54 protein-coding genes and 6 tRNA genes (1 of these 60 running past the window's edge) are annotated in these 57671 nt (G+C 55.2%); 16 read left to right on the top strand and 44 right to left on the bottom strand.

What is annotated here, in order from left to right; genetic code table 11:
• The 3 genes from rhtC to pldA all read right to left on the bottom strand — a co-directional run.
• Window positions 1–161: the start of a threonine export protein RhtC gene (gene rhtC, locus B3511_RS00295; protein WP_040078118.1), read on the bottom strand. It extends 460 nt beyond the left edge of the window; the window shows 161 of its 621 coding nt (coding positions 1–161); it begins with the start codon at window positions 159–161; its stop codon lies off the left edge, out of view.
• A 61-nt stretch (window positions 162–222) separates the two neighbouring features.
• Window positions 223–2052: an ATP-dependent DNA helicase RecQ gene (gene recQ / locus B3511_RS00290; RefSeq protein ID WP_040078116.1), complete on the bottom strand. Its 1830-nt coding sequence runs from the start codon at window positions 2050–2052 to the stop codon at window positions 223–225.
• 88 nt (window positions 2053–2140) lie between these two features.
• A complete protein-coding gene (gene pldA, locus B3511_RS00285; RefSeq protein WP_040078115.1) occupies window positions 2141–3010 on the bottom strand; it encodes a phospholipase A in 870 nt (289 codons plus the stop codon).
• A gap of 159 nt (window positions 3011–3169) precedes the next feature.
• Between pldA and yigI the strand changes: the two genes are divergently transcribed.
• Both yigI and rarD read left to right on the top strand, forming a co-directional pair.
• On the top strand, window positions 3170–3637 hold the full coding sequence (gene yigI / locus B3511_RS00280; protein WP_040078113.1) for an acyl-CoA thioesterase YigI: 468 nt from the start codon (window positions 3170–3172) through the stop codon (window positions 3635–3637).
• Window positions 3638–3688: 51 nt separating this feature from the next.
• Entirely contained in the window at window positions 3689–4585 is an 897-nt protein-coding gene (rarD, locus tag B3511_RS00275; RefSeq protein WP_046886532.1) for an EamA family transporter RarD, read from the top strand.
• A 35-nt stretch (window positions 4586–4620) separates the two neighbouring features.
• On the opposite strand, the gene corA is transcribed toward rarD, so the two are convergent.
• From corA to lptM, 8 genes are all read right to left on the bottom strand, one after another.
• Window positions 4621–5571 carry a magnesium/cobalt transporter CorA gene (gene corA, locus B3511_RS00270; RefSeq protein WP_040078111.1) on the bottom strand — a complete coding sequence of 317 codons (951 nt, stop codon included), beginning with the start codon at window positions 5569–5571 and terminating at the stop codon, window positions 4621–4623.
• 150 nt (window positions 5572–5721) lie between these two features.
• On the bottom strand, window positions 5722–5778 hold the full coding sequence (gene ysgD / locus B3511_RS00265) for a YsgD/CorL family protein (RefSeq protein ID WP_212743980.1): 57 nt from the start codon (window positions 5776–5778) through the stop codon (window positions 5722–5724).
• 149 nt (window positions 5779–5927) lie between these two features.
• Window positions 5928–8090, bottom strand: coding sequence for a DNA helicase II (gene uvrD / locus B3511_RS00260; protein WP_040078109.1), 2163 nt, complete (start codon window positions 8088–8090; stop codon window positions 5928–5930).
• Window positions 8091–8166: 76 nt separating this feature from the next.
• Complete coding sequence (yigB, locus tag B3511_RS00255; RefSeq protein ID WP_040078108.1) at window positions 8167–8883, bottom strand: 5-amino-6-(5-phospho-D-ribitylamino)uracil phosphatase YigB; 717 nt, start codon at window positions 8881–8883, stop codon at window positions 8167–8169.
• Entirely contained in the window at window positions 8883–9785 is a 903-nt protein-coding gene (gene xerC, locus B3511_RS00250; RefSeq protein ID WP_040078107.1) for a tyrosine recombinase XerC, read from the bottom strand. The genes yigB and xerC overlap by 1 nt, the downstream gene beginning before the upstream one ends.
• Window positions 9782–10489 carry a DUF484 domain-containing protein gene (locus tag B3511_RS00245; protein ID WP_286758294.1) on the bottom strand — a complete coding sequence of 236 codons (708 nt, stop codon included), beginning with the start codon at window positions 10487–10489 and terminating at the stop codon, window positions 9782–9784. The genes xerC and B3511_RS00245 overlap by 4 nt, the downstream gene beginning before the upstream one ends.
• Window positions 10486–11310 (bottom strand): diaminopimelate epimerase, encoded by an 825-nt coding sequence (gene dapF / locus B3511_RS00240; protein WP_040078104.1) that lies wholly within the window; start codon window positions 11308–11310, stop codon window positions 10486–10488. The genes B3511_RS00245 and dapF overlap by 4 nt, the downstream gene beginning before the upstream one ends.
• A gap of 34 nt (window positions 11311–11344) precedes the next feature.
• Window positions 11345–11548, bottom strand: a complete 204-nt coding sequence (gene lptM, locus B3511_RS00235; RefSeq protein WP_040078103.1) for an LPS translocon maturation chaperone LptM — start codon at window positions 11546–11548, stop codon at window positions 11345–11347.
• Window positions 11549–11687: 139 nt separating this feature from the next.
• On the opposite strand from lptM, the gene cyaY reads away from it, so the two are divergent.
• Complete coding sequence (gene cyaY, locus B3511_RS00230) at window positions 11688–12008, top strand: iron donor protein CyaY (protein ID WP_207292602.1); 321 nt, start codon at window positions 11688–11690, stop codon at window positions 12006–12008.
• A gap of 39 nt (window positions 12009–12047) precedes the next feature.
• Here the strand turns inward: cyaY and cyaA are convergent, their stop codons facing one another.
• A complete protein-coding gene (gene cyaA / locus B3511_RS00225) occupies window positions 12048–14591 on the bottom strand; it encodes a class I adenylate cyclase (protein ID WP_040078101.1) in 2544 nt (847 codons plus the stop codon).
• Between the two features lie 343 nt (window positions 14592–14934).
• On the opposite strand from cyaA, the gene hemC reads away from it, so the two are divergent.
• From hemC to B3511_RS00200, 5 genes are all read left to right on the top strand, one after another.
• Entirely contained in the window at window positions 14935–15876 is a 942-nt protein-coding gene (gene hemC, locus B3511_RS00220; RefSeq protein ID WP_040078100.1) for a hydroxymethylbilane synthase, read from the top strand.
• The gene (hemD, locus tag B3511_RS00215) at window positions 15873–16613 is read left to right on the top strand and encodes a uroporphyrinogen-III synthase (protein ID WP_046886529.1); all 741 of its coding nucleotides are present in this window, start codon (window positions 15873–15875) and stop codon (window positions 16611–16613) included. The genes hemC and hemD overlap by 4 nt, the downstream gene beginning before the upstream one ends.
• Window positions 16614–16634: 21 nt before the next feature.
• The gene (gene hemX / locus B3511_RS00210; RefSeq protein ID WP_046886528.1) at window positions 16635–17822 is read left to right on the top strand and encodes a uroporphyrinogen-III C-methyltransferase; all 1188 of its coding nucleotides are present in this window, start codon (window positions 16635–16637) and stop codon (window positions 17820–17822) included.
• A 2-nt stretch (window positions 17823–17824) separates the two neighbouring features.
• Entirely contained in the window at window positions 17825–19024 is a 1200-nt protein-coding gene (gene hemY / locus B3511_RS00205) for a protoheme IX biogenesis protein HemY (protein ID WP_040078095.1), read from the top strand.
• Between the two features lie 169 nt (window positions 19025–19193).
• Window positions 19194–20405 carry an MFS transporter gene (locus tag B3511_RS00200; protein ID WP_286758293.1) on the top strand — a complete coding sequence of 404 codons (1212 nt, stop codon included), beginning with the start codon at window positions 19194–19196 and terminating at the stop codon, window positions 20403–20405.
• Between the two features lie 501 nt (window positions 20406–20906).
• Here B3511_RS00200 and B3511_RS00195 read toward each other — a convergent pair.
• The 21 genes from B3511_RS00195 to trxA all read right to left on the bottom strand — a co-directional run bounded on the left by B3511_RS00195 (window position 20907) and on the right by trxA (window position 38211).
• Window positions 20907–20983, bottom strand: a tRNA-Pro gene (locus B3511_RS00195).
• 91 nt (window positions 20984–21074) lie between these two features.
• A tRNA-Pro gene (locus tag B3511_RS00190) sits at window positions 21075–21151 on the bottom strand.
• Window positions 21152–21193: 42 nt separating this feature from the next.
• A tRNA-Leu gene (locus tag B3511_RS00185) sits at window positions 21194–21279 on the bottom strand.
• A gap of 19 nt (window positions 21280–21298) precedes the next feature.
• Window positions 21299–21374: transfer RNA gene (locus B3511_RS00180), tRNA-His, on the bottom strand.
• 57 nt (window positions 21375–21431) lie between these two features.
• Window positions 21432–21508: transfer RNA gene (locus B3511_RS00175), tRNA-Arg, on the bottom strand.
• A gap of 102 nt (window positions 21509–21610) precedes the next feature.
• On the bottom strand, window positions 21611–22996 hold the full coding sequence (gene thrP, locus B3511_RS00170) for a bifunctional threonine/serine APC transporter ThrP (RefSeq protein ID WP_286758292.1): 1386 nt from the start codon (window positions 22994–22996) through the stop codon (window positions 21611–21613).
• 264 nt (window positions 22997–23260) lie between these two features.
• Window positions 23261–24001 carry a lipopolysaccharide N-acetylmannosaminouronosyltransferase gene (wecG, locus tag B3511_RS00165; RefSeq protein ID WP_040078092.1) on the bottom strand — a complete coding sequence of 247 codons (741 nt, stop codon included), beginning with the start codon at window positions 23999–24001 and terminating at the stop codon, window positions 23261–23263.
• A 12-nt stretch (window positions 24002–24013) separates the two neighbouring features.
• Window positions 24014–25366 carry an ECA oligosaccharide polymerase gene (wzyE, locus tag B3511_RS00160; protein WP_286758291.1) on the bottom strand — a complete coding sequence of 451 codons (1353 nt, stop codon included), beginning with the start codon at window positions 25364–25366 and terminating at the stop codon, window positions 24014–24016.
• The gene (locus B3511_RS00155; RefSeq protein ID WP_207292605.1) at window positions 25363–26442 is read right to left on the bottom strand and encodes a TDP-N-acetylfucosamine:lipid II N-acetylfucosaminyltransferase; all 1080 of its coding nucleotides are present in this window, start codon (window positions 26440–26442) and stop codon (window positions 25363–25365) included. Before B3511_RS00155 ends, wzyE begins: the two co-directional genes overlap by 4 nt.
• Window positions 26439–27689: a lipid III flippase WzxE gene (gene wzxE / locus B3511_RS00150; protein WP_286758290.1), complete on the bottom strand. Its 1251-nt coding sequence runs from the start codon at window positions 27687–27689 to the stop codon at window positions 26439–26441. The genes B3511_RS00155 and wzxE overlap by 4 nt, the downstream gene beginning before the upstream one ends.
• A 1-nt stretch (window position 27690) precedes the next feature.
• Window positions 27691–28821, bottom strand: coding sequence for a dTDP-4-amino-4,6-dideoxygalactose transaminase (gene rffA / locus B3511_RS00145; RefSeq protein ID WP_286758289.1), 1131 nt, complete (start codon window positions 28819–28821; stop codon window positions 27691–27693).
• Between the two features lie 4 nt (window positions 28822–28825).
• On the bottom strand, window positions 28826–29500 hold the full coding sequence (gene rffC / locus B3511_RS00140; RefSeq protein ID WP_414671863.1) for a dTDP-4-amino-4,6-dideoxy-D-galactose acyltransferase: 675 nt from the start codon (window positions 29498–29500) through the stop codon (window positions 28826–28828).
• Window positions 29478–30359 (bottom strand): glucose-1-phosphate thymidylyltransferase RfbA, encoded by an 882-nt coding sequence (gene rfbA / locus B3511_RS00135; RefSeq protein ID WP_046886617.1) that lies wholly within the window; start codon window positions 30357–30359, stop codon window positions 29478–29480. Before rfbA ends, rffC begins: the two co-directional genes overlap by 23 nt.
• A 12-nt stretch (window positions 30360–30371) precedes the next feature.
• The gene (rffG, locus tag B3511_RS00130; RefSeq protein WP_040078082.1) at window positions 30372–31439 is read right to left on the bottom strand and encodes a dTDP-glucose 4,6-dehydratase; all 1068 of its coding nucleotides are present in this window, start codon (window positions 31437–31439) and stop codon (window positions 30372–30374) included.
• Window positions 31436–32698: a UDP-N-acetyl-D-mannosamine dehydrogenase gene (wecC, locus tag B3511_RS00125; protein WP_207292609.1), complete on the bottom strand. Its 1263-nt coding sequence runs from the start codon at window positions 32696–32698 to the stop codon at window positions 31436–31438. The genes rffG and wecC overlap by 4 nt, the downstream gene beginning before the upstream one ends.
• A complete protein-coding gene (wecB, locus tag B3511_RS00120; protein ID WP_040078080.1) occupies window positions 32695–33825 on the bottom strand; it encodes a non-hydrolyzing UDP-N-acetylglucosamine 2-epimerase in 1131 nt (376 codons plus the stop codon). Before wecB ends, wecC begins: the two co-directional genes overlap by 4 nt.
• Before the next feature lie 56 nt (window positions 33826–33881).
• A complete protein-coding gene (wzzE, locus tag B3511_RS00115; protein ID WP_040078079.1) occupies window positions 33882–34928 on the bottom strand; it encodes an ECA polysaccharide chain length modulation protein in 1047 nt (348 codons plus the stop codon).
• 21 nt (window positions 34929–34949) lie between these two features.
• The gene (gene wecA / locus B3511_RS00110) at window positions 34950–36044 is read right to left on the bottom strand and encodes a UDP-N-acetylglucosamine--undecaprenyl-phosphate N-acetylglucosaminephosphotransferase (protein WP_040078077.1); all 1095 of its coding nucleotides are present in this window, start codon (window positions 36042–36044) and stop codon (window positions 34950–34952) included.
• A 243-nt stretch (window positions 36045–36287) separates the two neighbouring features.
• A complete protein-coding gene (rho, locus tag B3511_RS00105; RefSeq protein ID WP_001054528.1) occupies window positions 36288–37547 on the bottom strand; it encodes a transcription termination factor Rho in 1260 nt (419 codons plus the stop codon).
• An 87-nt stretch (window positions 37548–37634) separates the two neighbouring features.
• Window positions 37635–37718 (bottom strand): rho operon leader peptide, encoded by an 84-nt coding sequence (locus tag B3511_RS20615; RefSeq protein WP_325948127.1) that lies wholly within the window; start codon window positions 37716–37718, stop codon window positions 37635–37637.
• Window positions 37719–37881: 163 nt separating this feature from the next.
• The gene (gene trxA / locus B3511_RS00100; RefSeq protein ID WP_006179218.1) at window positions 37882–38211 is read right to left on the bottom strand and encodes a thioredoxin TrxA; all 330 of its coding nucleotides are present in this window, start codon (window positions 38209–38211) and stop codon (window positions 37882–37884) included.
• A 144-nt stretch (window positions 38212–38355) separates the two neighbouring features.
• Here trxA and rhlB point away from each other — a divergent pair, with 144 nt between their 5' ends.
• On the top strand, window positions 38356–39621 hold the full coding sequence (gene rhlB, locus B3511_RS00095; protein WP_040078076.1) for an ATP-dependent RNA helicase RhlB: 1266 nt from the start codon (window positions 38356–38358) through the stop codon (window positions 39619–39621).
• A gap of 5 nt (window positions 39622–39626) precedes the next feature.
• Window positions 39627–41111 (top strand): guanosine-5'-triphosphate,3'-diphosphate diphosphatase, encoded by a 1485-nt coding sequence (gene gppA, locus B3511_RS00090; RefSeq protein WP_286758212.1) that lies wholly within the window; start codon window positions 39627–39629, stop codon window positions 41109–41111.
• 31 nt (window positions 41112–41142) lie between these two features.
• On the opposite strand, the gene rep is transcribed toward gppA, so the two are convergent.
• Window positions 41143–43164 (bottom strand): DNA helicase Rep, encoded by a 2022-nt coding sequence (rep, locus tag B3511_RS00085; protein WP_286758211.1) that lies wholly within the window; start codon window positions 43162–43164, stop codon window positions 41143–41145.
• 112 nt (window positions 43165–43276) lie between these two features.
• Between rep and ppiC (B3511_RS00080) the strand changes: the two genes are divergently transcribed.
• Entirely contained in the window at window positions 43277–43558 is a 282-nt protein-coding gene (gene ppiC / locus B3511_RS00080) for a peptidylprolyl isomerase PpiC (RefSeq protein ID WP_046886622.1), read from the top strand.
• Window positions 43559–43607: 49 nt separating this feature from the next.
• The gene (gene ppiC, locus B3511_RS00075) at window positions 43608–43889 is read left to right on the top strand and encodes a peptidylprolyl isomerase PpiC (protein ID WP_003017999.1); all 282 of its coding nucleotides are present in this window, start codon (window positions 43608–43610) and stop codon (window positions 43887–43889) included.
• Window positions 43890–43908: 19 nt separating this feature from the next.
• Here ppiC (B3511_RS00075) and B3511_RS00070 read toward each other — a convergent pair whose 3' ends face one another.
• A complete protein-coding gene (locus B3511_RS00070; RefSeq protein WP_286758195.1) occupies window positions 43909–44349 on the bottom strand; it encodes an RrF2 family transcriptional regulator in 441 nt (146 codons plus the stop codon).
• A gap of 124 nt (window positions 44350–44473) precedes the next feature.
• Here B3511_RS00070 and B3511_RS00065 point away from each other — a divergent pair, with 124 nt between their 5' ends.
• Entirely contained in the window at window positions 44474–45112 is a 639-nt protein-coding gene (locus B3511_RS00065; protein WP_286758194.1) for a class I SAM-dependent methyltransferase, read from the top strand.
• Window positions 45113–45168: 56 nt separating this feature from the next.
• On the opposite strand, the gene ilvC is transcribed toward B3511_RS00065, so the two are convergent.
• The gene (gene ilvC, locus B3511_RS00060; RefSeq protein ID WP_046886624.1) at window positions 45169–46644 is read right to left on the bottom strand and encodes a ketol-acid reductoisomerase; all 1476 of its coding nucleotides are present in this window, start codon (window positions 46642–46644) and stop codon (window positions 45169–45171) included.
• A gap of 152 nt (window positions 46645–46796) precedes the next feature.
• Here ilvC and ilvY point away from each other — a divergent pair, with 152 nt between their 5' ends.
• The gene (ilvY, locus tag B3511_RS00055) at window positions 46797–47687 is read left to right on the top strand and encodes an HTH-type transcriptional activator IlvY (protein ID WP_040078066.1); all 891 of its coding nucleotides are present in this window, start codon (window positions 46797–46799) and stop codon (window positions 47685–47687) included.
• On the opposite strand, the gene ilvA is transcribed toward ilvY, so the two are convergent.
• From ilvA to ilvL, 6 genes are all read right to left on the bottom strand, one after another.
• On the bottom strand, window positions 47684–49228 hold the full coding sequence (gene ilvA, locus B3511_RS00050) for a threonine ammonia-lyase, biosynthetic (protein ID WP_154298931.1): 1545 nt from the start codon (window positions 49226–49228) through the stop codon (window positions 47684–47686). The genes ilvY and ilvA overlap by 4 nt on opposite strands.
• A 2-nt stretch (window positions 49229–49230) precedes the next feature.
• The gene (ilvD, locus tag B3511_RS00045; protein ID WP_040078064.1) at window positions 49231–51081 is read right to left on the bottom strand and encodes a dihydroxy-acid dehydratase; all 1851 of its coding nucleotides are present in this window, start codon (window positions 51079–51081) and stop codon (window positions 49231–49233) included.
• A gap of 60 nt (window positions 51082–51141) precedes the next feature.
• Complete coding sequence (locus B3511_RS00040) at window positions 51142–52071, bottom strand: branched-chain-amino-acid transaminase (RefSeq protein ID WP_286758193.1); 930 nt, start codon at window positions 52069–52071, stop codon at window positions 51142–51144.
• A 17-nt stretch (window positions 52072–52088) separates the two neighbouring features.
• Window positions 52089–52352, bottom strand: coding sequence for an acetolactate synthase 2 small subunit (ilvM, locus tag B3511_RS00035; RefSeq protein WP_040078062.1), 264 nt, complete (start codon window positions 52350–52352; stop codon window positions 52089–52091).
• The gene (ilvG, locus tag B3511_RS00030; protein WP_286758192.1) at window positions 52349–53995 is read right to left on the bottom strand and encodes an acetolactate synthase 2 catalytic subunit; all 1647 of its coding nucleotides are present in this window, start codon (window positions 53993–53995) and stop codon (window positions 52349–52351) included. The genes ilvM and ilvG overlap by 4 nt, the downstream gene beginning before the upstream one ends.
• A 139-nt stretch (window positions 53996–54134) precedes the next feature.
• A complete protein-coding gene (gene ilvL, locus B3511_RS00025) occupies window positions 54135–54233 on the bottom strand; it encodes an ilv operon leader peptide (protein ID WP_040090233.1) in 99 nt (32 codons plus the stop codon).
• Between the two features lie 340 nt (window positions 54234–54573).
• Here ilvL and B3511_RS00020 point away from each other — a divergent pair, with 340 nt between their 5' ends.
• The gene (locus B3511_RS00020) at window positions 54574–56094 is read left to right on the top strand and encodes a YifB family Mg chelatase-like AAA ATPase (RefSeq protein WP_286758191.1); all 1521 of its coding nucleotides are present in this window, start codon (window positions 54574–54576) and stop codon (window positions 56092–56094) included.
• A 24-nt stretch (window positions 56095–56118) separates the two neighbouring features.
• Here B3511_RS00020 and B3511_RS00015 read toward each other — a convergent pair whose 3' ends face one another.
• Complete coding sequence (locus tag B3511_RS00015; protein WP_040078058.1) at window positions 56119–56457, bottom strand: DUF413 domain-containing protein; 339 nt, start codon at window positions 56455–56457, stop codon at window positions 56119–56121.
• An 88-nt stretch (window positions 56458–56545) separates the two neighbouring features.
• On the opposite strand from B3511_RS00015, the gene hdfR reads away from it, so the two are divergent.
• A complete protein-coding gene (gene hdfR, locus B3511_RS00010; protein WP_172657828.1) occupies window positions 56546–57397 on the top strand; it encodes an HTH-type transcriptional regulator HdfR in 852 nt (283 codons plus the stop codon).
• A 101-nt stretch (window positions 57398–57498) separates the two neighbouring features.
• Here the strand turns inward: hdfR and B3511_RS00005 are convergent.
• Window positions 57499–57574, bottom strand: a tRNA-Trp gene (locus tag B3511_RS00005).
• Window positions 57575–57671: the final 97 nt, after the last annotated feature.

Below are 57671 nucleotides of genomic sequence, written 5' to 3'. Positions count from 1 at the left end.
GCCGCCCAGACCATGACGCCCATGGTAATGCCGAGTACGCCCATCATCGCCTCTTTGCGGGAGCGGCTGACGGCAGTTTGCGATACGAAGAAAAAGTCAGGACCGGGGCTCATCAGCGCAACGATGTGCACTAATGCCACGGTGAGAAATAGCATTAACATAATTAGCTCGCGGGGAAATAATACAGTGAGTCATCATACTGGCACTTTTTTGGCTGGCTGACTACTCCTCATCATCACCATCGGCATGAGAGCGAATAAGCGCCATAAACTCTTTCCCGAACCGCTCGAGCTTGCGCGTGCCGACACCGTTAACGCTGAGCATTTCACCGGCGCTAAGCGGCATCTGCTCGGCCATCTCTATCAGCGTCGCGTCGTTAAAGACCACGTACGGCGGGATGTTCTCCTCATCGGCGATGGCTTTACGCAGCTTGCGCAGTTTGGCAAACAGCTTCCGGTCGTAGTTGCCGCCGTAAGATTTCTGCATTACGCGCGGCTTCAGGGCAATCACGCGCGGCACGGCGAGCTTCAGTTCAATTTCGCCGCGCAGCACCGGGCGTGCCGCTTCGGTCAGCTGCAGCGCCGAGTGCTGGGCAATGTTTTGCGTAGCGAACCCCATGTGGATTAGCTGGCGGATAATGCTGACCCAGTGCTCGTGGCTCTGGTCTTTACCGATGCCGTAGACAGGCAGCTTGTCGTGGCCCATATCACGGATACGCTGATTATTCGCGCCGCGCAGCACTTCCACCACGTAGCCCATCCCGAAACGCTGGTTCACGCGGTAGATGGTTGAGAGCGCCTTGCGCGCGTCCATCAGGCCATCATACTGCTTCGGTGGGTCGAGGCAGATATCGCAGTTACCACACGATTCCTGTCGTCCTTCACCAAAGTAGTTGAGCAGCACCAGACGGCGGCAGGTTTGCGCTTCGGCAAAGGCCCCCATCGCGTTCAGCTTGTGGCGCTCAATGTCCTGCAGCTGTCCCTGCGGTTTCTCTTCCAGGCAGCGGCGCAGCCACGCCATATCCGCCGGATCGTAAAACAGCATTGCTTCCGCAGGCAGGCCATCACGCCCGGCGCGGCCCGTTTCCTGATAGTAAGATTCGATATTGCGCGGGATGTCGAAATGCACCACAAAGCGCACGTTGGGCTTGTTGATCCCCATGCCGAACGCTACCGTCGCAACAACGATTTGCAGATCGTCGCGCTGGAATTTCTCCTGCACGTCGGCGCGGATGTGGTTTTCTAACCCGGCATGATAGGCCGCGGCGCTGAAGCCACGGTTTTGCAGGCGCGCGGCGGTGTCTTCCACCTTTGCGCGGCTGTTGCAGTAGATGATGCCCGACTTACCGCGTTGCTCCTGGACGTAGCGTAAGAGCTGATCCAGCGGCTTGAACTTCTCCATCAGCATGTAGCGGATGTTAGGGCGATCGAAGCTGCTAACCTGGATAAAGGGGTCATTCAGCCCCAGCAGTCGGACGATATCCAGACGGGTCGTGTCATCTGCCGTGGCGGTGAGCGCCATAAAGGGCAGCGCCGGGAAGCGCTGGCGCAACTGACCGAGCGCGGCATACTCCGGACGGAAATCATGCCCCCACTGGGAGATGCAGTGCGCTTCATCCACCGCCAACAGTACCGGGTTCCAGTGCGTCAAATGGTCGAGGAAGTTATCCAGCATCAGCCGCTCTGGAGCGATATAAAGAAGACGGATCTGCCCGGTACGGCAACCGGCCATCACCTCTTGCTGCTGCTCGCGGGTTTGCGTCGAGTTCAGGCAGGCCGCTGCCACGCCGTTAGCCAGCAGTTGATCGACCTGGTCTTTCATCAACGAGATAAGCGGAGAGACCACCACCGTCAGGCCGTTAAGCACCAGCGCGGGCACTTGATAACAGAGCGACTTCCCGCCGCCGGTGGGCATCACGACCAGGCAATCACGCCCTTCGAGGACGGCATCGATGATGGTCTCCTGGCCCGGGCGGAATTGCTGGTAGCCAAAGGTCTCATGCAGAACCTGTTTAGCCAGCAATGTCTGATTCAAAACTTCCGCCTGCGCCACATTAACCACCTGCCTGAAATAAAACAGGCGCTATTTTCAGCGCCTGAGAGAGAAACTTCAACGATTAAGACAAAAACATTCGAGGATGCTAGAAAAGATCGTTCAGCATCACGCCCACACCGACGCGGGTCTGGTTGAAGTTATAGTCGATAAGTGACTCGCCATAGCCGCTATATACCTGAGTATAAAGGCGTACATGCCTGGTCATTGGATAGCTGAGGCCAATCTCCGCACCGCCGTAGCCGGTATTCCAGTTGTACTGCCCTTTCGCGCTTAATACCGCCTCGCCCAGTTGATAACCCACGCGCAGCTGGTAATAACCCATATATTTGGTGATATCCGGGTTATCGTCGGTATCGCCTACGACGTACCAGGGCTTCACTTCAACCAGCCAGTTGCCGTTTTGCGCCGCCAGTCGGGTGTACAGACGGTTCCAGCTACGTGAGGTCGGGTCTGAACGTCCATTGGAGTCGTGGTTATAACCAAATTCCACATCGCGTAGCGTCCAGCCCGCAAATTCATAGTCAGTCGCAAAGCCGAGGAACAACTGCGGTTCGTAGTTGGTCTCGCGGAACGGCGATGATTCACCACTGTTTGAGAGCTGCCACCAGGATTTCTGCGTATATGAGGCGCCCAGCACCGAATTCGGCCCCAGAATACCGCGCCAGAACGGGAAGGCCAGGCTCAGCTGAAATTTTACCTCATCTTTACGCGCGTTATCAGACCAGCTGTAGGTCTTGATAGCCTCTTTATTCAGGTCGCTGGTGGTCGTGTAAAGCAGGTAGTTAGTGTCGTACGGATAGAGCGTAAATGGGTTGTCATGCTCCTGCAGCAGGTTAGCGATGATGCTCCCGCGTACCGCCGGGGCATCGTGCACCTCTTTAACGGTCGCTTCCTGCGCATAAGCTGTGAAAGGCAGCGCAACCGCTGCAAGTAACCAGACCAGATACGTCCGCATCGGTGGTGTTCTCCAGGTAGATAGTTTTTAAGAATAATTTTGCCCACCACATTCTACATATTTATTTGCCGTCTGCTGCATCCAGATGTCTTAAAGTGGTAAATCGCGTTGGCGAGGGATAAAATCAACATTTTATTAACAATAAGGATCTGTTGTGCCATGTCAGCCACGCTAACTGCGGAACAAGCTCTGAAGCTGGTCGGTGAGATTTTTGTCTATCACATGCCATTTAACCGCGCACTGGGCCTGGAGCTGGAGCGCTACGAGAAGGATTTTGCGCAGCTCAGTTTCAATAACCAGCCGATGATGGTGGGAAACTGGGCGCAGAGTATTCTGCACGGCGGGGTGATTGCCTCAGCGCTGGATGTCGCCGCCGGGCTGGTCTGCGTGGGTAGCACCTTAACGCGCCACGAGACCATCAACGAAGATGAACTGCGTCAACGTTTATCAAGAATGGGCACGATCGATTTACGCGTTGACTACCTGCGGCCCGGCCGCGGAAATCGCTTCACCTGCACCAGCAGTCTGCTGCGTGCGGGTAACAAAGTCGCCGTTGCCCGCGTAGAGCTGCATAACGACGAGCAGGTTTATATCGCCAGCGCAACAGCCACTTATATGGTGGGTTGAGGTGAAAAAATCGGGTAAAGTGAGTTCACTTATTTGTAACGGATTTTCCCGATGGATGCTAAACAGACGCGGCAGGGCGTTTTACTCGCTCTTGCCGCTTATTTTATTTGGGGTATCGCACCGGCGTACTTCAAACTGATCGCCTACGTGCCGGCGGACGAGATCCTCACTCACCGCGTTATCTGGTCCTTCTTCTTTATGATTGCGCTGATGAGTATTAGCCGTCAGTGGTCGGGCGTTAAAACGCTGCTCAAAACGCCGAAAAAGGTCTTTCTGCTGGCGCTCTCTGCCGTGTTAATTGGCGGCAACTGGCTGCTGTTCATCTGGGCTGTGAATAACCATCACATGCTCGAAGCAAGCCTGGGTTATTTTATTAACCCGCTGGTGAACATTGTGCTGGGGATGATTTTCCTCGGCGAGCGCTTCCGCCGGATGCAGTGGGTGGCGGTACTTCTCGCCTTCTGCGGGGTGCTGGTCCAGCTGTGGACGTTCGGCTCGCTGCCTGTCATTGCGCTGGGGCTGGCGTTCAGCTTTGCTTTCTACGGCCTGGTGCGCAAAAAAATCGCCGTCGAAGCCCAGACCGGAATGCTGTTCGAAACTTTGTGGCTGTTGCCAGTCGCCGCGATTTATCTGTTTGGCATTGCCGATAGCGCCACCAGCCATATGGGCGGCAATCCATGGTCGCTGAACCTGATGCTGATGGCCGCAGGTGTCGTCACTACGATCCCGCTGCTGTGCTTTACCGGTGCGGCAACGCGCCTGCGCCTCTCCACGCTGGGCTTCTTCCAGTACATCGGCCCCACGCTGATGTTCCTGCTGGCGGTGGTGTTTTACGGTGAAGTACCGGGTGCGGATAAGATGGTGACGTTTGCGTTTATCTGGGTCGCACTGGCGATTTTCGTTGCCGATGCGATTTACACCCAGCGTCGCGTAAAAAGAGGATTGTAGTATTTCACCCTCTCCCCATGGAGAGGGTGATGTGCTTACAGCCAGTTACGGCGCTTGAAGTAGAGGTAAGGCGCCAGCCCGGCGAGGATCATAAAGACAATCGCGCCCGGATAGCCAAAGCTCCACTTCAGCTCCGGCATAAACTCAAAGTTCATTCCGTAGCTTGAGGCCACCAGCGTCGGTGGCAGGAACACGACCGATACCACCGAGAAGATCTTGATGATGCGGTTCTGCTCGATGTTGATAAAGCCCATTGCCGCCTGCATCAGGAAGTTCACCTTCTGGAACAGGGATTCGTTGTGCGGCAACAGGGATTCGATATCGCGCAGGATCTCACGCGCCTGCTCCAGTTGGCCACCCGGCAGACGCGCCTTGCGTACCAGGAAGTTCAGCGCGCGCTGGGTATCCATCAGACACAAACGTACCTTCCAGCCAATATCTTCCAGCTCGGCCAGCGTCGAGAGTGCTTCGTCATACTCATCGCCCTGGTGCCCTTCCATAATGACGCGGCTCAGCTTTTCCAGATCGCTGTAGATATTTTCAATCTCGTCTGCCAGCTGTTCAATTTTGGTTTCAAACAGATCCAGCAGCAGTTCGTAAGCGTTCCCGTCCACCATCGCCTGGCTGCGGGCCCGCATGCGGTAGAGGCGAAACGCGGGCAGTTCCCGTTCGCGCAGCGTGAACAGGCGGCCATCACGGATGGTAAATGCCACGGTGGAGTTGCCAGCGTGATCTTCGGCATCTTCAAAAAAGAAGAAGGAGTGAATATGCAGGCCGTCTTCGTCCTCGAAGAAACGGGCGGATGCTTCGATGTCTTCCAGTTCCGGTCGGGTGGCCAGACTCTGCCCGAGCTCTGACTGAACGCGTGTACGTTCCTCGTCATCCGGCTCGACCAGATCCACCCATACGGCATCAATGAGGGGTTGTGACTCCTCGGCTTCAAGCCGGGTTAGTCGGTTGTTTTCCAGTTGAAATGCGCTCAGCATGACCGGGACTCCCAATGCAAAAAATATCGGACAGTTCGGTGGGCACACAGAAACAAATTGGGTTTCAGACCATTAAACAGCCTGACTCAGCGCGACGGGAATAATGCAGTCGCTGACAACCACTAAGGCCATCAGCGTGAGGAGATAGCCTTAGGAGTTGTTCCTGGATGACAGGGAATTGAGCCAGTATCTACTGGGTGTGTCCAAGGCGAATGTCCTCTTAGCGTAATCGTGCGCGCATGTTACGCCAGCAATAACTGCGGCGTCAACACGCAACGGAACGCTGAAGAGCAATAAATCACCCTCAACGTATAAGGCTAGCAGATAATTACAAAATTATGATGTTTTTCTGAAAGTTACACCGCTTCCAGCTTCGCGTAAGCGGCCACCAGCCATTTAATTCCCTGGCCCTGAAACGCGACCTGCAGGCGACTGTGCTCGCCGCTGCCTTCCAGATTGACGATGGTGCCCTCGCCAAATTTAGCATGGCGGACACGCTGCCCCAGCTTGTACCCCGTGTCGTTTTCAGAGACGGGCGTTCCCATACGCTGATGGCTGACCGGACGGCTGATGCTGGCGCGCAGGCGTACCTCTTCCACGCACGCTTCTGGCAGCTCGCCAATAAAACGTGACGGGCGATGATAGACCTCTTTGCCGTACAGACGACGGGTTTCGGCGTAGGTGAGCGTCAGCTTCTGCATTGCACGCGTCACCCCCACGTAGGCCAGGCGACGCTCTTCTTCCAGACGACCGCCCTCATCCAGCGACATCTGGCTGGGGAACATCCCCTCTTCCATCCCGACGATGAACACCTGCGGGAACTCCAGCCCTTTCGCGGAGTGCAGGGTCATAAGTTGCACCGCGTCCTGCCAGGTATCCGCCTGCCCTTCGCCCGCTTCCAGCGCGGCGTGAGAGAGGAATGCCTGCAGCGGCATCAGGTCTTCGTCTTCTTCGTTGTAGCTGAACTGGCGCGTTGCCGTCACCAGCTCCTCTAAGTTTTCGATACGGGTCTGGCCTTTCTCGCCCTTTTCCTGCTCATACATGGTGCGCAGGCCGGAATCTTTAATCACCCGGTCGGTCTGCACGTGCAGCGGCATGTCGGCGGTCTCTTGCGCCAGCGCTTCGATAAGCTCGAGGAAACGCTGCAGGGCGCTGGCGGCACGCCCGGCGAGGGCTCTCTCCTGTAATAACTCGCGACAGGCCTGCCATAACGTGAGCTGACGTTCACGCGAGGTCTGACGCACCACGTCCAGGGTACGATCGCCGATCCCGCGCGTCGGGGTATTCACCACGCGCTCAAAGGCGGCATCGTCATTACGGTTGGCAATCAGGCGCAGATAGGAGAGCGCATCTTTGATCTCCTGGCGCTCGAAGAAGCGCATGCCTCCGTATATGCGGTACGGCATGCTCACCTGCAGCAGCGCCTCTTCCAGCACACGCGACTGGGCGTTGCTGCGATAGAGAATAGCGCACTGCTCCAGCGCGCCGCCGTTGTCCTGCCAGGTCTTGATGCGGTTCACCACAAACCGCGCTTCATCGAGTTCGTTGAACGCGCAGTAAAGAGAGATTGGCTCGCCATCGACGCCGTCGGTCCAGAGCTTTTTGCCCAGACGCCCGTTGTTGTTCTCGATCAGGGCGTTGGCCGCGCTCAGAATGTTGCTGGTTGAACGGTAGTTCTGTTCCAGGCGGATGGTCTGCGCACCGGGGAAGTCGTTGAGGAAGCGCTGGATATTTTCAACCTGCGCCCCGCGCCAGCCGTAGATCGACTGGTCGTCATCGCCAACGATCATCACCTTGCCAGTATCGCCCGCCAGCAGGCGGATCCACGCGTACTGAATGTTGTTGGTATCCTGGAATTCGTCCACCAGGATGTTGGTAAAGCGCTCGCGATAGTGCTGCAAAATATGCGGCTTGTTGAGCCACAGCTCATGGGCACGCAGCAGCAGTTCAGCGAAGTCGACCAGCCCCGCACGGTCACAAGCTTCCTGATAGGCCTGGTAAACCTTCTGCCAGGTCTGCTCGACCGGATTACCGAAACTCTGGATATGGTGTGGGCGTAGCCCTTCGTCTTTCTGGCCGTTGATGTACCACATCGCCTGACGCGGCGGCCACTGCTTCTCATCAAGGTTCATCGCCTTGATCAAGCGCTTAAGCAGACGCAGCTGGTCTTCGCTATCGAGGATCTGGAAATCCTGCGGCAGGTTAGCATCCAGATGGTGAGCGCGCAGCAGGCGATGCGCCAGGCCGTGGAAAGTCCCCACCCACATACCGCCCTGGCTGGTGCCCATCAGTTGAGTGATACGGTGGCGCATCTCCGCCGCCGCCTTGTTGGTGAAGGTCACCGCCATGATGGAGTAAGGCGAGCAGTTTTCTACGCTCTGTAACCAGGCGATACGGTGCACTAACACACGCGTCTTACCACTCCCCGCCCCTGCCAGCACCAGCAGGTTAGTGCGCGAGGCGGCAACCGCATCACGCTGTTTATCATTAAGGCTGTCGAGAAGGTAAGAAACGTCCATTGGCACCGCCAGAAGTGAGCTGCCCGGCGGCGCTTGCCACCGGACATACTGTTAATTTATACAATACTGCTGGTGATTATATCAGCGTCGTGAGGGATGCCAACCGCGAAATTTCCACGTGTGGCAGCAGGCGGCTGTCGAAAGCCTGCATCAGGTCGGCGTTTTCAGGCTTGATCCAGCAAGCCTGCATGCCACAGCGGATCGCCCCCGCCACGTCGGTGGTGAGGTCATCGCCCACGTGCAGGATCTCGCCCAGCGGTACGTTAAGTCTTTTAGCCGCCAGATGGTACATGTCGTTGAACGGCTTCGAGCGTCCGTCCGGGCCGGCACGCAGTACAAATTCGAAGTAATCACCCAGGCCAAAGAGCTCTGGCTGAGCATTGCCGTTGGTGATAGCCACCAGCGGCCACTTTTCGGCAAGCGCGGCAAGGGTATCGTGCGTCTCTTGCGGCACATCGATACGGCTACGCCATTTAGCGAAATGCGCCATCGACGCCTCCGCGCCCAGAGCCGCTTCGGACGCCGTGAGGCCGGCATCCAGCATCGCCTGTTCAACTGCCCGACGCCGCCATTCGGTGACATCGTGATAAATATCCGGTTCAGTCTCCCGTAACGCCTGGCGCAGGCGATGAAACTCGCTGTTTTGCAGCGTTTTTAACGCCGGGTGATAGTTCTGAACAAAGCTCAGCGCTTCCTGCTCGGTGCGCAGGATCACCTGACGGTTATCGTACAGCGTGTCATCAAGATCAAAGGTCAGCGCAGAAATCTGGCCGACCGGACGGTAAAAACGCATTATTTCCCCCGTTTGGCGCGTGGATGCGCCGCGTCGTACACCGAGGCAAGGTGTTGAAAATCGAGATGGGTATAGATTTGAGTGGTGGATAAATTGGCATGCCCCAATAACTCCTGAACGCCGCGCAGATCGCCGCTGGACTCCAGCATATGAGAGGCGAAGGAGTGGCGCAGTTTGTGAGGATGCACATGGCTGTTCAGCCCCTGCTTGATGCCCCACTCAGCGAAGCGTTTTTGCACGTTACGCGCCGAGATGCGCTTGCCCAGCTTCGAGAGAAACAGCGCATCGTCGTCGGCACCAAACAGCCCGCGCAGATCCAGCCAGTGTTCAATCCAGACGACGGCGTTGCGGCCAATCGGCAGACGGCGCTCTTTGCTCCCCTTGCCCATCACCCACACTTCACCGGTGTCGAGATCGAGATGTTTACTGTCCAGGTTCACCAGTTCAGAGAGTCGCAGGCCGGCGCCATACATCACTTCCAGCATCGCTCTGTCGCGCACCGCCAGCGGATCGTTAAGGTCGATATTCAGCAGGCGGTTAACGTCATCCACATCGATATTTTTAGGCAGATGACGCGGTGCTTTCGGCGCGGAGATGCCTTTCGCCGGATTGGCCGTGAGTTCGCCCTGAGCCACCAGCCAGTCAAAGAAGCTACGTAATGCCGAGAGACGTAACGCCAGGCTCGCCGGGCCAAGACCTTTGCGGCGGCTGCGTACGGCAAATCCCCGTACCGTGGCAGCATCGCACTGCTGCCAGCTTTGCAGACCGCTCTCTTCCGCAATCTGCATGATGGCATCCAGCTGGCGCTGATAATTCTTAAGCGTAATGGGGCTGAGCTGGCGCTCAACGCCCAGGTAGCGCATAAAGCGCGTCACGGCGGAAGTTAGCGAGGCCCCGGTCATAGGCGCTCGACCCAGCGCTCCAGCAGTTCTGGCAACATCAAAGCGATCTCCTGGAGCAGCTGAGTGCCCTGTCCCTGCTGATAATGCTGCGCGTCCCGGCTGGTGAAGAGTATCACGCCAAGATCGCCGTCACGTCCCATCAGCGACATAGCCACCGACCCGATGGCTTTAGCCTCCGGTAGCACCACCAGCAGTTCCGGTCCGTTGAGCGTACCCAGATAGTGATGCTCTCTGCCCAGACGCTGGATGCGCAACGGTTCGAAGGCCTGACGGTTCAGTGCCAGATGGGTAAAGCCAGAAGGCGCACCGATGCGCCAACGGTCAGGGAACAGGCGGATCGTTGCGCCTGCCAACCCCAGTTCGCGGGCCCAGCGATGGAAACGGTTGAGGAATTCGTCCAGGCTGCTGGCAGATGCCAGCCGGGACTGCAGATGCAGCAGCCGGTAGAAGAGGCTCTCATTGCTGGTGGCTTGTTCCATCAGCAGAGAGATATTCTCTTCCAGATGCGAGATGTGATGACGCGAGCGCGCCATATGCCACTCGACCAGTGACACGGTTTCGCGAACCGGATGCGGTACACGCATCTGTTCGACAACGCGCGCATTGCGGATAAAAAACTCAGGATGGCGCAGCAGATAATCAACAACCGCCCGATCGTCCAGCTCTGTCAGTGACTCCTGCAGTTCTTCCCCTGGTTGCTTCATAGATGAATAAATCCGTCGTAAACATGTGCCGCCGGGCCGGTCATATACAGTGGGTGACCCGGGCCTTTCCAGGCAATATCCAGTCGGCCGCCGGGTAACTCCACGCGAACCTCTTCTGCCAGTAACCCTTGTGAGATACCTACCGCAACGGCGGCACACGCGCCGCTGCCGCAAGCTTGTGTCTCACCCGCACCACGCTCATACACGCGCAGCCGGATATGCTCGTTTTTCACTACCTGCATAAAGCCGATATTGGCGCGCTCCGGGAAACGTTCATGGCTTTCCAGTATCGGGCCAAGGGTTTCGACGGCGGCGGTAGTGACATCATCAACCTGAATCACACAGTGGGGATTACCCATGGAGACCACGCCGCACAAGACTGTCTGTTCAGCGGCGCGCATGATATAGGTCTTTTCCGCTTTGTTGGCGCGAAACGGCACCTGCGAGGGCTCAAACTGCGGCTCACCCATGTTAACCCGCACCAGTTCATCATCGGTAACGCTAAGCACCATGCGGCCATTGGCGGTGCTGACGCGAATGTCACGCTTGTTGGTCAGCCCTTTCAGGCGGACAAAGCGGGCAAAACAGCGCGCACCGTTGCCGCATTGAGAGACTTCGCTGCCATCCGCGTTAAAAATGCGGTAATGAAAATCGAGATCCGGATCGTAGGGGGGTTCAACCACCAACAGTTGGTCAAAACCCACGCCCAGGTGTCTGTCAGACAGACGGCGAATCAGCTCCGGGGAAAAGAAGACATTCTGCGTTACCGCGTCGACGACCATAAAATCGTTGCCAAGGCCATGCATTTTAGAGAACTGCATCATTTGCTCCATTGCGCGGGTACAGAACGGGTCGTCAGTAGTTCACCTGAGTCGGGCCGCCATTGTCGCCACGATCGTTACTGACCGGGGTGGTTGACTCAATATGGCTCTCCACCGGCCGGGTTGGCGGCGGCGCCGTTTTATCCGCGGGTGGGAAATAGAGCGGCCCCTTCAGACCACAGCCGGTCAGGCTCAGCAGCGTGAGGAGAACGGCCAGCGTTCCAAAAACGTTTTTCATTATTTAGTTGCCTGTAAGTTCGTGCTTTATGCTTTCTATCATCGCAGGAGAAGACACAAAAGCAAGAGTTTGCCGCTTACCTGCAACGGGAATTATTTAGCGTTATACTGCCGCCATCACGAAAAACAGGAACAGACCCATGAATGACAGTGAATTCCATCGCCTTGCAGACGACCTGTGGCAGACCATTGAAGAGCGCCTGGACGACTGGGACGGCGACAGCGATATCGATTGTGAAATCAACGGCGGCGTGCTGACCATCAGCTTCGAAAACGGCACTAAAATCATCATTAACCGTCAAGAGCCGCTGCATCAGGTGTGGCTGGCGACCAAACAGGGCGGCTACCATTTCGATCTGAAAGGTGATGAGTGGATTTGTGACCGTAGCGGCGAGCGCTTCTGGGATCTGCTGGAACAGGCGGCAACATCCCAGGCAGGCGAGACAGTCAGCTTTAGCTAACGCGTTTTAGCCCGGTAGCGTCACGCTTACCGGGCCCGACTACGAAAAATACTGCTGCAGCAGCGGTGCGCCGGCGTCCTGATTCGCGGGGGCGGCAGCAATTACCTGCGTACGGAACGGAATCACCTGAGCACGGCCATCCACTTTCACAATCTGGTAGAACTGCGGCAGGTTAAAGTTGATAAAACTGGAGCCGTAGGTGAAGCGATCGTGCGATGAGGAGTAGAAGCGGCTCACGTCGCGTACCAGCTCCTCTTTGCTGCCTTCACAGTGGTGATAAACTTCGGCGCGGTTGGTCTCATCCAGGATATAGATGTTAAACCCGGCGTCATCCCCCACCTCTTCAAAGAAGAACTGAATAATCCCTTCACTGGCAAAGCCATCCACAACCTGCGGCAACTTCACGTGGTTGGTTTCTACCTGCACAGACAAGCCATGCAGCTTGTTATGGGAAATCGCGCCGTAAAACTCGATGGCGTTTTCCAGTTTCTGCACCGATACGTTCAGGCGTTCGAAGAACAGCCCCCAGGTCTGGCCGGAGACACGCAGCGCTTTGAAGCGGCCAGTTTCGTGGCGGGTGCTTGAAAGACGCAGTTCGATACACTCGGAGACCAGTTGCTGCACGCGGGTACGGATCAAACCGCGCAGGTGCTGGCTATAGCAGAACACCTCGACGCTGTCCGGCGGAGCCGCATCCTGGTGCATCTTGCCGAGAATGGTCTTCAGCGCTTCGATCATCGCTTGCTCGCCGTTGAAGTGCAGCGTACGCACTTCGTTCCAGGAGTTTCGATAGAGCAGGTCGATACTGCCCACCAGGCAATTTTGCTGCTCGCCAAAGCTAAAGACATCCAGCTTGCGGAAATCAAAGTGAACCACCTGATTGCGGAAGGCCGCCGTCGGGTCGTACTCCAGGTTAACGATGATCGCCAGATGGCGAATTTCGCACGGACTGTAGAGCGCTTTTGGCGTGGGTGCCGGCAGACGCAGCGGGAAGTGGCTCGATACGTCTGCGACCATCTCCTGCAGCTTGGCTAAGTCGACGACCTCATTGCCTTTGATAAACAGCCGGGTGCGCGACGTCAGCAGGCCATTGAACCAGGCCCAGGCCACCAGCTTGTTCAGGTAGCGGTTATATTCCAGCGGCTGATGGCTGATAATCGAATCCATGCTTGGCGCACGGTTATACAGATACCACCCGGTGCGGTTCGCGCGGCCCGGCGGTACATAGATAAAGGTCAGATTCGGTTCAGACAGGTCTGGCGAAATCTGCGGGTTAACCAGCGTGACTTTACCCGGCAGCGCTTCAAACGCAGCGTACAGTTTACGGGTCAACACCCCAATATCCTGCGGACTGGCGGAAACGCTGAGGTTGTTGCGTCGAGCAAAGCGAATCAGGTTACGGTAGCTCTGCATCATGGCATCGAGCAGTTCATTATGCGCTTCTCGCACCTGATCGATCTTCCAGTTGGCGCGATTGTCGAGCATTGCCAGCCGCTCTTCGTCCCATCCCCACTCTTTGACCAGTTGACTGACTACTTCACGACGCCAGCCCACGCAGGCCCGTTCGCGGCTCAGCTTCTCACAGACTTTGAGATAGAAACAGCGACGCACCAGGTCCAGACGGGTGGTGTCGTCAATGGCTTTCAGGTATTCCGTCACGCGCTCCAGCATCATGCAGTAGGCATCGAGCCCGAAGGAGACAATCTCCCCGTCGTGCAGACGCTGCTTGATGTCTTTCGCCAGCAGGCGCGGCGTAGGATATTCCCAGGAGTAGGTTTCGAGGAGCAGGGTTTTCAACACCGCTTTGTACGGTGAGTCGATACTTTTATAGAGCTGCCAGAGGCTGGCGCCAAAATACTCTTCAGCGGAAAGGGAGCTTAAGCCGCCCAGGTCCAGCCACTCGTTTGGCGTCAGCACACCCTGAGAATAGAGCGACATGACGTAATCGTCGTAATGCTCTTCTTCATCGCACGGCACCATATTCCACAGAATACGCTTACCGGCCAGGCGAACAGCACTACGGTAAAATTCATCCAGCAACAGCATATGCTGAGTCGAGCCGCAGTCTTCACCACCCAGACTGCCGCTTTCGTTATGACGGAATCGGTTTTCATCAATCAGGAAGAAGCTCACTTCCACACCGAGCGATGCCGCCCAGCTCTCCAGCAGGCTGCATTTACGCTGCAACAGCTGGCGCTCTTCGTTATCAAGCCAGGATTGATGGCAGACCCAGATATCCAGGTCAGAAGAACAGCTTTGCCCTACCGATGAGGTACTGCCCATTGTGTAAACGCCGGTGATCGGCAGTTCACCTTTCGGAGAGTCCTGTGGCGGCATGCCACGGTAGAGTTCCAGCTCGTTCAGATAGTGCTGTTGGGTTTCATCAGGCGTGAAAAGACAGATGCCTCTGGGAACGTTACCGTCCAGGTAGCCTGGCATCAGCGGATGGTGATAGTGCAACAATGTCGGCAGTAGACTGTAAACCTGCTGGAAAGCGGGTCCCATTGCAGCAAGCGCGCGATCTACGCGCAGTTGGTTAATGGCATCCAGTCTCTGTTTCAGAGTCTCAATATAGAGGTACAAGACGTATCGCCTGATGTTCTGAAGGCGTTGCCGTTGGCGGGGCCGCGAGAAACGCATTCACACTATTTCAAAAATAAACCGTCACTTTTCGCCCTGGGTCATTATGGTCATAACGACGAAAAAATGGTCTAAAACGTGATCAATTTAACACCTTGCCGATTGACCGTAAAGAAAGATGCGCTACATACAAGTGTAGCACCGTTCTGTACGTGTAAATTCCTGAATACGGCGCCAGGCAACTTGTGCCGCTGCCTTGTCCCTCTTCCCATCATCGTCCGTAAAACTGCCATCCCAGAGACAACAATGTTAGGATGGTCAGTAGACGAAAATGACGGTAACAAGCATGTTAGACAATGTTTTAAGAATTGCCACACGCCAAAGCCCTCTTGCGCTCTGGCAGGCACATTATGTAAAGCAGCGCCTCGAAGCCTACCACGCCGATCTCCATGTTGAGCTGGTTCCTATGGTGACGCGGGGCGATGTGATCCTCGATACGCCGCTGGCCAAGGTGGGCGGTAAAGGGCTGTTTGTCAAAGAGCTGGAACTGGCCCTGCTCGAAGGCCGTGCCGATATTGCCGTTCACTCCATGAAAGACGTTCCGGTTGAGTTTCCCGAAGGGCTGGGCCTGGTCACGATTTGCGAGCGTGAAGATCCGCGCGATGCGTTTGTCTCCAACCACTTCGCCTCGCTTGACGCGTTGCCTCAGGGCAGCGTGGTTGGCACGTCAAGTTTACGCCGCCAGTGTCAGCTGGCCGAGCGGCGCCCGGATCTGGTTATCCGATCGCTGCGCGGCAACGTGGGTACCCGCCTGAGCAAACTTGATAACGGCGACTATGATGCCATCATCCTTGCGGTCGCTGGGCTGAAACGTCTGGGGCTGGAGTCACGCGTACGCGTGGCGTTGCCACCCGAACTCTCTCTGCCTGCGGTGGGCCAGGGTGCGGTGGGTATTGAGTGCCGTCTCGACGACCAACACACCCGCGACCTGCTCGCCCCGCTCAATCACGACGAAACCGCGATTCGTGTCCAGGCGGAGCGCGCCATGAATACCCGCCTCGAAGGCGGCTGTCAGGTGCCGATTGGCAGCTATGCTGAATTAAAGAATGATGAGCTGTGGCTGCGGGCGCTGGTTGGCGCCCCGGACGGATCTAAAATGGTGCGCGGTGAACGTCGCGGTAAGCCGCAAGATGCCGAGCAGCTTGGCGTATCGCTCGCTGAGGAGCTGCTCGATAACGGCGCGCGCGAGATCCTGGCAGACGTTTATAACGGAGAACCCCCGGCATGAGTATTCTCGTCACCCGCCCTTCTCCCGCAGGAGAGCAGTTAGTGAGCCGTCTGCGCGCACTGGGGCAGGTGGCATGGAGCTTTCCGCTGATTGAGTTCTCTCAGGGAAGGGAGCTGCCTCTGCTCACAGAGCAGCTTCACGCCCTACGGGAAGGCGACCTGCTTTTTGCGCTGTCGCAACATGCCGTGGAGTTTGCCCATGCGCAATTGCAACAGGAAGGCCAAACCTGGCCGCTCTCCCCCGGCTACTTCGCCATTGGCCGAACCACCGCGCTGGCCCTGCATACCGTTAGCGGAATCGATATTCGCTATCCGCGGGATCGGGAGACCAGCGAAGTGTTGCTACAATTACCTGAATTACAGTCTGTTGCAGGAAAGCGCGCACTGATTCTGCGCGGAAACGGCGGGCGTGAGCTGTTGGGTGAAACGCTTCGCGAGCGCGGCGCAGAGGTGAAATTCTGCGAATGTTATCAACGTTGTACCAGACATTATGATGGTGCGGAAGAGGCCATGCGCTGGCATCAACGCGGCGTGACAACGCTGGTGATCACCAGCGGTGAAATGCTGCAACAGCTCTGGTCGCTCATTCCACCATGGTATCGTGAAAACTGGTTACTCCGCTGTCGGCTGATTGTCGTCAGTGAGCGTCTGGCGAACCTCGCCCGGGAACTGGGCTGGCAAGATATTAGGGTCGCTGATAACGCCGACAACGATGCGCTGCTGCGCGCATTACAATAACTCTCATAATGGGAAGCCATAATGACGGAACAAGAAAAATCCTCCGCCGTGGTTGAAGAGACCAGGGAGACGGTGGACACCACGCCACAGTCAGAGAAGACCGAGAACACTACTGCCCAGAAGCGCGACACGAATAAAACCAGCCTTGCGCTAAGCGCCATTGCGATTGCGATCGCGCTCGCCGCGGGCGTAGGTCTGTACGGTCTGGTGAAAAATCAGGCCTCCAACCAGACCGCCACCAATGATGCGCTGGTGAGCCAGGTCACCGCCTTGCAAAAAGCGCAGGAGACGCAAAAAACGGATCTGGAAGCGGTTATTAAGCAGCAGGCCGATGCGCTGACCGCCGCCAATAACAAGCAGGCTGAGCTGACAAAACAGCTGGACGAGGTGCAGCAGAAGGTGGCCACCATCTCCGGTACCGATGCAAAAACCTGGCTGCTGGCCCAGTCCGATTTCCTGGTCAAACTGGCCGGACGTAAGCTGTGGAGCGATCAGGATGTCACCACCGCCGCCGCTCTGCTGAAAAGCGCCGACGCCAGCCTGGCCGATATGAACGACCCGAGCCTGATCAACGCGCGTCGTGCCATCACCGAAGATATCGCAAGCCTGGCCGCCGTTTCTCAGGTCGATTACGACGGCATTATCCTTAAGGTTAACCAACTGTCGAACCAGATTGATAACCTGCGTCTGGCGGATAACAACGATGACGACACCCCGATGGATTCTGATAGCGGCGAACTTTCCAGCTCTATCAGTGAGTGGCGCATAAACCTGCAAAAAAGCTGGCAGAACTTTATGGATAGCTTTATTACCATTCGCCGCCGTGACGAAACCGCCGTACCGTTACTGGCGCCTAACCAGGATGTCTATCTGCGTGAAAACATCCGCTCCCGTCTGCTGGTCGCCGCCCAGGCCGTGCCGCGCCATCAGGAAGAGACTTACAAGCAGGCGCTGGACAACGTCTCCACCTGGGTTCGCGCCTATTACGATACCGACGATGCCACCACCACCGCGTTCCTGGAAGAGGTGGATAAGCTCAGCCAGCAGAACATCACCATGAATGTCCCGGACAAGCTGGAAAGTCAGCCGGTGCTGGAAAAACTGATGCAAACGCGCGTGCGTAATCTGCTGGCGCAGCCTGGTGTGGCCTCCGAAGCAAATACCGCTGCGCCTGAAAGCGCGCCACAAAGCGCACCGCAGGGAGAGTAACCATGATCAAAGTCTTGTTGCTCTTCTTACTGTTGATCGCCGGGATCGTCCTCGGCCCAATGCTGGCGGGCCATCAGGGGTACGTCTTGATCCAGACGGACAACTACAACGTTGAAACCAGCGTCACGGGGCTGGTGATCATTCTGATCCTGGCGATGGTTGTGCTGTTCGCCGTCGAGTGGATCCTGCGCCGCATCTTCCGGACCGGGGCTCACACCCGAAGCTGGTTTGTGGGACGTAAACGCCGTCGCGCACGTAAACAGACTGAACAGGCGCTGCTGAAACTGGCCGAAGGCGACTATCAGCAGGTTGAAAAGCTGATGTCGAAGAATGCCGACCACGCTGAACAGCCGGTAGTGAACTACCTGTTGGCGGCCGAAGCGGCGCAGCAGCGAGGCGATGAAGCTCGTGCCAATCAGCACCTGGAGCGCGCCGCTGAACTGGCGTCCAACGATCAGATCCCGGTGGAAATTACCCGCGTACGCCTGCAGCTGGCGCGTAACGAAAATCATGCGGCACGCCACGGCATCGACCGTCTGCTGGAGATCACCCCGCGTCATCCTGAAGTGCTGCGTCTGGCCGAACAGGCCTATATCCGTACCGGTGCCTGGGGCTCGTTGCTGGACATCATTCCCTCGATGGCGAAAGCCGACGTGGGTGACGAAGAACAGCGCGATGAGTTGCAACGTCTCGCCTGGATTGGGCTGATGGATCAGGCCCGGGCCGATTTGGGCAGCGATGGTCTGAAAAGCTGGTGGAAGAACCAAAGCCGTAAAACGCGCCAGCAGGTATCGCTGCAGGTGGCCATGGCGGAGCATCTTATCGAATGTGACGATCATGACACCGCACAGGAGATCATCCTCGATGGCCTGAAGCGCCAGTATGACGATCGCCTGGTCATGGTCATCCCGCGCCTGAAAACCAACAATCCAGAGCAGATCGAAAAAATGCTGCGCCAGCAGATCAAAACCGTGGGCGATCGCCCGCTGCTGTGGAGCACGCTGGGCCAGTCGCTCACTAAACACGGTGAGTGGAAAGAGGCCAGCCTCGCCTTCCGCGCCGCGCTTAAGCAGCGTCCGGACGCGTTCGACTATGCCTGGCTTGCCGATACGCTGGACAGGCTGCACCAGCCAGAAGAGGCCGCCGCGATGCGTCGCGATGGCTTGCTGTTAACGCTGCAAAATAACAGCGTCCAACCGTAGCGCATCAGGAGGCCGTAAGGCCTCCTTTTTTTATCGCTGCAGGCCTGCTACAGTCTGTTCATCGCCATCAGAGAAACGTCCCGCCAATGTAACGACATCCTTTCATCAACCTTTATTCATACACGCGCTTTGCCGCGTGGATTAAACCGTTTTTGAAAGGACTATGTTCATGAACACCCTTCTGTACGCGCTCTTGAGCGCGTTGCGGTGCCATCGCTGGCTCCGCCTGCTTGCCTGTGCTTTTATTTTTACCTCACTGGGTAATGGACTCACGCAGGTGCTGGTGTTTGGCCTGTTGCTGGAGTGGCAAGCGCCCCCATCATTACTGACCCTTGCCTGGCTTTTTGCCACCCTTCCCGGCTTTGTGGGTAGCCTGCTCGGCGAAAAGCTCTGCACGCGATTTGCCCCCATCAGGATCTTAATCATCACCGAGTTACTGGGTTTACTGGCGCTGTTATTTCCCCTGCTGGGGATGCACTATCACAGCATCACGGCGCTGCTGGCGGTACAGTCATGCGAAGCATTATTGAGCGGTATGAGCTGGCCTGCACTGACGTTGCTCTTCAAACGGGGCCTTCCTGAGCCAGAGCTGCCAGCCGCGACTTGCCTTGAGCATGTGATTTTTGCCTCACAGGTGCTGCTGGGCACCGGGCTTGGGGTTTTGTTGTTTCAACATGTCCCTATGGCCGTGTTACTGGCGACAGATGCGCTCAGCTTTGGGGGATCTTTACTGTTGCTTTATCAGACCGGGCGAGCCTTTTCTGGCAAACCTGCGCCTTCAGAGCCCGACACCCCGCAGGCGGTAACCGTGTCCTGGCAAAGCCTCACGCTACGGCAAAAACGCAGCCTGTTACTCTTGCCTGCACTGGCGGCTGTCGGTGCGCCCGCTATGGCCCTCCTTCCTGCGCTGGCGCAGCAAATTCAACCTGCTGACGCTGCCGGTATGGCACTCCCGTTACTGTTTGCCCGTAGCCTGGGGCAACTTTGCGGGCCGCTGCTGATCAATAAGGAGAGTCTTCCCCGCTATGCAGGTCAAAACCGACCGCTACTGCTTTGTCTGGGGCTGTTTTTCGTCGCTTACGCATTTATTCCGGCTCTGCCTGGAAAGCAAGTCATCGCTCTGGGGCTGATTTTTATTGCTCACCTGGCATCGAATATTATCTTTGCGGCCGGAACCTTTGGTGTGCTGAGCAGTTTTGCAGCCACGCATATCTCCGCCGCCAGTGGCAAAGCATGGCGATGGCAAACAGTAAGTGCCTCGGTCTTTACCAGCATCGCGGCGCTGATTGCCGCCACGCACGGGGCGATACAGGCGTTTTATCTGGTGTCGGCGAGCGCGCTGTTGCTGGTCGCTGCCGTGATGATCCGCTACCGGGAATAAACCAAAAAAAACGCCTGCTATAAAAGCAGGCGTTAAACAGGTCTGTTTGACAACATAGTGGTGCTTCACTCAACGTTATGTCCATGGTGTTTGATGAGGCCGAAGCGACATCTGTCGGTGGACGATAAGCACCTTAAATGGCTCTGCATCATTCCTGAGTTTATGAGGCACTAAGGCGAACATAAGAGATGGAATGAGCATCTACATTTATATTATTGCACGTAACGTGCCAACGTCGCATCTGAAAATGGATTTCACTACAACTTTTTAAGTTCTAAGGGATTTATGTCAGTTCATAGGGAATGAGGCAGGAGAAAAAGGGTCAGCGATACAATAAGTGTCTCCTGGTAGCGACACGAAAGGCGTTAAAATAAAATATGTTTATTATTCAAAGAGTTATTTGTCACTCATTCACGACAATGCTGAACGGGATTGTCGGCGATGAGCAACACGGCAGGAAAAACAGAAAACAAAAAACCCCGCCGAAGCGGGGTTCAAAATTGGTCGGCGAGAGAGGATTCGAACCTCCGACCCACTGGTCCCAAACCAGTTGCGCTACCAAGCTGCGCTACTCGCCGATGTACTGCTTTTTTACTTTTTACTTCAACCCTGCGAATCGTAATTCGTCGGGTGGGATACAAAAAACCCCGCCTTGGCGGGGTCCAAAATTGGTCGGCGAGAGAGGATTCGAACCTCCGACCCACTGGTCCCAAACCAGTTGCGCTACCAAGCTGCGCTACTCGCCGCTTTACTGCTTTTTTGAATTTTTAGTTCAACTCATTAAGTCGTGGTGCGAGGGGGGGGACTCGAACCCCCACATCCTAAGGACACTAACACCTGAAGCTAGCGCGTCTACCAATTCCGCCACCTTCGCATTTCACAACTTTAAATAATGGGGTGGCTAATGGGATTCGAACCCACGACAACTGGAATCACAATCCAGGGCTCTACCAACTGAGCTATAGCCACCACTGCAAATCTTTTCTACGCGGTATCGAAACCACCGCAGCTCCAGCACCGGGTTAATGGTGCGCCCGACAGGATTCGAACCTGAGACCTCTGCCTCCGGAGGGCAGCGCTCTATCCAGCTGAGCTACGGGCGCTTAGCGCCGTTGCGGGGCTGGATATTACGGAGGTCTCGTAGTTCTGTCTAGTGCTTTTTTTAAAAAAATGCGCGTTTGGTTACGCTTTGCGCATTTTGCCGCTTATTCGCCCATATTATGACGCGTGACGTGGCGCCCAAGCCCAAAAAGCTTGTAGAACGCTGTTACCAGCGCCAGGAAGGCGACCCCGACAAACAGCGACATACGGGTATCTTCGTTAAAATACATGCCGATCAATACGCAGACCAGGAACGCCATTGTCGCATAGTTGGTCCACGGGAACAGAATCGAGCGGAACGGATGGCTGGCGATGGCTTTTTTATGCGCTTCACGGAAACGCAGCTGGCTAATCAGGATCACGAACCATGGCACCATACCCGGCAGCACGCTGGCGCTGTAGACATACACAAACACGCGCTGCGGGTTCGGGATAATGTAGTTGAGGCAGGAGCCGATCAGCAGTATCGCAATAGAGATCGCCACGCCCACTACCGGTACGCCCGCACGCGAGACCTTACCTACCGCCGCCGGAAGCTGGCGGTTCTTCGCCAGAGCATAGAGCATACGGCCGCAGCTATACATGCCGCTGTTACAACCCGAGAGCGCCGCCGTCAGCACCACGAAGTTGATGATGCCTGCCGCCGCCGTAATACCAATTTTGGCAAAGGTGAGAACAAACGGGCTGCCATTGCTACCAATCTCGTTCCACGGGAAGATGGTGACGATAACGAAAATCGCGCCCACATAGAAAATCAGGATACGCCACAGCACTTTGCCTACCGCGCTGCGCAGCGTCACCTGCGGATTTTTCGCTTCGCCGGCGGTGATGCCGATCAGCTCTACGCCCTGATAGGACGCCACTACGATACACAACGCCGTCAGGAAGCCTTTCCAGCCGCCGGCGAAGAAGCCGCCGTTCTCGGTCAGGTTGCCAAAGCCAATCGACTCGCCACCATTACCCAGGCCAAAGAAGATCACCCCCAGCCCGACCACAATCATCACGATGATGGTGGTGACTTTAATCATCGCAAACCAGAACTCAATTTCGCCGTAAAGACGTACGGCAGCAAGGTTAGCTAACGCGACCAGCCCCACGGCAATAAGCGCGGGTATCCACTGCGCCATCTCCGGGAACCAGAACTGGACATAGACCCCTATCGCCGTAATTTCAGATATCCCTACCGCCATCCACATAAACCAGTAGGACCAGGCGGTAAGATAGCCGAAGAATGGGCTCATATACCGGTGAGCATACACTGCAAAGGAGCCAGCCACCGGCTCCAGGAACAGCATCTCGCCCATCGAACGCATGATGAAGAAGACGAACAGCCCCGCGATAATGTAGGCGAGCAGGACGGACGGACCTGCCCACTTCAGGGTGCTGGCGGAGCCCATAAACAGCCCCACGCCAATAGTGCCGCCGAGGGCAATCAATTCGATATGACGAGCTTCCAGCCCACGCTGTAGCTCCGGTTTTTTCTCTGCCATAAATCCTCAGTTGTGCTTGCTACTCTCCCGGCGTCAGCCGGTTATTGTTATGGTAAACATGCGCCATAACAGGCCATGCAGCGTCGACCGTCTGATTGACGGTTGGCGCAAAAAACACCATGGCACTGCGACGGGAGGGAATGGTTTCTTAAAATCGGAGAAATGGCAAACGGTGTGTTAAAAAAATAGATGTATCGTACAATAATGCAGCAGGTTTACAGGTGGGTTGCAGCGCGACCACTCTGTCGCGCTGCCCGGCCAACTTTATAAGCGCCCGGTATAGTGCCAGCGCAGATAACGCAGCAAACGGAGCTGACGCGTGATGCGGCTCGGCTGAGAAAGCAGACGATAGAGCCACTCAAGACCCAGGTTTTGCCACACTTTTGGCGCGCGTTTCACATGTCCGGTGAAGACATCGTAAGTCCCGCCCACGCCCATATAGAGCGCATCCGGACAGACCTGACGGCAGTCTCGCATCAGGATCTCCTGGCGCGGCGATCCCATCGCCACGGTAATAATTTTGGCTCCGCTGTCGCGGATACGTTCAAATAGCGCCTGACGATCGTCCGGTTTGAAATAGCCGTCCTGGCTGCCCACGATATTGACGTTCCACAGGCGGCGTAGCTTCTGTTCCGTCTGCGCAAGGATTTCTGGCTTACCCCCAACCAGGAACACCGGCGTGCCGTCCGCGCCTGCACGTGCCATCAGCGCCTCCCAGAGATCGGCCCCTGCCACGCGGGAGATATTCGCCGCGGGGTATTTTTTACGTACCGAACGCACCACGCTGATGCCGTCGGCGTATTTAAATTCTGCCGCCTCGATCAGTTGACGAACCTCGGGGTTGTCTTCAAGGGTAAGCATCTTTTCTGCATTGATGGCGACCAGGGTGCCAGTTTTGATGTGGCCGCCAGCACACAGATAGTCCAGCGCATGCTGCATATCACGCCAGCCGATCAGTTTCAGACCACGCAGGTCATACTGCGGCGCAGAGGTATTGTCAGTCATTCTTATCCTTACTCAGACTTGCGAGAGCGTTCTGCTGGGTCTTGATTCACGTTTATGCACCAGTCCGGCACTGTCGAATAGCCAGTACAGCAGTTTCGCCATCAGCAGACAGGCACCAAAAATCATCATGAAAAAAACCACACGGGAGACGAACGAATCCAGCCCCTCTCGCGCCAGCACGATCATATTGAAAATGGCACCAAAACAGAAACTATGCAAAATCGCGGCCTTATAGCGGTTTGTCTCCTGGTTACCCAGGGTGTAGAGCCAGTCAAACCACTTGATAATCAGCCCCACGACAATCGCGCCCGGCAGAATGAACCAGCCGCCGCCCATCACCACCAGCGAGCCGATAAGCGTGGGGGAGATAGCCAGCCCGGAGTGGTTATTCAGCACTTCCCAGGTAAAGTAGTTGGCAGTATTGAGCACAATGCCTGGTCGGTCTGGCCACAGCCAGGTGGGAATAAAGACATAAAAATCGCGGACAATCGGCGCCAGCCCCTGGAAGTCTATCTTGTCGTAGTTTTGCAGCAGTAACGCCAGATTTTCCCATGGCGAAAAGGTATCGCGGGTGAGGTAGAGGAAGGTGTAAAACGCCTCGTCTCCGCTCACGTCCATACCGTAGCGTTTAAGCGCCAGCCAGAACATCCCCACAATGCCCATCACTCCCGCAGCGGCCAGCATCCACAGCGAAATCCAGCCACGAATAATGCCGATAAACAAGAAGATGGCGAAGGCGATAATAATATTGGCGCGCGTGCCGCCGACGATCATATAGGTCAGCAAGCCAAACGCCACCGTACTGACGAGGAAGAAGAGCCATCCTCGGGCATCCTGGCGCAGGAAATAGACCACCAGCATCGCCGGTATAAAGAAGTAGAAGAACCTTTTCAGCGCTACACCGGACACTTCACTGGAGAAAATCTGGCTGTAAGAGTGCAACTTAAACAGCAAAAATCCGTTGTGCATAAAGAAGATGCCAACGCTTACCAGCGCGATCATCATCAGCATTATCCAGGTCAGATGCGTCTCGACCCGATTCATAGTGAACAACGCGCGGCGCGGCGCGGTGCTGGCGTTCGACCTTAGCCGCGTCTTGTAGGTGACGTAATAGACACCATAGAAACAGGTAGCCGACAGCAGCGCCTGCATGAGAATTTCGGGCGGCACCACGGCGACATCAAAGCGGAAGACCAGGATGCTGGTTAGCGGGAAGCCGAAGTAAAAAGTGAGCAGAAACAGCAACGAGAAAAAGACGTTGAAGTTAAAACGCACGCGACGGAACTCGAACCACGTCAGAGTAGCGATGAAGAGCGTGCTCAACAGCCATACCACCAGCAGGCCGCTGAATTGCAACTGGCTCATTTCTGACCTCCTGAAGCGATCCGTAATGCCTGATGCCAGGGAGCAAGATAGTTCGGGCTGAAAAATGTGATAGCGTTTTTATCAACCAGTGCGAGCTGGCGCTGTGCTTCGCGTACCACCTCTACATTCAGTTCATCGCTGGTGAACAACACCGGGATGCTCTGCTCAGCCATGTCCTGCCAGAAGGGATTTTCGCGATTCAACACACAGGGCACGCCCGCCTGAATCAGTAGACAGAGTGTGCCAATGCCCTGCTGTCGCGCAAAGATAAAATAGCCTAAATCGCACTGACGCAGCAGCGCCAGATAAGCGTCAAACTCCAGCTTATCACTGAGGATCTGGACATTGTCGGCGCTGAAAAGCCCCAGCGCACATTGGCGCACCTCGGCGATATACCCTTCGTTATGTGCAGGGTAGCCCATCGGCACAACCACATTAACCGTATCGCCAAATTGCTGGTGTACCGCTTTTAGCGCCGCGAGATGGTCATTGCTGCGGTCCCCGGAGTTCCCCACCAGAATGGTTAACTTCCCTTCCCGGCGGATATCCTTCGCCAGACTGTTCAGACCAGGATCCATACGGGTGGGAAAGTAGAGCAACTCACCACGGACAGCCGGATGCTGCTTCGCAAAATAATTGAGATCGCCTCGGGTGGCAAAGACGCACCCTACCCGCCCTTGTGCCATCCGGCGTATCGGGTAAAAGAGGCGGAATTTCCAGCCCCGCGACGCCTCATAGAGGTCGGCGCCCCAGATGTGCCAGCTCACCTGCGAAGGCCGCAGCCCACCGCTTAGTAGCCCCAGCCAAAGCCCGGTATTGAATTGCCCATGGAAGAAAAATCGCTGCTCGCGGTTCGCTTTCGCTTTCGCGATAACGGCTTTTGCCAGGCTGGCTTTATCAGGCCAGACGGTGATAGCCAGAGCTGGAAAATGAGCAACGGAGTCGGGCGTTTGACTAACCACCATAAACGCGCGCGCATCAGGATTACCTGACGCCAGTTGATCGTTAAAAAACCGCAATACGGTCTGGTTATGGTGCGGGATATCCGATCCCAGTACGTGAATCAGTGCAGTCATGCGCGTCTACGCCAAAGTAAAAATACGCCGCAACAGGCAGCGAAATAGACAATATAGGTGGCCATATAGGCCTGGGCTGCCCCCAGCGCACCGTGCGCAGGTATCAGCCAGTAAGAGAACGCAGTTAACAAGGTGAACTGGCTGATTTCCGCCAGGATGTACAACCGCAGCGAGGCTTTCGCAATCACCAGGTAGCCGAATACGTAAGCGCCTACTTTCAGTACATCCCCCACCAGTTGCCAGGCGAACAGATCGCGCATGGGGGTGAATTTGTCGGAAAAGAGGAGCCAGATGGCAACATCGCGCAGCAGCCAGACCGTAAAGCTGGCCACCGCTACGGCAGGTAACACAAAGCGCAGCGAGCGACCAATCTCGCGGGTGATATCCTCGCGAGAGATCAGGCGCGACAGCGTTGGCAGCAGCCAGACGCTAAAGGAGGCCGTGATAAACTGCAGGTAGGCGTCGGAAATACTGCTCACCCCCTGCCAGATCCCCACTTCATCCCAGCTGTAGTGCGCCGCCAGCAGGTTTCGCATCATCACATAGGCGACAGGCAAGGTGACTGAGGTGATCAACGCCATCAGGGTAAACTTGCCCAGGCTGCTGGCCAGCATCTTGTCCCACTGCGGCTTCAGATAATGCAGCGGGATATTGTCGCGCCGAAGCAAGAAAAATCCTGCCGGGATCACCACCAGTGCAGGCACCAACGCCAGCCCCAGCAGCGCCCCTTCGTAGCCGCCCAGCCGATAGCACGCATAATAGGCAATCACGCCGATTATGCTGCCAGAGATGAGCGCCAGCGCGTTACCGGCCGCGTCACGGAAACCTTTCATCAGCGCCAGGAGCAGGTTGGCCCAGGCGATGCCCATCTGAACCAGCGCCACCAGGCGCACCAGCCCCTGGTAGTGGGTATGCCCGAACAGCCCCTGGCTGATAGGCGCAGCAGCCAGAAGAAAGATGACAGCCAGCAGCGTAGAGAAACCCAGTACCATGGCCGACGAGGTGCCCACCACGCGGCGCAACTGTGCCGTGTCATCCTGGTATTGCGCGACGTATTTGGTCACGCCGTTAAAAATCCCCGCCCCGGCCAGTACGCCAAGCACGGTGACCAGCTGGCGGAAGTTACCCGCCTGCCCAACACCAGAAGGACCATAAGAGACCGCCAGTAATTTTACAACCAGCAGTCCCGTGCCGATTTTGACGAGGGTGGACGCGGCGGTCCACACCGATGCTTTCGCCAGAGACATATCAGCTGAAGTAGCTCAGAAGGGAATTAATAACCGTGCGCTGATTAGACGCAGTAAGGTTGTAGAACAGCGGCAAGCGGAGTAACCGCTCACTCTCTTTCGTCGTAAAGCGGTCTTCGCCCACGAAACGTCCGAAGGCTTCGCCAGCCGGGCTGGAGTGCAGCGGAATATAGTGGAAAACGGCCAGAATCTCGGCTTCTTTAAGATAGTCGATCAGCTTGCTGCGATCGTCGTTGTCACGCAGCTTGATGTAAAACATGTGCGCGTTATGGACGCAGTCCGCCGGAATCGTTGGCAGCGTAATACGCCCTTTCTTCGCCAGCGGGGCCAGCGCATCGTAATAGGTCTGCCACAGCGCAAGGCGCTGCTGATTGATGCGGTCTGCAGCCTCGAGTTGTCCCCACAGATAGGCGGCCTGCAGGTCAGCCATCAGGTAGCTGGAGCCAATATCACGCCAGGTGTATTTATCCACCTGGCCGCGGAAGAACTGGCTGCGGTTAGTGCCTTTCTCGCGGATGATCTCGGCACGCTCTACCAGCGCACGATCGTTAATCAGCGTTGCGCCACCTTCACCGCCTGCGGTGTAGTTCTTCGTTTCGTGGAAGCTGAAACAGCCGACATGGCCAATGGTGCCCAGTGCGCGCCCTTTGTAGGTGGACATCACCCCCTGTGCAGCATCTTCTACCACGAACAGGTTGTGTTTTTTGGCGATCGCCATAATGGTGTCCATCTCACAGGCCACGCCCGCGTAATGCACCGGCACAATCGCCCGCGTTTTATCCGTAATAGCCGCTTCGATCAGCGTCTCGTCAATGTTCATGGTATCCGGACGCACATCAACAAAGACGATTTTTGCACCGCGAAGCACAAAGGCATTCGCCGTCGAGACGAAGGTATAGCTCGGCATGATCACTTCATCGCCAGGCCCAATGTCCAGCAGCAGCGCGGCCATCTCCAGCGAGGCGGTGCAGGACGGCGTCAGCAGGACTTTGGCGCTGTGGAAGCGCTGCTCCATCCACTGCTGGCAACGACGAGTAAAACCACCATCGCCGCAGAGCTTGCCGCTGCCCATTGCAGACTGCATGTAATCGAGTTCGGTGCCCACCACAGGAGGCGCATTAAATGGAATCATCTTGTCACCTGTATAGCCAGTAAGCAGTCGCTGTAATGTTGGCGCCGCTCGCAATGTAACGTTTAAGTGCGGCGGTGTTGCCCAACTGGGTCGCCACGCGCAGAGTGGAAAGCTGCTGTTGCTGCGCCCAATGGAGGGCTGCCTGCATTAATTTTTCGCCGAGACCGCGCCCGGCGAGAAGACCAATCCGTCCTTCGCTGTCGTTCAGTTTTCGCAGCGAGACAAACCCCTGGATCCCGCCATCTGGCGCGCGATACACCAGGCAGAGGTGGTCGAAGATGCCTTTTACCGCGTTCTCAATCCACTGGGCATAAAAACGCCCGCTGTCTTGTGGGGCGTACCAGGGCGTTCGAAAACGACTTTGCGCAAAGGCTTCTGCGGCAAGATGACGAAGCGCAGGAATATCCTGGACCTTCGCCACCTCCGCGCCAGGATTGGTGTGCTGACTCACCGTGATGGCCAGATCAACTTCACCTTCGACAAGGCGAAACCCCTGCTGTTGAAGCGCATCCAGCAGATCGCTACGTTCTGCCGGGATTTTCGCCTGCAGACGTTGCCAGGGGGCGAAATCGGCTGCAGAAAGCGGCGGCGCGTCAGCGTTAACCCGTACAATCGCCGACGGAATGCCGAAAAAATCGCTCTCCCAGACGAGAGGATCAATACTGGCGTGGACGTGCACGGAGCAGCTCCAGCAGATACTGGCCATAACCCGTTTTAGCCAGCTGGCTGGCCGCGCGTTTCACGCCGTCGTCATCCAGCCAGCCATTACGCCAGGCAATCTCTTCCAGACAGGCAATTTTAAAGCCTTGTCGTTTTTCGACGGTTTGCACAAACGTACTGGCTTCGATCAGGCTGTCATGGGTACCGGTGTCCAGCCAGGCGAAACCGCGGCCCAGTAGTTCAACCGTGAGGTTGCCCTCTTCGAGGTACATCTGGTTGATTGAGGTGATCTCAAGCTCGCCGCGCTCAGAGGGTTTGACCCGCTTCGCGTAATCTACGACCTTGTTGTCGTAGAAATAGAGACCGGTCACCGCCCACTTTGATTTCGGCTGTTTGGGCTTCTCTTCCAGCGACAGTGCGCGGAAATTATCGTCGAACTCCACCACGCCAAAGCGTTCTGGATCCATGACCTGATAGCCAAAGACCGTCGCCCCTTCGGAGCGTGCCGCAACCGAGCGCAGCTTAGGGCTGAACCCCTGCCCGAAGAAGATGTTATCTCCCAGCACCAGGCAAGAGGGCTCGCCGTTCAGGAAGGTTTCGCCAATGATAAAGGCCTGGGCAAGACCATCCGGGCTCGGTTGTTCTGCGTAGGTCAGCGCAATGCCAAATTCGCTACCATCGCCCAACAGGCGCTGATAGGTACTTTTATCTTCCGGCGTGGTGATGATTAAAATTTCGCGAATACCGGCCAGCATCAGCACCGAAAGCGGATAATAAATCATCGGCTTATCATAAATTGGCAGCAGTTGCTTCGATACGCCGCGAGTGATGGGATGCAGACGCGTGCCTGAGCCCCCTGCCAGAATAATGCCTTTCATAAATTCTCCCGGTTAGCCCTTCAGCCCCAGACGCTCGCCCTGATAACTGCCATCCAGTACCTGCTTCCACCAGCCTTCATTGGCGAGATACCACTCAACGGTTTTGCGAATGCCGCTTTCGAACGTCTCTTGCGGGGCCCAGCCCAGCTCACGTTCGATTTTGGACGCATCAATAGCATAGCGGAGGTCATGACCTGGACGGTCGGGTACCCGGGTGATCAGATCACGATACTGCTGTACACCCTGCGGTTTCACCGGGACCAACTCTTCCAGCAGATCGCAAATGGTAGTAACGACGTCGAGATTTTTGCGCTCGTTATGCCCGCCGATATTCCAGGTTTCGCCGGGGGTGCCTTCTGTCGCCACCAAATAGAGCGCCCGGGCATGATCTTCAACATACAGCCAGTCGCGAATCTGTTGACCATCGCCGTATACCGGCAAGGGTTTGCCCGCGATGGCATTCAGAATCATCAGCGGAATCAATTTCTCCGGGAAATGATAGGGGCCATAGTTATTGGAACAGTTGGTCACCAGCGTCGGCAAACCATAAGTGCGCTGCCAGGCGCGAACCAGATGGTCGCTGCTGGCTTTAGACGCGGAATAGGGGCTGCTGGGGGCATAAGGCGTGGTTTCGGTGAAAAAATCGTCCATCGAATGCAGGTCGCCATACACCTCATCAGTAGAGATGTGATGGAAGCGGAACGCCGCTTTCTGCTCGGCGGCTAAGCCGCTCCACCAGGCACGAGACGTCTCCAGCAGGTTATAGGTACCGACGATATTGGTCTCGATAAACACTGCCGGGCCATCGATAGAGCGATCGACGTGGCTCTCTGCAGCCAGGTGCATCACCACATCGGGTTTATGGGTAGCAAAGACGGTGTTCAGGGCGTCGCGATCGCAGATATCAACCTGCTCAAAGGCGAAGCGCGGATCGTCCGCCACTGGTGCCAGCGAGGCCAGGTTGCCCGCGTAGGTGAGTTTATCCACCACCACTACGGCGTCCTGGGTGTTCTGGATAATATGGCGAACTACCGCGGAACCGATAAACCCCGCGCCGCCGGTAACTAAAATCCTTCTCAACGCCAGACTCCTTTTGTATCGACGACATGCTGCTGATGAATCGCATCGCCGCTGATGGCTTTGAATTCTTTATGATCGACCAACAGCACCAGTACATCTGCGGTAGCCAGCGCTGCGTCCATGGCCACCAGCTGACATTTATCCGCCAGTTTTTTCGGTAAGGCGTGGATATTGGGTTCGACCACCAGCGTTTCGCCGCTGTGCCAGTCGGCGATCATTTCGGCAATCTCCATCGCCGGGCTTTCGCGCAGATCGTCAATATTGGGTTTGAACGCCAGACCAAAGCAGGCAATTTTCAGCTCGCTGGCGCGCTTGCCGCTTTCAGCGAGGCTATCTGCCACGGTGGCTTTAACCTGATTAATCACCCAGTGCGGCTTTCCGTCGTTAACTTCACGTGCAGTGCGGATCAGACGCGCCTGTTCAGGGTTTTGCGCCACGATAAACCAGGGATCGACCGCAATGCAGTGGCCCCCGACGCCCGGGCCGGGCTGCAGGATGTTAACGCGTGGATGACGGTTAGCCAGGCGAATCAGTTCCCAGACGTTAATCCCCTGATCGGCACAAATTAACGACAGTTCATTGGCAAAAGCGATATTAACGTCGCGGAAGCTGTTTTCTGTCAGTTTGCACATTTCGGCGGTGCGGGAGTTAGTTACCACGCACTCACCTTCCAGGAAGATTTTATAAAGCTCGCTGGCGCGGGCGGAGCAGACTGGCGTCATGCCGCCAATGACGCGGTCGTTCTTGATAAGCTCAACCATCACCTGCCCTGGCAGTACACGCTCCGGGCAGTAAGCGATGTTCACATCAGCCTGCTCACCAGCCTGCTGCGGGAAGGTCAAATCCGGGCGGGCATCGGCCAGCCACTGGGCCATCTGCTCGGTAGCCCCCACCGGCGAGGTGGATTCAAGGATGACCAGCGCTCCCTTCTTCAGCACCGGGGCGAGCGATTTTGCGGCCGCCTCAACGTAGACCATATCGGGCTCATGATCGCCCTTAAAAGGCGTCGGCACGGCAATCAGCCAGGCATCGGCTTCTACCGGCGTGGTGCTGGCTTTCAGATAGCCACCCTCTACCGCGCTCTTCACAACCTTATCGAGATCGGGTTCGACGATATGAATTTCACCCCGGTTAATGGTATCAACCGCATGCTGGTTGATATCTACCCCTACAACCTGCTTTTGACGCGAAGCGAAAGCGGCAGCGGTTGGCAAGCCAATGTAGCCCAGGCCAATGACGGAGATGGTAGTAAAACTCATAGCGATACCCGATTGTGTTTAAGTGCATACAAAATACGATCACAAGCCTGCCCGTCACCGTAAGGGTTATGGGCACGGCTCATTGTCTGATACGCCTCGTCGTCATGCAGCAGGCGAGTGACCTCTTCAACGATATGTTTGGTGTCGGTGCCAACCAGACGCACGGTACCGGCCTTGACGGCCTCCGGACGTTCGGTTGTTTCTCGCATGACCAGCACCGGTTTACCGAGGGATGGCGCCTCTTCCTGAATACCACCGGAGTCGGTCAGAATCAGCCAGGCGTGGTTCATTAGCCAGACAAAGGGCAGATAGTCCTGCGGCTCAATGAGGATCACATTCTCAACGTGGCCGAGAATACGATTCACCGGTTCGCTGACGTTTGGATTGAGATGCACCGGATAAACAATCTGCACATCTTCGTTCTGCGCCGCCACTTCGGCTAACGCATGGCAAATCTGCTCAAAACCGCGGCCAAAGCTTTCACGGCGATGCCCCGTCACCAGGATCATCTTTTTACCGTTGGAGAGGAACGGATAACGTTCTGCCAGTTCGGCACGCAGCGCGTCATTAGCCATCACCCGATCGCGTACCCAGATGAGCGCGTCGATGACCGTATTGCCGGTAACAAACACCGTGCGGTCAGGAATATTTTCCCGCAATAGATTCTGGCGAGAGTTTTCGGTTGGCGCAAAGTGGTACATCGCCAGATGTCCAGTCAACGTGCGGTTGGCCTCTTCCGGCCAGGGCGAATAGAGATCGCCCGTACGCAGGCCCGCTTCGACGTGGCCAACCGGAATACGTTGATAAAATGCAGCAAGGCTCGTAGCGATGGTGGTGGTGGTATCACCATGCACCAACACCACATCAGGCTTAAAGGATTCCAGAATCGGTTTTAACCCTTCCAGAATTCGGCAGGTAATTTCTGTCAGCCCTTGCCCTGGTTTCATAATGTTAAGATCGTAATCAGGAACAATAGAAAACAGGGTCAAGACCTGATCCAGCATCTCACGATGCTGGGCGGTAACACAGACTTTCGCTTCAAAATGAGGGTCATTCGCCAGCGCATGAACCAGAGGCGCCATCTTGATGGCTTCCGGCCTTGTACCAAAGACACTGAGTACTTTCACATCGATTCTCTTCGATTAGACGATGAAGGCCAGAGCCTTCATCGTAGACGGCGATCTTAATTTCTGCGACGGCGCGTCAATGCGACGCCAGCACCAATTAATGCACCCACGATCCCCCACATAATCATCAGGAAGGCACGGCGTGGGCTATCGCGTTTTACAGGTTCTTCAGGCGTGCGCAAATAACGATAGGTCTGAAAACGCGGGTCCAGTGTAGGACCTACGTTCAGGGTGGTCATCATTGCGCGGTTCTGGTCGTAATCGAGATCGAAGGCGGGTCCGACGGCCTGTAAATTCTCCAGGCGAGCCTGCAGCATCGGGCGCCCCAGCAGGAACATTTCGGAGTCCGGCAGTTCATCTGCTGGCACATCGGTTTCACTGCGTGAGATATTGCTCTTCTCAGCGATTTTCAGCGCCTGTTCAATGTTGTGAACGCGACGCGTGAAGATAGCTTTGGCTACCTCTTCCTGACGCTTCACCTGCGCTTTCATCTGAATGGTTCGCGCTGCCCAGGCACCTTTTAGCTCATCGTTCAGATGGCTTGCCGCGCGCTGGCTGGCGAAGGCCACGTACTGGCGTAGAAGGTTATTGGCGTCTGGCGCGGTTTCCGCGATGAGCTTCACGCTGTCATTCACATTGCGCAGCGCATCGCCGGGCATGAACTGAATATTGTTAATCATTTCATCAAGCAGCGCGGCATCCGCCTTACTGTTACCGACCATCCGCTGTTTGTAGTAGTCGGTCTGGCTCCAGAAATCACGGCGCGTATCCCAGGAAGCCAGCTGCATAATGAACTCTTTGTACGACTCATCCATAACGGACGGCTGATCAACCGGGGCGAGATTTGCTTTAACATCCAGATTACGCAGAAATTGCTGCTGAGAGTAGAAGCCGCCGAGCATATTCACAGTCGGGCGATCGGTGATCGCTGTCGCGCTCCACTCCTGCTTTGCAAAAAAAGTATAGGCCAGTGCGATTAACGCAAAGCCCAGCGCGATTCCTGCAATCCAAAATTTGCCCGCCCATAACACGCGAAACAAACCACGAACATCCAGCTCATTCTCAGTTGCCACTGATTTAGCTCCCGCCAACGGTTGAGTCATTTCAATCCCGATTTACCTGGTTTAAGTTTGATTGCTGCTACTGTTACGACGCATCCGGCGTTTAACACGTTTAATAAACCGCGCAACCTTCCAGGCGCGCTTAATACAGTAGCCATACAGGAAGAATGCTAGCAAGAATAATACCAACATCACCCACTCAGGGACGAAATGGGAATATTCTGCTACAACGCCGATGGCTGCCAGAAGTGCAGCGGCTAAGGTGATAAGGACAAAAGCCTGACGCGAAGTAAACCCTGCGCGCATGATCAAATGATGAATATGCTGACGGTCTGGCGAGAAGGGACTCATCCCTTTACGCAGACGGCGATACATAATGGCCACCATGTCCATCAGAGGGATGGCGATGATCCAGAGCGCCGTTACCGGGCTGATGGGGTGCGTTTTACCCTGGGTGGTTTCGAGCAAAATCCAGATAACGGTAAAACCAATCAGCGTGCTACCTGCGTCGCCCATAAACACTTTATAACGACGTCCCAGCACCCCGAGATTAAGCAGGATGTAAGGCAGGATGGCGGCGATCATGGCAAAACACCACATGGAGAGGCTGTATTGGCCGTCAAACCACAGGATGATGCCGATAGCGCCGAATGAGACGCTGGAAAGGCCGCCCAGCAAACCATCTATGCCGTCGACCATATTGAAAGCGTTAATCGCCGCCCAGACGGCAAATAGCGTCAGGAAATAACCGAATGGCCCTAGCACCATCTCCCACGAGCCAAAGATATGGCCCAGGCTGCTGAGATAGAGATTGCCGACGGCCATCATGACGATACCGATCGCGGCCTGGATTGATGCCCGAATCTTAACACTGATATCGTAGCGATCGTCGAGGGCTCCCACGAGCACCAGTACACCTGCGCATCCCAAATAGAGAGCTGCGTGCGGTATATAGTAATCGGCAATACTGAAGGTAAAACAGATCCCCGCATATACGGAAATCCCTCCAACCAGCGGTATCAGGCCCTGATGGCGCTTACGAAAGTTGGGCTTATCCACCAACCCGATTCTTTTTGCCGCCTTACGTGCAACGAATAAGAAGCAGGTCGTGAACAGAAAAATACTGATTAGCTCAGTCACCGCAGTGAGTAAATTCACAATGGAGGCTCTCTACAAATGTTGATCCCAGAAGTATAACCTTGAAGACGCTACGCCTGAAGGAATAAAGCTCGCCTCTTACAAGTCCCTTTGTATATTTTTCAATCAATTAATTTCCTGACTTTCCGCACATTCCCTTTGTCGTGAAGGAAAGGATTCATTCAGTGATTGTCGTAATAGCGTATAAGCGTTAAAAGAAAAACGCCACGTAAAAACGTGGCGTTTGTCGGCTATAGCGTGATTTTAAGAACGTTTCATCATATCGAAGAAATCATCGTTCGTTTTGGTCATCGCCAGCTTGTTAATGAGGAATTCCATTGCGTCAATTTCGCCCATTGGGTGAATGATTTTGCGCAGGATCCACATTTTCTGCAGCTCTTCCTGAGTGGTAAGCAGCTCTTCTTTACGGGTACCGGAACGGTTGTAGTCGATAGCCGGGAAGACGCGTTTCTCAGCAATCTTACGAGAGAGGTGCAGTTCCATGTTGCCTGTACCTTTAAACTCTTCGTAGATAACTTCGTCCATTTTAGAGCCGGTGTCGATCAGTGCCGTTGCGATGATTGTCAGGCTACCGCCCTCTTCCACGTTACGTGCGGCACCGAAGAAACGCTTCGGACGATGCAGGGCGTTGGCATCCACACCACCGGTCAGTACTTTGCCGGAAGCAGGGACGACGGTGTTGTACGCACGCGCCAGACGGGTAATGGAGTCGAGCAGGATGATGACATCTTTCTTATGCTCAACCAGGCGTTTCGCCTTCTCGATAACCATTTCCGCAACCTGAACGTGACGAGATGCGGGTTCGTCGAAGGTAGAAGCCACAACTTCACCTTTTACCAGACGCTGCATCTCGGTCACTTCTTCCGGACGTTCGTCAATCAGCAGCACCATCAGCACACAGTCTGGGTGGTTGTAGGCGATGCTCTGCGCAATGTTCTGCAGCAGCATGGTTTTACCCGCTTTCGGCGGCGCAACAATCAGACCACGCTGGCCACGGCCGATCGGCGAAGCGAGATCCAGCACGCGAGCGGTTAAGTCTTCGGTAGACCCGTTACCACGCTCCATGCGCAGACGAGAGTTCGCATGCAGCGGCGTTAAGTTTTCGAACAGGATCTTATTACGCGAGTTTTCAGGCTTATCGTAGTTAACTTCGTTAACTTTCAGCAGCGCGAAGTAGCGTTCACCCTCTTTAGGAGGACGAATCTTACCTGAAATGGTATCACCTGTGCGGAGGTTGAAACGGCGGATTTGGCTGGGGGAAACGTAGATGTCATCAGGACCGGCGAGGTAGGAGCTGTCTGCAGAGCGGAGGAAACCAAATCCGTCCTGCAATATCTCCAGCACACCGTCGCCAAAGATATCTTCGCCACTCTTTGCGTGCTGCTTCAGGATGGCAAAAATAATGTCCTGCTTGCGCATACGAGCCTGGTTTTCCAGCCCCATATTTTCGCCGAGAGTGATCAGCTCAGAAACCGGCGTATTCTTTAATTCGGTAAGATTCATAATGGTGTGGGTTCTTAAACTCGGGGTAATACTCGAACTTAATATTGTGAATGGTATGGCAGGGTCATCCATGCCTGTTAGCGGCCATCAACTCATGTCTGTTCGCTGTCTGCTTACAGGAAAAAGCACAGAACTGAAACGACAAGACGGATTGAGTGACAAGCCCGGAATCTATCCACTTCTCGCACTGTTTATGTCAACAACGGGAAGTATCGGGTAAAACAAGAACGACAAGGTATGTTTAAAACGAAGTCATAGGTAACTTAGCACGACTATTGCCGGGCGTCCAGAGATCCAAACAATTTTGAAACCCCGGACGCGCCGCCGAGAACCCTTACGCCAGGTTAGCGTCCAGGAACTCTTTCAGCTGACCTTTGGACAGGGCGCCCACTTTGGTAGCAGCCACTTCGCCATTTTTGAACAGCAGCAGGGTTGGGATACCACGGATGCCGTATTTCGGCGCGGTGCCCGGGTTCTGGTCGATGTTCAGTTTCGCAACGGTCAGTTTGCCCTGATATTCGTCGGCGATCTCATCCAGAATCGGGGCGATCATTTTGCAAGGACCACACCATTCTGCCCAGAAATCGACGAGGATCAGCCCGTCAGCTTTAAGCACGTCCGTGTCAAAACTATCGTCAGTCAGGTGAATAATTTTATCGCTCATATATAACTCCACAGGAATAAGCCTGGCGCGTTGGTGTAGCAATCATCAACGACGTGTTGATGTCGCATTAACCAACTAAAGGTTGACTTTATTTCACCGGATACGCTTTCGTAAAGCAATAGTAAGCTGATATTCTACCACACTATGAGCAAAACACATTTAACAGAACAGAAGTTTTCCGACTTCGCCCTGCACCCAAAGGTGATCGAAGCCCTTGAAACTAAAGGGTTTCATAACTGCACGCCTATTCAGGCTCTCGCCCTGCCGCTGACGCTGGCCGGTCGCGATGTTGCGGGGCAGGCGCAAACCGGTACCGGCAAAACGATGGCGTTTTTAACGTCAACGTTCCATTATTTACTTTCTCATCCCGCAATTGCAGACCGTCAAGTTAACCAGCCGCGCGCGCTCATTATGGCTCCGACGCGAGAACTGGCGGTACAGATTCACGCAGATGCGGAACCGCTGGCACAGGCTACCGGCCTGAAGCTCGGCCTCGCCTACGGCGGTGATGGCTACGATAAACAGCTGAAAGTGCTGGAAAGCGGCGTAGATATCCTGATCGGTACTACTGGCCGTCTTATCGACTACGCCAAACAGAACCACATCAACCTCGGCGCCATTCAGGTGGTGGTACTGGATGAAGCAGACCGCATGTACGATCTGGGCTTCATTAAAGATATTCGCTGGTTGTTCCGTCGCATGCCTGCGGCAAACCAGCGTCTGAACATGCTGTTCTCCGCAACCCTTTCTTACCGCGTACGCGAGCTGGCATTCGAGCAGATGAACAATGCCGAATACGTGGAAGTCGAGCCAGAGCAGAAAACAGGTCACCGTATTAAAGAAGAGCTTTTCTATCCGTCTAACGAAGAGAAAATGCGTCTGCTGCAAACCCTGATCGAAGAAGAGTGGCCAGATCGCGCCATTATCTTCGCTAATACCAAACACCGCTGTGAAGATATCTGGGGCCACCTGGCTGCAGACGGACACCGCGTTGGCTTGCTGACGGGTGATGTTGCGCAGAAAAAACGCCTGCGTATTCTTGATGAATTCACTCGTGGCGATCTGGATATCCTGGTGGCAACTGACGTTGCGGCACGCGGCCTGCATATTCCAGCCGTGACTCACGTCTTCAACTACGATCTGCCTGATGATTGCGAAGACTACGTGCACCGTATTGGTCGTACCGGTCGTGCCGGTGCCAGTGGCCACTCCATCAGCCTTGCCTGTGAAGAGTACGCCCTGAACCTGCCAGCCATTGAAACGTATATCGGCCACTCTATTCCGCAGAGTAAGTACAATCCGGATGCGCTATTAAGCGAACTGCCGCCAGCGAAGCGCCTTACGCGCCCACGCTCCGGCAATGGCCCGCGTCGTTCAGGCGCACCGCGTAATCGTCGTCGTTCAGGCTAAACATTATGCTCAGCACCACCTCACTCTATGCCGCTATTGATTTAGGTTCGAATAGTTTTCATATGCTGGTAGTGCGTGAGGTGGCGGGAAGCATACAAACGCTGACACGTATTAAGCGTAAGGTCCGTCTCGCGGCGGGCCTTAGTAGTGATAATCATCTCTCTCCTGAAGCCATGGAGCGCGGCTGGCAGTGCCTGCGTCTCTTTGCTGAACGCCTACAGGATATTCCCCACCAGCAGATTCGTGTCGTCGCGACGGCCACGTTGCGCCTTGCGGTTAACGCGGGTGAATTTATTGCGAAAGCGCAGACGATACTGGGCTGCCCGGTGCAGGTCATCAGCGGTGAAGAGGAAGCACGTCTGATTTATCAGGGCGTGGCACACACCACCGGTGGCGACGAGCGCCGTCTGGTTGTCGATATTGGCGGAGCCAGCACCGAGCTGGTAACGGGCAACGGCGCCCAGGCCACCTCCCTCAACAGTCTTTCCATGGGCTGCGTGACCTGGCTCGAGCGTTTTTTCACCGACCGTAATCTGACAAAAGAGAGCTTCGACCAGGCAGAGCTGGCCGCCCGCGAGGTGGTTCGCCCTGTTGTTGGTACGCTGCTGCAACACGGCTGGAAGGTCTGTGTCGGCGCATCGGGTACCGTTCAGGCGTTGCAAGAGATCATGATGGCTCAGGGAATGGATGAGCGCATCACCCTGGCCAAACTGGAGCAGCTGAAACAGCGCGCCATCCAGTGTGGTCGACTTGAAGAGCTGGAGATAGAGGGGCTGACCCTCGAGCGCGCCCTCGTCTTCCCTAGCGGGCTGGCTATTCTGATCGCCATCTTTACCGAACTGGATATTCAGTGCATGACCCTGGCCGGTGGTGCTCTGCGTGAAGGGTTGGTTTACGGCATGCTGCATCTGGCAGTAGATGAAGATATTCGCAGCCGTACCTTGCGTAATGTTCAACGCCGCTTCCTGGTGGATACCAGCCAGGGCGAACGCGTTGCACAGTTGGCGCTTTATTTCGCCGATCAGGTCGGCAAAAGCTGGGATTTAGGGCCGTTAGGCCATGTTCTGCTGCAAAGCGCCGCTCAGCTACATGAAATTGGGCTTAGCGTTGAATATAAGCAGGCACCGCTGCATGCCGCCTGGCTGGTTCGTCATCTGGATCTGCCCGGCTTCACTCCCGCGCAAAAAAAATTGCTCGCCACGCTGTTATTGAACCAGACCAACCCGCTCGACCTCTCCTCTCTGCATCAGCAAAATGCGGTACCGCCGCGCGTTGCAGAACATTTGTGTCGCATACTGCGTCTGGCGATCATTTTTGCCAGCCGTCGTCGCGATGATTTGTTGCCAGAGATTGGCCTGCAGGCTGAAGGTGAGATACTCACCCTGATGTTACCGGAAGGCTGGCTGATGCAGCATCCACTGGGCGCAGAGATGATTGAGCAAGAGTGCCAGTGGCAGAGCTACGTTCACTGGCCCCTGCATATTCAGTAAAACGCCGCCTCTCCCGCAAGAGAGGAACAGGTTACTTATCTTTCGCTTTCGCCAGCATGGCACGTATGTTTGCCACGTTTGCCTGACCTTTGTGCATTCTCTCTTCCGCCGTAATGACCTTACGCTCCTGCTCCCAAATCAGATCATCCTGGGGCAATTCCATCAGAAAGCGACTCGGCTCCGGACGCACCAATTCACCGTACTGGCGGCGCTCTTTACAAAGCGTAAAGACCAGCTCTTTCTGCGCACGCGTAATGCCCACATAGGCCAGCCGGCGCTCTTCATCGACGTTATCTTCGTCAATGCTGCTCTGATGCGGCAGTATCCCCTCTTCCATCCCCACCAGATAGACATAGGGGAATTCCAGCCCTTTCGAGGCGTGCAACGTCATTAGCTGTACCTGATCGGCCTCTTCCTCGCTCTCGCCACGCTCCATCATATCGCGCAGGGTGAAACGGGTGACGACCTGGGTCAGGGTCATGGGTTCATCAATTTCTGAGCCTTCAAGCATTTCACTCATCCAGCTGAAGAGCTGGTTAACGTTTTTCATACGCATTTCCGCCGCTTTTGGGCTCGCGGAGGTTTCGTATAGCCAGGACTCGTAGTCGATGCCGCGAATCAGATCGCGTACGGCAACCACCGGCTCACGTTCAGCAAGACGCTGAATTTCACCTAACCACTGCGTAAAGCGCGTTAGCGATTCGTAGCCCCGTCCGGTGAGGGTCTGACTCAGGCCCATATCAAAGCTGGCGGTAAACAGACTTTTGTTGCGGGTCATCGCCCATTCGCCCAGCTTTTGCAACGTTGCGGGGCCAATTTCACGCTTCGGCGTATTAACGATACGCAGGAATGCGCTGTCGTCATCCGGGTTGGTGAGTACCCGCAGATAGGCCAGCAGATCTTTGATTTCAGGGCGTGAGAAGAAAGAGGTGCCCCCGGAGATTTTGTACGGGATGCGGTTCTGCATCAGCATCTTTTCAAAGACGCGTGACTGGTGATTGCCGCGATAGAGGATCGCGTAGTCTTTATAGCCGGTTTTATTAACGAAGTGATGCGCAATGAGTTCACCGGTGACGCGCTCAGCTTCATGCTCTTCATTATTGGCGCTAAGCACCTTGAGTTCGGTACCGTAACCCAACTCGGAGAAAAGGCGTTTCTCAAAGACGTGCGGGTTGTTAGCAATCAGGATATTTGCCGCTTTCAGGATACGCCCGGAAGAACGGTAATTTTGCTCCAGTTTGATCACCTGCAGCGCCGGGAAGTCTTTGCTCAGTAGCACCAGGTTTTGTGGACGTGCGCCGCGCCAGGAGTAAATCGACTGATCATCATCACCCACCACGGTAAAGCGCGCACGTTGTCCTACCAACAACTTCACCAGTTCGTACTGGCTGGTGTTGGTATCCTGATATTCATCCACCAGCAGATAGCGGATTTTATTCTGCCAGCGCTCGCGTACCTCTTCGTTGCGTTGAAGCAGCAGCGTTGGCAACAGAATGAGATCGTCAAAGTCGAGCACATTGCAGGCCTTGAGATGCGCATCATACAGGCTGTAACAGTGCGCGAAGATCCGCTCCCGCTCACCTTTCGCGCTTGCCGCAGCTTGCGCAGGGGTCATAAGATCGTTTTTCCAGTTGGAGATCGTCGAGATCAGTTGTTGCAGGATCAACTTATCGTCTTCGATCAACCCTTCGGTTAACTCTTTAAGTAACGCCACCTGATCGGTATCGTCAAAAAGTGAAAAGTTCGACTTCATCCCCAGCGCGGCGTATTCGCGCTTGATGATATCCAGCCCCAAAGTGTGGAAGGTCGAGATCATCAGGCCGCGCGCCTCTTTGCGCCCCAGTGTCTGGCCGACACGCTCTTTCATCTCGCGCGCTGCCTTGTTGGTAAAGGTCACTGCCGCGATATGGCGGGCCTGATAGCCACAGCCACGAATAAGGTGGGCGATTTTATTGGTAATTACGCGGGTTTTGCCGGATCCTGCCCCTGCCAGCACCAGGCATGGTCCAGTAACGAATTCGACCGCTTGTTGTTGTCCAGGGTTTAAACGCATGGGAATAGTGCTCAATCTTCGAACGGGGTGTGGATTGTAGCAGAAAGCGGGGCGCAGATTTACCGGCTAATGATAAAGTGAAGGTCACGCGTGTAACCCCGAGAACAGTACCATGGTAAAGACTGCAGCAGCCCTGCACATTCTGGTGAAAGAAGAGAAGCTGGCGCAGGAGATCCTCGCCAAACTGGAGCGTGGCATTAGCTTTGATCATCTGGCGAAACGCTATTCGAAATGTCCTTCAGGGCGTAACGGCGGTGATTTAGGCGAGTTTAAGCAGGGGGCGATGGTCGGCCCGTTCGATCAGGCGGTCTTTAGCTGCCCGCTTCTTAAGCCCTTTGGCCCGGTGAAAACCAGGTTTGGCTACCATATCATTAAGGTGCTCTATCGCCGTTAACGCATGGTATATTGCGCTCCGATGACTTAAACCCCTTCGAGGCACAATCATGGCAAAAACAGCAGCAGCAGTGCATATCCTGGTGAAAGAAGAGAAACTGGCTCTGGATCTTCTGGAACAGATTAAAAACGGTGCCGACTTCGGCAAGCTGGCAAAGAAACACTCTATCTGCCCGTCAGGCAAACGTGGCGGTGATTTAGGCGAATTCCGTCAGGGCCAGATGGTACCTGCATTCGATAAAGTGGTCTTCTCTTGCCCGGTGCTGGAACCCACTGGTCCACTGCACACCCAGTTCGGTTACCACATCATTAAAGTGCTGTACCGTAACTAATCTCTTTGCAGGGGCAGGCTTAGTTGTCCTGCCCTTGTGCATTGAAATAGTCGATAAACTCACTTCCTACCTCTGCCAGCGTCAAGCGTTTAAACCTTTCCAGTATTAGCGTTTCTGCTTCGGCAAAGGTATCTGACATTACCCTGTTTACCCCCTTTTCGACCAGGCAGCGCGGATTTTCGTTTCGGTTACCCAGTGCAAACAGCACTGGCGAGCCCAGCGCTGTATAGATGTCATACAGCGTGACCTGACTCGCGGGGCGTGAAAGCGTCCACCCGCCATGATGCCCTTTGCTTGAACCAACAATTTTTTGCTCACGCAATCCTGCCAATAACTTGCGGATAAAAGCGGGATTTCCGTCGATAAATACCGCCATCTGCTCCGATGTTAAGGGCTTATCCATCTGTTCAAGGTGCAGCAGAATATGCAGCGTGGCGGAGAAAGAGTTATTTATTTTCATGTAACTTACATTATTACATGTACTTAGCCTCTTCAAGCACTAGGGTGAAAAATTCATCGATTGACGTCCGTAAATCTTATGATACTTTTGATATTACATAAGTGACTTCATGCAGGAGAAAACGATGGCTACCGAACAATCCCCCGATCTGTTCTGGGAAGAGCATTACGCAGCAATGTCGCCCCTATCAAACGGCATACCCGGTAAAATTCTGGTGCGTTTTGTCGATGCCCTTACGCCCGGAAAGGCGCTGGAGTTGGGATGCGGGCGCGGCGATGATAGCGTCTGGCTGGCGAAAAAAGGCTGGCGGGTTACTGCGGTTGATTTATCTCCACGCGCGCTGGATTATGCTGCCGCCAATGCCGAGCGTTCCGGTGTAAGCGGGAAGATCGCCTTCGCGCAATACGATCTCACCGCGCGTTTTCCTGAGGGCCAGTACGATCTGATCGTGGCATCGTTCCTGGAATCGCCGCTCACCTTCGATCGCTTCACTATCTTTCGTACTGCATTAGAACATGTCACGCCAGGCGGAATGTTGTTGATTACATCGCATGCCAGACCTCCTTCATGGTCAAAGCATGCCGATCGCCCCTTCCAGTCAGCGGAGGAGGCTTTTGCATCCCTGGCGCCATCGGCGGCGGAGTGGGAAACGGTGTTCTGCGATGACGTATCAAGAATAATGAAAGGGCCGGAAGGACAAGAGGGCGAAGTGTCAGATGCGGTTATTGCGCTGAAGCGCAAAAAACAGGCCCGACAGCGCTAACGCTTTTCGGGCCTGGCTGGGGGTCGGGTAGGCGCTGGCGCCACCCGATCGGGTTATTAGCCCGCGACAGCAATACGCTTCATGTCGGTCATGTAGCCACGCAGTTTCTGGCCCACTTTCTCGATCTCGTGGCTGCGAATCGCTTCGTTCACATCACGCAGCTGGGCGTTATCTACCGCGCCTTCGGTAATCGCTTTGCCCAGATCCCCTGTCTGCAGGGTAGTCATAAACTCTTTCAGCAGCGGTACGCAGGCGTAGGAGAACAGATAGTTACCGTACTCAGCGGTATCAGAGATAACTACGTTCATTTCGTACAGACGCTTACGGGCAATAGTGTTCGCAATCAACGGCAGTTCGTGCAGCGATTCATAGTACGCTGACTCTTCGATGATGCCGGAATCCACCATGGTTTCGAACGCCAGTTCAACGCCCGCTTTCACCATCGCGATCATCAGAACGCCTTTATCGAAGTACTCTTGCTCGCTGATTTTACCCTCGAACTGTGCAGCGGTTTCAAAGGCAGTTTTACCGGTCTCTTCGCGCCAGGTCAGCAGGTTTTTATCGTCGTTTGCCCAGTCGGCCATCATGCCGGAAGAGAACTCACCGGAAATGATGTCGTCCATATGTTTCTGGAACAGCGGTGCCATAATGGTTTTCAGCTGTTCAGACAGCGCATAAGCACGCAGTTTTGCCGGGTTAGACAGACGGTCCATCATCAGGGTGATACCGCCCTGTTTCAGCGCTTCGGTGATGGTTTCCCAGCCGAACTGAATCAGTTTCTCAGCGTATGCCGGGTCGGTACCCTCTTCCACCAGCTTGTCGAAGCAGAGCAGAGAGCCTGCCTGCAGCATGCCGCACAGAATGGTCTGCTCACCCATCAGGTCAGATTTCACTTCGGCAACGAAGGAGGATTCCAGAACGCCCGCACGGTGGCCGCCGGTGGCCGCTGCCCATGCCTTGGCAATCGCCATGCCTTCGCCTTTCGGATCGTTTTCCGGGTGAACGGCGATCAGCGTCGGTACGCCGAAACCACGCTTGTACTCTTCACGTACTTCGGTACCCGGGCACTTCGGTGCCACCATCACGACGGTGATGTCTTTACGGATCTGCTCGCCCACTTCAACGATGTTGAAGCCGTGGGAGTAACCCAGCGCTGCGCCATCTTTCATCAGCGGCTGCACGGAACGCACTACGTCGGAGTGCTGTTTGTCTGGCGTCAGGTTAACTACCAGATCCGCCTGCGGGATCAGCTCTTCGTAGGTACCCACTTTGAAGCCATTTTCGGTCGCTTTACGCCAGGAGGCACGCTTCTCAGCAATCGCTTCTTTACGCAGGGCGTAGGAGATATCCAGACCGGAGTCACGCATGTTCAGACCCTGGTTCAGGCCCTGTGCGCCACAGCCGACGATGACCACTTTTTTACCCTGAAGGTAGCTCGCGCCATCAGCAAATTCATCGCGCGCCATGAAGCGGCATTTGCCCAGCTGCGCCAGCTGTTGGCGCAGATTCAGTGTATTAAAGTAGTTAGCCATGGGTGATACCTCGTGATGTTGTGTGTCTTATTGTTCGGTTCGCTGTTCAGCGAGAATGTACCCACATTACAACAGGAAATTTATTGCGGAAATTGATATATTCACAACGTCACGTTGCAATATCTGCAATATAAAAAGGGCGGGTGAAATCAATGGATTTACGCGATCTGAAAATGTTTCTGCATCTGGCGGAAAGCCGCCACTTTGGCCGCAGCGCGCGGGCGATGCACGTCAGCCCCTCCACGCTCTCGCGCCAGATCCAGCGTCTGGAGGAGGACCTCGGCCAGCCGCTGTTTGTACGCGATAATCGCACCGTTACGCTCACGGAAGCGGGCGAAGAGCTGCGCGTATTTGCTCAGCAGACGTTATTACAGTATCAGCAACTGCGACACACCATTGATCAGCAGGGCCCGTCACTTTCGGGCGAACTCCATATTTTCTGTTCTGTGACCGCGGCTTACAGTCATCTGCCCCCCATTCTGGATCGCTTTCGCGCTGAACACCCTTCGGTAGAGATCAAACTCACCACCGGCGATGCGGCCGATGCGATGGAAAAAGTGGTGACCCGTGAGGCCGATCTGGCGATCGCCGGCAAACCGGAAACCCTGCCGGGCGCGGTGGCATTCTCAATGCTTGAGAACCTGGCCGTGGTGTTGATTGCACCGGCGCTGCCGTGTCCGGTGCGAAATCAGGTATCGGTGGAAAAACCCGACTGGTCAACGGTGCCGTTTATCATGGCCGACCAGGGGCCAGTGCGCCGTCGCATCGAACTCTGGTTCCGTCGGCAAAAAATCAGCAATCCGTCGATTTACGCCACGGTGGGCGGCCACGAGGCAATGGTTTCAATGGTGGCATTAGGCTGCGGCGTGGCGCTGCTGCCGGAAGTGGTGCTGGAAAACAGCCCGGAGCCGGTGCGCAACCGCGTGATGATTCTCGAACGCAGTGATGAAAAAACGCCGTTCGAACTTGGCGTGTGCGCACAAAAAAAGCGGCTGCATGAGCCGCTTATTGATGCGTTCTGGAAATTACTGCCGGGCAGTTAACCCGCCAGGAAGAAGCGGAACGCCGGGTTATGGGTCTCGTCATGACAGTCATAACCCAGTTCGTTCAGACGGGTTTCGAAATCCGGCTCGTGCTCACCCAGTTCAAACGCCGCCAGCACGCGGCCATAGTCGGTGCCATGGCTGCGGTAGTGGAATAGCGAAATGTTCCAGTGCGTGCCCAGCGTATGCAGGAACTTCAGCAACGCGCCGGGCGATTCCGGGAATTCGAAACTGTACAGACGCTCCTGCAGCGGCTTCGATGGACGCCCGCCCACCATGTAGCGCACGTGCAGCTTGGCCATTTCATCGTCAGAAAGATCCACTACGCTGTAGCCACCTTCGTGCAACAGGTTGAGGATCTCTTTGCGCTCCTCCAGACCCCGGCTCAGGCGAACACCAACAAAAATGCAGGCGTCTTTCGCATCGGCAAAACGGTAGTTAAACTCCGTCACCGCACGTCCACCCAGCAGCTGGCAGAACTTGAGGAAGCTCCCCTGCTCTTCCGGAATGGTCACCGCCAGTAACGCTTCACGCTGCTCACCCAGCTCACAGCGTTCGGAAACGTAGCGCAGACCGTGGAAGTTGACGTTAGCGCCCGAGAGCACGTGAGCCAGACGTTCACCACGAATGTTGTGCTGCGCGATGTATTTTTTCATTCCCGCCAGCGCCAGCGCGCCGGACGGCTCCGCCACGGCGCGAACGTCCTCGAACAGATCTTTCATCGCCGCGCAGATAGCGTCGCTATCAACTGTGACGATATCGTCGAGATATTCCTGACAGAGACGGAACGTTTCATCGCCAATGCGTTTGACGGCCACCCCCTCGGCAAACAGCCCGACCCGCGGCAGGTCAACCGGGTGTCCGGCCTCCAGCGCCGCTTTCAGGCAGGCCGAGTCTTCCGCTTCAACGGCAATCACTTTGATCTGTGGCATTAGCTGTTTGATTAGCACCGCCACGCCTGCCGCAAGTCCGCCACCGCCTACCGGCACGAAGACGCGATCGAGATGGGCATCCTGCTGCAAAAGCTCAAGCGCCAGCGTACCCTGGCCGGCAATCACCATCGGATGGTCGAACGGCGGGACCCAGGTAAAACCCTGCTGTTGTGCCAGCTCAATCGCTTTGGCTTTCGCTTCATCGAAATTCGCACCGTGCAGCAACACCTCGCCACCGAAGCCACGTACGGCATCGACTTTGATGTCAGCGGTTGCCACAGGCATCACAATCAAGGCTTTCAAACCCAGACGCGCCGCAGAGAACGCAACCCCCTGGGCATGGTTACCCGCCGAAGCGGTGATCACACCACGCGCTTTTTGCTCTTCGGTTAGCCCGGCCATCATGGCGTAAGCGCCCCGCAGCTTAAAGCTGTGCACCGGCTGCCGATCTTCACGCTTCACCAGAATCACGTTATCGAGGCGCGAAGAGATCTTTTCCATCTTCTGCAGCGGCGTGACCTGCGCGGCTTCATAGACCGGTGCGCGTAGCACCGCCCGGAGATATTCCGCCCCCTCGGGGGCGGCAGACAGGGGTTGGGAGTCGGCCATCATTAGCCCCCGAGTTTCGATTTATCGCGCACTGCGCCTTTATCTGCACTGGTGGCCAGAGTCGCGTAAGCACGCAGAGCAAAGGAGACTTCGCGTTGACGATCTTTCGGCGTCCAGGCTTTCTCGCCGCGAGCTTCTTGCGCTTCACGACGTGCGGCAATCTCCTGATCGCTCAGCTTCAGCTGAATACCGCGGTTCGGGATGTCGATTTCAATCAGATCGCCATCTTCAATGATCGCGATGTTGCCGCCGCTTGCCGCTTCTGGTGACACGTGGCCGATAGAGAGCCCGGACGTCCCGCCGGAGAAACGACCGTCGGTGATCAGCGCGCAGGCTTTGCCAAGTCCCATGGATTTCAGGAAGGTGGTTGGGTAGAGCATCTCCTGCATACCCGGACCGCCTTTTGGCCCTTCGTAACGGATAACGACCACGTCGCCTTCCACGACTTTGCCACCCAGGATAGCGTCTACCGCCTCGTCCTGGCTTTCGTAGACTTTGGCAGGACCGGTAAATTTAAGGATGCTGTCGTCCACGCCTGCGGTTTTTACGATACAGCCGTTTTCTGCAAAGTTACCGTAGAGCACCGCGAGCCCACCGTCTTTGCTGTAGGCGTGCTCCAGCGAGCGGATACAGCCTTCTGCGCGATCGTCATCCAGCGTATCCCAGCGGCAATCCTGCGAGAATGCCTGCGTAGTACGGATACCCGCCGGCCCTGCGCGGAACATCTTTTTCACCGCCTCATCTTTGGTCAGCATCACGTCGTACTGTTCCAGCGCCTCTGACAGCGTCAGCCCCAACACGTTTTTCACGTCGCGGTTCATTAACCCGGCGCGATCCAGCTCGCCGAGGATACCGAGAACCCCGCCCGCGCGGTGGACGTCTTCCATATGGTATTTCTGGGTACTTGGCGCCACTTTACACAGCTGTGGCACTTTGCGGGAAAGCTTATCGATATCGCTCATGGTGAAGTCGATTTCGGCTTCCTGTGCGGCAGCCAGCAGGTGCAGAACGGTGTTAGTGGAGCCACCCATGGCGATATCGAGCGTCATGGCATTTTCAAACGCCGCTTTACTGGCGATGTTGCGCGGCAGTGCGCTGGCGTCGTCCTGCTCGTAGTAGCGTTTAGTCAGCTCAACGATACGTGAACCCGCATTAAGGAACAGCTGTTTACGATCGGCGTGGGTCGCCAGCAGCGAGCCGTTACCCGGCTGGGACAGGCCAAGCGCTTCGGTCAGACAGTTCATGGAGTTCGCGGTGAACATACCTGAACAGGAGCCGCAGGTCGGACAGGCCGAACGTTCTACCTGATCGCTCTGCTCGTCAGAGACTTTCGGGTCCGCACCCTGAATCATGGCATCAACAAGGTCAAGCTTGATGATTTTGTCGGAAAGCTTGGTTTTACCGGCTTCCATTGGGCCGCCAGAGACGAAGATCACTGGAATATTCAGGCGCAGGGAGGCCATCAGCATCCCTGGGGTGATTTTGTCACAGTTAGAGATACAGACCATGGCGTCGGCACAGTGGGCATTCACCATGTACTCCACCGAGTCGGCAATCAGCTCACGCGACGGCAGTGAATAGAGCATGCCCCCGTGGCCCATCGCGATACCGTCGTCGACGGCGATGGTATTGAACTCTTTCGCCACACCGCCTGCAGCTTCGATCTGTTCGGCGACCAGTTTACCGAGATCGCGCAGGTGTACGTGACCCGGAACGAACTGGGTAAAAGAGTTCACCACGGCGATAATCGGTTTTCCAAAATCGGCGTCGGTCATCCCGGTGGCGCGCCACAGCGCGCGGGCACCAGCCATGTTACGGCCGTGGGTGGTGGTGGCGGAACGATACTTAGGCATGCTTTATTTACTCCCGTCTATCTTGTAAATGGGACGGTGCGTGCCGTCCCATAGTGATGCTTATGGATTAACCTGATCCAACCAACCGTATTTATCTTCTGTTTCGCCGGTGAAGAGACCAAAGAACGCATCCTGAATACGCTTGGTCACCGGACCACGGCGGCCTTCGCCAACCTGGATCCCGTCAACGCTGCGTACCGGTGTAATTTCTGCGGCGGTACCGGACATAAATATTTCATCCGCCAGGTACAGGGATTCACGAGAGAGAACCTGCTCACGAACCTCGATCCCCAGATCCTGCGCCAGCTTGATAATGGCATCGCGGGTGATACCCGGCAGTGCAGAAGAGGTAAACGGCGGCGTGAAAAGAATACCGTCTTTCACTTCAAACAGGTTTTCGCCAGCGCCTTCGGAGATGTAGCCGTTCACATCCAGTGCGATCCCTTCCTGGTAACCGTGGCGACGCGCTTCGCTGCCTACCAGCAGAGAGGAGAGGTAATTGCCGCCCGCTTTGGCCGCGGTCGGAATGGTGTTGGGTGCGACACGATTCCATGAGGAGACCATGGCATCGATCCCCTGCTCTAGCGCTTCTGCGCCCAGGTAAGCTCCCCAAGGGAACGCCGCGATGATCACATCAGTGGTATAGCCGGCCGGCGGGTTCACGCCCATGCCCACATCACCCACAAATACCAGCGGGCGGATGTAGGCGCTGGTCAGGTTGTTTTTACGCAGAACCGCGCGGCAAGCTTCCATCAGCTCATCAACGCTTTGAGAAACAGGGAATCGATAGATTTTGGCTGAATCACGCAGACGCTGCATATGTTCGCGATGGCGGAACACCACTGGACCTTTGTGTGAGTCATAGCAGCGGATACCTTCAAACACAGAGGTACCGTAGTGCAGCGCGTGGGACATCACGTGGACCTTCGCGTCCTCCCAGCGAATCATCTCACCATTGGACCAAATGTAATCAGCTTTTTTCGTGGTCATTTTTCTTCCTATTGCGCTCAGGCGCGGATTTGTTGCGATGTGGTTGTGCTCTGGCAGATGGCGACATGCGCGACGTCGACCAGTTTACTTAGCTGGCTAAACAGTAATTCGACAGGCCGTGGACTGGCAACGGTCAATTCGATATTTATATTCTGTGCATCCGTTGCGGTTTCCATATTCATCGAGCATATCTGAAAGCCCCGATGGCGAACCACGCGTAAAACACGCTCTAACGTTTCCGGGTTGAAGCGAGCCTGCACGGCGACCTGATGTTGCATCATGATAATTTCTCCAGCATTTGTGAGTTACTGGCGCCAGGCGGCACCAACGGCCAGACATTCTCAAGCTCGTCGATTGAGACATGAAGCAGGTACGGCCCTTCGCAGGACAACATGGTGTCGAGCGCCGCTTCAACCTGGTCTTTACGGGTGATGTGCTGGCCTGGAATGCCAAACGCGCTGGCCAGAACAAGGAAATCGGGATTGTCGGTAAGGGTCGTTTCGCTGTAGCGCTCCTGGAAGAAGAGCTGCTGCCACTGGCGGACCATGCCTAAACGCTGATTATCAAGCAGTACGATCTTGAGCGGTAACTGCTTACGTTTCACCGTGCCCAGCTCCTGCACGTTCATCATGAACGAGCCATCACCGGAGATGCAGATAACAGTATCATCTGGACGTGCGACCTGTGCGCCAACGGCAGCGGGCAGACCGAAGCCCATCGTGCCTAATCCACTCGAAGTGATGAAATTCTCCGGACGAGTGTATGTCATATGCTGGGCCGACCACATCTGATGCTGACCGACATCCGTCGTCACTACGCTGTCTGCTGGCTTGCGATCCGACAGCTGTTTTAACAGCAGAGGGGCATAAATGGCGTCGCCGGGATGGTCGTAACGCCAGGCGTGCTCACGGCGCATATCCGCTGCATGCTGGCGCCACGCGTCGATATTCAGCGGTTGTTGCAACGCCGGTAACAGGGCATTGAGGTCGCCCTGCAAAGCAACGTGCGCCTGACGCAGTTTGTTCATCTCTGCCGGATCGATATCCATATGAATCACTTTGGCATTGGGGGCGAAAGTATTCAGCTTGCCGGTAACACGGTCGTCAAAACGGGCCCCTACAGCGATGAGCAGGTCACACTCTTGCACCGCCAGGTTCGCCGCTTTGGTACCGTGCATGCCCAACATGCCGAGATAGTACGGGTTATCTGCATCGACAGCGCCCAATCCTTTCAGCGTACAGGTGGCCGGCATTTGCGTAACGGCGAGAAACTCACGCAGCGCGGGAACCGCCTGTGCCATACCGACCCCGCCGCCGACGTAGAGCATCGGTTTTTGCGCCTGAGCCAACATGTGAAAGGCCTCTTTCACTTCGGCGTGTGGGAAAACATCGGCGCTTTCAACGGTGGAGAAATGCGGTTCCAGATCGCCCAGGGCCACCTGGATATCTTTCGGGATATCGACCAGAACCGGCCCAGGTCGACCCGAGTTTGCCACTTCAAAGGCTTCAGCCATTACGCGCGGCAACTCTTCCAGGGACTGAACGAGGAAACTGTGTTTGGTGCAAGCCAGCGATAACCCGAGCACATCCACTTCCTGGAAGGCGTCGGTACCGATGAAGGGAGAAGCAACCTGACCGGTGATAGCAACAACGGGAACGGAGTCGAGCAGCGCATCGGCCAGGCCGGTGATCAGGTTGGTTGCACCAGGCCCCGATGTTGCCATGCAAACACCGGTTTTTCCGGTAGAGCGGGCGTAACCAATAGCCGCCATTGCTGCTCCCTGCTCATGTCGGCACAACAGATGTTCCACGCCGCCGTCATACAACGCATCGTAAATCGGCATAATTGCACCACCCGGGTAACCGAAAACGGTCTCGACTCCCTGTGCACGCAACGCATGTACTACCCACTGTGCCCCATTCATAGTTACTTCCCCGTCGTAAATCGGGAGAAACAGAATTTTATGCTAAAACCCATAATCTGCTCCTCACTTATATTTTTTGGCCATAAAAAAACCCCCGGACCTTTCGGTGCGGGGGTCTTAGTTCGTTAAGGCTTGATTTTTAAGCCTTTCCTCGTCCAAGTGCAGCCCCGCACGGTGGGATAATAATCACCACCACGCTAATCACGACCAGGCTAATCACTCGTAGAAGGGTTGTCATTTTTAGTTCTTTAAGCTTCTTGTTCGAAGGAATACCTAAAGAGTTATCACAGATTCGCTCGGTATCACAAGATTTTTTTATTACGCTATTTTTTATGCGCCAACGAATTTAGTTAAAAATCATTGTTTTTTATCACAAAAATAGAAAATGAATTATTTTCATTTTTTTGACCAAATTTCGTTTAAAAAGAAAAAATGATGACTTTTTGCGGCGGCTGTTCCAGTGCATTGCAAGCCTTGCATCCACGTAAAGAAAATAACGAATCGTGCGCGCAAAGAGAGCAATCATCCGTAATTTGGCAGCGATCGTAATGGCATAGTAGACCTTTAAGGGGGTGTCTATGTCATTGTCGGTTGTTTATACGCGTGCGGCGTTAGGGGTAAAAGCACCGCTCATTTCTGTTGAAGTGCATTTGAGTAATGGGCTTCCGGGGCTGACCCTGGTGGGTCTACCGGAAACCGCCGTTAAGGAGGCCAGAGACCGGGTACGCAGCGCGATTATCAACAGCGGTTATACCTTTCCGGCAAAGAAAATCACCATCAACCTCGCCCCTGCGGATTTACCCAAAGAGGGAGGGCGATACGATTTACCTATCGCTATTGCGCTTCTCACTGCGTCTGAGCAGCTCTCTGCACCCCGTCTGGGTCATTACGAGTTTGTGGGTGAACTGGCCCTTACAGGCGCGTTGAGAGGGGTTCCAGGTGCAATATCCGGTGCAATCGCAGCGCTGAATGCTGGGCGGGAGATCATCGTCGCGACCGATAATGCAGCAGAAGTCAGTCTTATCGAGCAGAAAGGCTGCCTGGTCGCGGGGCATTTACAGGAGGTCTGCACCTTCCTGGAAGGGAAACATCAGTTGGCCGAGCCCGAGCCGGTCCCCTTTTCCGCCGAGCCTGAATCAAATGATATCAATGATATTATTGGCCAGGAGCATGGCAAGCGCGCCCTCGAGATCACCGCGGCTGGCTCTCATAATCTCTTGCTCATTGGTCCTCCGGGTACAGGAAAGACCATGCTTGCCAGTCGGCTGAATGGGCTGTTACCGCCGCTGAGTAATCATGAAGCTCTGGAAAGCGCAGCGATTATTAGTCTCGTCAATGCCAGCTCTCTGCATAAGCAGTGGCGTATGCGCCCGTTCCGCGCACCACATCATAGCGCCTCGCTGGCGGCCATGGTGGGAGGTGGTTCTATTCCGGCTCCCGGCGAGATCTCGCTGGCCCATAATGGCATTCTTTTTCTGGATGAGTTGCCAGAGTTTGAGCGACGGGTGCTTGATGCTCTGCGAGAGCCTATTGAGTCAGGCCAGATCAATATCTCCCGCACGCGCGCAAAGATAGCGTATCCGGCCCGTTTTCAGCTGATTGCAGCGATGAATCCCAGTCCGACCGGACACTATCAGGGTCAACACAATCGCTGCACGCCAGAGCAGACGTTGCGCTATCTGTCGCGGCTGTCCGGACCTTTTCTCGACAGGTTTGATTTATCTCTGGAGATCCCCCTGCCGCCGCCAGGGCTGCTTTGCCAGATGCAGAAAACGGGAGAGGACAGCGCGACCGTGCGGAAAAGGGTCATGGCGGCACAGGGCACGCAAATGGCGCGGCAAAACAAACTCAACGCCCATCTTGATAACGCCGAGATACGCCGGTTTTGTCAGCTGGAAGCAGAAGATGCAAAATGGCTGGAGGAGACGCTTACTCGCTTCGGTCTTTCCGTACGGGCCTGGCAGCGCCTGCTGAAGGTCGCACGCACGATTGCCGATCTGGAGAAATGTTTAAATATTGAACGAAGGCATCTGCAGGAAGCGCTGGGCTATCGCGCCATCGACAGATTATTACAGCACTTACAAAAGATGCTGACCTAAAAAAGGGGCCGTAGCCCCTTTCATTTAATCGTCTGAATCGGTGTAATCTTCTGCACCTTCCATCTGTGGCTTGCCACCAGACAGGGTGTGGAAACGCTTAGGACGCTTAATACGTGCCATGTACTTGATCCATACACGTTCCGCTTCTGTTACTGGCTCGCGCTCGCCACGACATACGGCAACGAACAGCGTCTCTTCTTCAGTCGCAGGTTCACGTTTTCCCAGATCCAACTCGTTAAAAGCATAACCATGGCGCTCAAGCAGTTGTGCCTCTTTGATGGTGAAATCACCATGACGAGAAAATCCGCGTGGATAATTTTTGTTGTCGAAAAAACGATTAATAGTCGTAAAGCTTTCCGCCATCCTACACGCTCCTATATCTTTGGCCGAGCTATTTATGGCGCGGAGTATTAGTTACGCTTGACAGAGTGTAAAACAAAACATTTAAATCATAACGACAAATTATTTTGCGGAGAAAACCGTGGATACGGAATTGCTAAAAACTTTTCTCGAAGTGAGCAGAACGCGACACTTCGGTCGCGCCGCTGAAGCGCTTTACCTGACTCAGTCGGCCGTCAGCTTTCGTATTCGACAGCTTGAAAACCAATTGGGCGTCAATCTGTTCACTCGTCATCGCAATAACATTCGCCTGACGACGGCAGGAGAGAAGTTACTGCCCTATGCTGAGACGTTGATGAATACCTGGCAGGCTGCGCGAAAAGAGGTCGCGCATACGTCGCGTCATAACGAGTTCTCTATCGGTGCCAGCGCTTCACTGTGGGAGTGTATGTTAAGTCCGTGGCTTAACCGTCTCTATCGTTCACATGGTCACCTGCAATTTGAGGCGCGCATTGCGCAACGACAGTCTTTGGTTAAGCAACTCCATGAAAGACAGCTGGATCTGCTTATCACCACCGAAGCACCGAAAATGGACGAATTTAGCAGCCAAATACTTGGTCAGTTCACGCTGGCGCTTTACGCCTCTGAACCTGCGGTCATGAAAAGCGACCTGAATTACCTGCGATTAGAGTGGGGGCCGGACTTTCAGCAACATGAAGCAGGGTTGATCACTGCCGAAGACGTGCCTCTTCTGACGACCAGTTCGGCAGAAATCGCCTGTCAGCAACTCGCATTGCTGAAAGGCTGCACCTGGTTGCCGCAACGATGGGCAAGTACCAAAGCGGGGTTACATACAGTGGCCGATTCGGCGACGCTTCAGCGTCCGCTATATGCTATTTGGCTACAAAATAGCGATAAGCAAGGGCAGATAAAAGATCTACTAAAAATCAACGTGATGGACTAATAAATCGGGTTAGCAAGGATGCTAATGAGAGCCTGTGTTGAGGGGAAGAGGAGCATTCGCAGGCAAAAAAAAATCCTTTGCCGTAGCAAAGGATTCTTATATGGCAGGGGCGGAGAGACTCGAACTCGCGACACCCGGTTTTGGAGACCGGTGCTCTACCAACTGAGCTACGCCCCTAAATTTTCTTACCATTAAGCCTGCTTATAAAGCAGGCTTAATTTGAATAAGTGGCGGAAAGGACGGGACTCGAACCCGCGACCACCTGCGTGACCGG

It is taken from the genome of Leclercia sp. UBA1284 (assembly GCF_002308415.1).
GTDB lineage: Bacteria > Pseudomonadota > Gammaproteobacteria > Enterobacterales > Enterobacteriaceae > Enterobacter > Enterobacter pneumoniae.
The sequence above is the reverse complement of the archived record's forward strand: the minus strand, read 5'-3'. Positions and strand labels throughout refer to the sequence as shown.

Coding starts and splice junctions, on each gene's coding strand:
- pldA (WP_040078115.1), bottom strand. CDS start 3,010: ATGCGGACGTATCTGGTCTGGTTACTTGCAGCGGTTGCGCTGCCTTTC.
- yigI (WP_040078113.1), top strand. CDS start 3,170: ATGTCAGCCACGCTAACTGCGGAACAAGCTCTGAAGCTGGTCGGTGAG.
- rarD (WP_046886532.1), top strand. CDS start 3,689: ATGGATGCTAAACAGACGCGGCAGGGCGTTTTACTCGCTCTTGCCGCT.
- corA (WP_040078111.1), bottom strand. CDS start 5,571: ATGCTGAGCGCATTTCAACTGGAAAACAACCGACTAACCCGGCTTGAA.
- uvrD (WP_040078109.1), bottom strand. CDS start 8,090: ATGGACGTTTCTTACCTTCTCGACAGCCTTAATGATAAACAGCGTGAT.
- yigB (WP_040078108.1), bottom strand. CDS start 8,883: ATGCGTTTTTACCGTCCGGTCGGCCAGATTTCTGCGCTGACCTTTGAT.
- xerC (WP_040078107.1), bottom strand. CDS start 9,785: ATGACCGGGGCCTCGCTAACTTCCGCCGTGACGCGCTTTATGCGCTAC.
- B3511_RS00245 (WP_286758294.1), bottom strand. CDS start 10,489: ATGAAGCAACCAGGGGAAGAACTGCAGGAGTCACTGACAGAGCTGGAC.
- dapF (WP_040078104.1), bottom strand. CDS start 11,310: ATGCAGTTCTCTAAAATGCATGGCCTTGGCAACGATTTTATGGTCGTC.
- lptM (WP_040078103.1), bottom strand. CDS start 11,548: ATGAAAAACGTTTTTGGAACGCTGGCCGTTCTCCTCACGCTGCTGAGC.
- cyaY (WP_207292602.1), top strand. CDS start 11,688: ATGAATGACAGTGAATTCCATCGCCTTGCAGACGACCTGTGGCAGACC.
- hemC (WP_040078100.1), top strand. CDS start 14,935: ATGTTAGACAATGTTTTAAGAATTGCCACACGCCAAAGCCCTCTTGCG.
- hemD (WP_046886529.1), top strand. CDS start 15,873: ATGAGTATTCTCGTCACCCGCCCTTCTCCCGCAGGAGAGCAGTTAGTG.
- hemX (WP_046886528.1), top strand. CDS start 16,635: ATGACGGAACAAGAAAAATCCTCCGCCGTGGTTGAAGAGACCAGGGAG.
- hemY (WP_040078095.1), top strand. CDS start 17,825: ATGATCAAAGTCTTGTTGCTCTTCTTACTGTTGATCGCCGGGATCGTC.
- B3511_RS00200 (WP_286758293.1), top strand. CDS start 19,194: ATGAACACCCTTCTGTACGCGCTCTTGAGCGCGTTGCGGTGCCATCGC.
- thrP (WP_286758292.1), bottom strand. CDS start 22,996: ATGGCAGAGAAAAAACCGGAGCTACAGCGTGGGCTGGAAGCTCGTCAT.
- wecG (WP_040078092.1), bottom strand. CDS start 24,001: ATGACTGACAATACCTCTGCGCCGCAGTATGACCTGCGTGGTCTGAAA.
- wzyE (WP_286758291.1), bottom strand. CDS start 25,366: ATGAGCCAGTTGCAATTCAGCGGCCTGCTGGTGGTATGGCTGTTGAGC.
- B3511_RS00155 (WP_207292605.1), bottom strand. CDS start 26,442: ATGACTGCACTGATTCACGTACTGGGATCGGATATCCCGCACCATAAC.
- wzxE (WP_286758290.1), bottom strand. CDS start 27,689: ATGTCTCTGGCGAAAGCATCGGTGTGGACCGCCGCGTCCACCCTCGTC.
- rffA (WP_286758289.1), bottom strand. CDS start 28,821: ATGATTCCATTTAATGCGCCTCCTGTGGTGGGCACCGAACTCGATTAC.
- rfbA (WP_046886617.1), bottom strand. CDS start 30,359: ATGAAAGGCATTATTCTGGCAGGGGGCTCAGGCACGCGTCTGCATCCC.
- wecC (WP_207292609.1), bottom strand. CDS start 32,698: ATGAGTTTTACTACCATCTCCGTCATTGGCCTGGGCTACATTGGCTTG.
- wzzE (WP_040078079.1), bottom strand. CDS start 34,928: ATGACTCAACCGTTGGCGGGAGCTAAATCAGTGGCAACTGAGAATGAG.
- rho (WP_001054528.1), bottom strand. CDS start 37,547: ATGAATCTTACCGAATTAAAGAATACGCCGGTTTCTGAGCTGATCACT.
- trxA (WP_006179218.1), bottom strand. CDS start 38,211: ATGAGCGATAAAATTATTCACCTGACTGACGATAGTTTTGACACGGAC.
- rhlB (WP_040078076.1), top strand. CDS start 38,356: ATGAGCAAAACACATTTAACAGAACAGAAGTTTTCCGACTTCGCCCTG.
- gppA (WP_286758212.1), top strand. CDS start 39,627: ATGCTCAGCACCACCTCACTCTATGCCGCTATTGATTTAGGTTCGAAT.
- rep (WP_286758211.1), bottom strand. CDS start 43,164: ATGCGTTTAAACCCTGGACAACAACAAGCGGTCGAATTCGTTACTGGA.
- ppiC (WP_046886622.1), top strand. CDS start 43,277: ATGGTAAAGACTGCAGCAGCCCTGCACATTCTGGTGAAAGAAGAGAAG.
- ppiC (WP_003017999.1), top strand. CDS start 43,608: ATGGCAAAAACAGCAGCAGCAGTGCATATCCTGGTGAAAGAAGAGAAA.
- B3511_RS00070 (WP_286758195.1), bottom strand. CDS start 44,349: ATGAAAATAAATAACTCTTTCTCCGCCACGCTGCATATTCTGCTGCAC.
- B3511_RS00065 (WP_286758194.1), top strand. CDS start 44,474: ATGGCTACCGAACAATCCCCCGATCTGTTCTGGGAAGAGCATTACGCA.
- ilvC (WP_046886624.1), bottom strand. CDS start 46,644: ATGGCTAACTACTTTAATACACTGAATCTGCGCCAACAGCTGGCGCAG.
- ilvY (WP_040078066.1), top strand. CDS start 46,797: ATGGATTTACGCGATCTGAAAATGTTTCTGCATCTGGCGGAAAGCCGC.
- ilvA (WP_154298931.1), bottom strand. CDS start 49,228: ATGGCCGACTCCCAACCCCTGTCTGCCGCCCCCGAGGGGGCGGAATAT.
- ilvD (WP_040078064.1), bottom strand. CDS start 51,081: ATGCCTAAGTATCGTTCCGCCACCACCACCCACGGCCGTAACATGGCT.
- B3511_RS00040 (WP_286758193.1), bottom strand. CDS start 52,071: ATGACCACGAAAAAAGCTGATTACATTTGGTCCAATGGTGAGATGATT.
- ilvM (WP_040078062.1), bottom strand. CDS start 52,352: ATGATGCAACATCAGGTCGCCGTGCAGGCTCGCTTCAACCCGGAAACG.
- ilvG (WP_286758192.1), bottom strand. CDS start 53,995: ATGAATGGGGCACAGTGGGTAGTACATGCGTTGCGTGCACAGGGAGTC.
- ilvL (WP_040090233.1), bottom strand. CDS start 54,233: ATGACAACCCTTCTACGAGTGATTAGCCTGGTCGTGATTAGCGTGGTG.
- B3511_RS00020 (WP_286758191.1), top strand. CDS start 54,574: ATGTCATTGTCGGTTGTTTATACGCGTGCGGCGTTAGGGGTAAAAGCA.
- B3511_RS00015 (WP_040078058.1), bottom strand. CDS start 56,457: ATGGCGGAAAGCTTTACGACTATTAATCGTTTTTTCGACAACAAAAAT.